General features: G+C 70.5%; 49 protein-coding genes, 1 pseudogene and 1 CRISPR repeat array (2 of these 51 only partly in view). Of the genes and pseudogenes, 20 read left to right on the plus strand and 30 right to left on the minus strand.

The window, feature by feature from the left end; all coding sequences use genetic code 11:
• The 3 genes from ABZX90_RS25300 to ABZX90_RS25310 form a co-directional block, all read right to left on the minus strand.
• Positions 1-1,785 carry the 5' portion of a hypothetical protein gene (locus ABZX90_RS25300; protein WP_355208291.1) on the minus strand. It extends 1,170 nt beyond the left edge of the window, so 1,785 of the gene's 2,955 nt are visible here — the first part of the coding sequence; its start codon is at positions 1,783-1,785; its stop codon lies off the left edge, out of view.
• Between the two features lie 148 nt (positions 1,786-1,933).
• Entirely contained in the window at positions 1,934-2,797 is an 864-nt protein-coding gene (locus tag ABZX90_RS25305) for a glycoside hydrolase family 16 protein (RefSeq protein WP_355208294.1), read from the minus strand.
• 296 nt (positions 2,798-3,093) lie between these two features.
• A complete protein-coding gene (locus ABZX90_RS25310; protein WP_355208296.1) occupies positions 3,094-4,515 on the minus strand; it encodes a lipase family protein in 1,422 nt (473 codons plus the stop codon).
• 375 nt (positions 4,516-4,890) lie between these two features.
• Here ABZX90_RS25310 and ABZX90_RS25315 point away from each other — a divergent pair, with 375 nt between their 5' ends.
• The 4 genes from ABZX90_RS25315 to ABZX90_RS25330 all read left to right on the plus strand — a co-directional run bounded on the left by ABZX90_RS25315 (position 4,891) and on the right by ABZX90_RS25330 (position 11,990).
• Positions 4,891-5,025 carry a hypothetical protein gene (locus ABZX90_RS25315; RefSeq protein WP_355208298.1) on the plus strand — a complete coding sequence of 45 codons (135 nt, stop codon included), beginning with the start codon at positions 4,891-4,893 and terminating at the stop codon, positions 5,023-5,025.
• A gap of 376 nt (positions 5,026-5,401) precedes the next feature.
• Entirely contained in the window at positions 5,402-6,628 is a 1,227-nt protein-coding gene (locus tag ABZX90_RS25320) for a chitinase (RefSeq protein ID WP_355208301.1), read from the plus strand.
• Between the two features lie 268 nt (positions 6,629-6,896).
• A complete protein-coding gene (locus ABZX90_RS25325; RefSeq protein WP_355208304.1) occupies positions 6,897-10,979 on the plus strand; it encodes a discoidin domain-containing protein in 4,083 nt (1,360 codons plus the stop codon).
• A gap of 186 nt (positions 10,980-11,165) precedes the next feature.
• Positions 11,166-11,990, plus strand: a complete 825-nt coding sequence (locus ABZX90_RS25330; RefSeq protein ID WP_355208307.1) for a maleylpyruvate isomerase family mycothiol-dependent enzyme — start codon at positions 11,166-11,168, stop codon at positions 11,988-11,990.
• Positions 11,991-12,056: 66 nt separating this feature from the next.
• Here ABZX90_RS25330 and ABZX90_RS25335 read toward each other — a convergent pair whose 3' ends face one another.
• The 3 genes from ABZX90_RS25335 to ABZX90_RS25345 all read right to left on the minus strand — a co-directional run bounded on the left by ABZX90_RS25335 (position 12,057) and on the right by ABZX90_RS25345 (position 14,859).
• Positions 12,057-13,940 (minus strand): glycoside hydrolase family 15 protein, encoded by a 1,884-nt coding sequence (locus ABZX90_RS25335; RefSeq protein ID WP_351129561.1) that lies wholly within the window; start codon positions 13,938-13,940, stop codon positions 12,057-12,059.
• Between the two features lie 166 nt (positions 13,941-14,106).
• Positions 14,107-14,631, minus strand: a complete 525-nt coding sequence (locus tag ABZX90_RS25340) for a hypothetical protein (protein ID WP_351129559.1) — start codon at positions 14,629-14,631, stop codon at positions 14,107-14,109.
• A 93-nt stretch (positions 14,632-14,724) separates the two neighbouring features.
• Positions 14,725-14,859, minus strand: a complete 135-nt coding sequence (locus tag ABZX90_RS25345) for a hypothetical protein (protein WP_355208310.1) — start codon at positions 14,857-14,859, stop codon at positions 14,725-14,727.
• A 440-nt stretch (positions 14,860-15,299) separates the two neighbouring features.
• On the opposite strand from ABZX90_RS25345, the gene ABZX90_RS25350 reads away from it, so the two are divergent.
• The gene (locus tag ABZX90_RS25350; protein ID WP_351129553.1) at positions 15,300-16,943 is read left to right on the plus strand and encodes a peptidoglycan-binding protein; all 1,644 of its coding nucleotides are present in this window, start codon (positions 15,300-15,302) and stop codon (positions 16,941-16,943) included.
• A gap of 127 nt (positions 16,944-17,070) precedes the next feature.
• On the opposite strand, the gene ABZX90_RS25355 is transcribed toward ABZX90_RS25350, so the two are convergent.
• Complete coding sequence (locus ABZX90_RS25355; protein WP_351129551.1) at positions 17,071-17,601, minus strand: hypothetical protein; 531 nt, start codon at positions 17,599-17,601, stop codon at positions 17,071-17,073.
• A 423-nt stretch (positions 17,602-18,024) separates the two neighbouring features.
• Here ABZX90_RS25355 and ABZX90_RS25360 point away from each other — a divergent pair, with 423 nt between their 5' ends.
• The gene (locus tag ABZX90_RS25360) at positions 18,025-19,125 is read left to right on the plus strand and encodes a winged helix DNA-binding domain-containing protein (RefSeq protein ID WP_355208314.1); all 1,101 of its coding nucleotides are present in this window, start codon (positions 18,025-18,027) and stop codon (positions 19,123-19,125) included.
• A 176-nt stretch (positions 19,126-19,301) separates the two neighbouring features.
• Here the strand turns inward: ABZX90_RS25360 and ABZX90_RS25365 are convergent, their stop codons facing one another.
• Complete coding sequence (locus tag ABZX90_RS25365) at positions 19,302-20,420, minus strand: NADAR family protein (RefSeq protein ID WP_355208317.1); 1,119 nt, start codon at positions 20,418-20,420, stop codon at positions 19,302-19,304.
• Positions 20,421-20,657: 237 nt separating this feature from the next.
• Between ABZX90_RS25365 and ABZX90_RS25370 the strand changes: the two genes are divergently transcribed.
• Positions 20,658-23,297: an alpha-L-rhamnosidase C-terminal domain-containing protein gene (locus ABZX90_RS25370; RefSeq protein ID WP_355208320.1), complete on the plus strand. Its 2,640-nt coding sequence runs from the start codon at positions 20,658-20,660 to the stop codon at positions 23,295-23,297.
• A 197-nt stretch (positions 23,298-23,494) separates the two neighbouring features.
• Here ABZX90_RS25370 and ABZX90_RS25375 read toward each other — a convergent pair whose 3' ends face one another.
• Positions 23,495-23,905, minus strand: a complete 411-nt coding sequence (locus ABZX90_RS25375; protein WP_355208323.1) for an ATP-binding protein — start codon at positions 23,903-23,905, stop codon at positions 23,495-23,497.
• A gap of 281 nt (positions 23,906-24,186) precedes the next feature.
• Between ABZX90_RS25375 and ABZX90_RS25380 the strand changes: the two genes are divergently transcribed.
• Positions 24,187-24,849, plus strand: coding sequence for a hypothetical protein (locus ABZX90_RS25380; RefSeq protein WP_355208326.1), 663 nt, complete (start codon positions 24,187-24,189; stop codon positions 24,847-24,849).
• Positions 24,850-25,192: 343 nt separating this feature from the next.
• Here the strand turns inward: ABZX90_RS25380 and ABZX90_RS25385 are convergent, their stop codons facing one another.
• On the minus strand, positions 25,193-25,684 hold the full coding sequence (locus ABZX90_RS25385) for an FBP domain-containing protein (protein WP_355208329.1): 492 nt from the start codon (positions 25,682-25,684) through the stop codon (positions 25,193-25,195).
• A 71-nt stretch (positions 25,685-25,755) separates the two neighbouring features.
• Between ABZX90_RS25385 and ABZX90_RS25390 the strand changes: the two genes are divergently transcribed.
• Positions 25,756-26,325 carry a WHG domain-containing protein gene (locus ABZX90_RS25390; RefSeq protein WP_355208332.1) on the plus strand — a complete coding sequence of 190 codons (570 nt, stop codon included), beginning with the start codon at positions 25,756-25,758 and terminating at the stop codon, positions 26,323-26,325.
• 193 nt (positions 26,326-26,518) lie between these two features.
• Here ABZX90_RS25390 and ABZX90_RS25395 read toward each other — a convergent pair whose 3' ends face one another.
• On the minus strand, positions 26,519-27,259 hold the full coding sequence (locus ABZX90_RS25395; RefSeq protein WP_351129531.1) for a flavodoxin family protein: 741 nt from the start codon (positions 27,257-27,259) through the stop codon (positions 26,519-26,521).
• Between the two features lie 356 nt (positions 27,260-27,615).
• Between ABZX90_RS25395 and ABZX90_RS25400 the strand changes: the two genes are divergently transcribed.
• Positions 27,616-28,473 carry an oxidoreductase gene (locus ABZX90_RS25400; protein ID WP_351133046.1) on the plus strand — a complete coding sequence of 286 codons (858 nt, stop codon included), beginning with the start codon at positions 27,616-27,618 and terminating at the stop codon, positions 28,471-28,473.
• Between the two features lie 106 nt (positions 28,474-28,579).
• Here the strand turns inward: ABZX90_RS25400 and ABZX90_RS25405 are convergent, their stop codons facing one another.
• On the minus strand, positions 28,580-29,248 hold the full coding sequence (locus ABZX90_RS25405; RefSeq protein WP_355208337.1) for a class I SAM-dependent methyltransferase: 669 nt from the start codon (positions 29,246-29,248) through the stop codon (positions 28,580-28,582).
• Positions 29,249-29,289: 41 nt separating this feature from the next.
• On the minus strand, positions 29,290-30,474 hold the full coding sequence (locus ABZX90_RS25410) for a hypothetical protein (RefSeq protein ID WP_355208340.1): 1,185 nt from the start codon (positions 30,472-30,474) through the stop codon (positions 29,290-29,292).
• Positions 30,475-30,819: 345 nt separating this feature from the next.
• Here ABZX90_RS25410 and ABZX90_RS25415 point away from each other — a divergent pair, with 345 nt between their 5' ends.
• Positions 30,820-32,463 (plus strand): serine/threonine-protein kinase, encoded by a 1,644-nt coding sequence (locus tag ABZX90_RS25415; protein WP_355208343.1) that lies wholly within the window; start codon positions 30,820-30,822, stop codon positions 32,461-32,463.
• Positions 32,460-33,122, plus strand: a complete 663-nt coding sequence (locus tag ABZX90_RS25420; protein ID WP_355208346.1) for a hypothetical protein — start codon at positions 32,460-32,462, stop codon at positions 33,120-33,122. The genes ABZX90_RS25415 and ABZX90_RS25420 overlap by 4 nt, the downstream gene beginning before the upstream one ends.
• A 29-nt stretch (positions 33,123-33,151) precedes the next feature.
• Here ABZX90_RS25420 and ABZX90_RS25425 read toward each other — a convergent pair whose 3' ends face one another.
• A complete protein-coding gene (locus tag ABZX90_RS25425) occupies positions 33,152-34,156 on the minus strand; it encodes a LacI family DNA-binding transcriptional regulator (RefSeq protein ID WP_351133036.1) in 1,005 nt (334 codons plus the stop codon).
• A gap of 147 nt (positions 34,157-34,303) precedes the next feature.
• Between ABZX90_RS25425 and ABZX90_RS25430 the strand changes: the two genes are divergently transcribed.
• Positions 34,304-35,194 carry an amidohydrolase gene (locus ABZX90_RS25430; protein WP_351133034.1) on the plus strand — a complete coding sequence of 297 codons (891 nt, stop codon included), beginning with the start codon at positions 34,304-34,306 and terminating at the stop codon, positions 35,192-35,194.
• Between the two features lie 37 nt (positions 35,195-35,231).
• Positions 35,232-35,732, plus strand: coding sequence for a cysteine dioxygenase family protein (locus ABZX90_RS25435; RefSeq protein ID WP_351133032.1), 501 nt, complete (start codon positions 35,232-35,234; stop codon positions 35,730-35,732).
• 80 nt (positions 35,733-35,812) lie between these two features.
• Here the strand turns inward: ABZX90_RS25435 and ABZX90_RS25440 are convergent, their stop codons facing one another.
• From ABZX90_RS25440 to ABZX90_RS25455, 4 genes are all read right to left on the minus strand, one after another.
• Complete coding sequence (locus ABZX90_RS25440) at positions 35,813-36,241, minus strand: alpha-amylase (protein ID WP_351133030.1); 429 nt, start codon at positions 36,239-36,241, stop codon at positions 35,813-35,815.
• A gap of 406 nt (positions 36,242-36,647) precedes the next feature.
• Complete coding sequence (locus ABZX90_RS25445; protein WP_351133028.1) at positions 36,648-37,256, minus strand: hypothetical protein; 609 nt, start codon at positions 37,254-37,256, stop codon at positions 36,648-36,650.
• Between the two features lie 351 nt (positions 37,257-37,607).
• Positions 37,608-37,865: a hypothetical protein gene (locus tag ABZX90_RS25450; RefSeq protein ID WP_351133026.1), complete on the minus strand. Its 258-nt coding sequence runs from the start codon at positions 37,863-37,865 to the stop codon at positions 37,608-37,610.
• Positions 37,852-38,166, minus strand: a complete 315-nt coding sequence (locus tag ABZX90_RS25455) for a DUF6400 family protein (RefSeq protein WP_355208353.1) — start codon at positions 38,164-38,166, stop codon at positions 37,852-37,854. The genes ABZX90_RS25450 and ABZX90_RS25455 overlap by 14 nt, the downstream gene beginning before the upstream one ends.
• A 256-nt stretch (positions 38,167-38,422) precedes the next feature.
• Between ABZX90_RS25455 and ABZX90_RS25460 the strand changes: the two genes are divergently transcribed.
• From ABZX90_RS25460 to ABZX90_RS25480, 5 genes are all read left to right on the plus strand, one after another.
• Entirely contained in the window at positions 38,423-38,920 is a 498-nt protein-coding gene (locus tag ABZX90_RS25460; protein ID WP_351133022.1) for a lamin tail domain-containing protein, read from the plus strand.
• Between the two features lie 273 nt (positions 38,921-39,193).
• Entirely contained in the window at positions 39,194-40,936 is a 1,743-nt protein-coding gene (locus tag ABZX90_RS25465; protein WP_355208356.1) for a diacylglycerol kinase family protein, read from the plus strand.
• Positions 40,937-41,890 carry a YihY/virulence factor BrkB family protein gene (locus tag ABZX90_RS25470; RefSeq protein ID WP_351133018.1) on the plus strand — a complete coding sequence of 318 codons (954 nt, stop codon included), beginning with the start codon at positions 40,937-40,939 and terminating at the stop codon, positions 41,888-41,890.
• A complete protein-coding gene (locus ABZX90_RS25475; protein WP_355208360.1) occupies positions 41,891-42,697 on the plus strand; it encodes a phosphatase PAP2 family protein in 807 nt (268 codons plus the stop codon).
• Positions 42,698-42,754: 57 nt separating this feature from the next.
• Positions 42,755-43,426: a VOC family protein gene (locus ABZX90_RS25480; protein WP_355208363.1), complete on the plus strand. Its 672-nt coding sequence runs from the start codon at positions 42,755-42,757 to the stop codon at positions 43,424-43,426.
• A 42-nt stretch (positions 43,427-43,468) separates the two neighbouring features.
• On the opposite strand, the gene ABZX90_RS25485 is transcribed toward ABZX90_RS25480, so the two are convergent.
• Both ABZX90_RS25485 and ABZX90_RS25490 read right to left on the minus strand, forming a co-directional pair.
• Positions 43,469-43,696, minus strand: a complete 228-nt coding sequence (locus ABZX90_RS25485) for a helix-turn-helix transcriptional regulator (protein WP_351131071.1) — start codon at positions 43,694-43,696, stop codon at positions 43,469-43,471.
• Positions 43,696-44,340 (minus strand): DUF2975 domain-containing protein, encoded by a 645-nt coding sequence (locus ABZX90_RS25490; protein ID WP_355208367.1) that lies wholly within the window; start codon positions 44,338-44,340, stop codon positions 43,696-43,698. Before ABZX90_RS25490 ends, ABZX90_RS25485 begins: the two co-directional genes overlap by 1 nt.
• Before the next feature lie 300 nt (positions 44,341-44,640).
• On the opposite strand from ABZX90_RS25490, the gene ABZX90_RS25495 reads away from it, so the two are divergent.
• Complete coding sequence (locus ABZX90_RS25495) at positions 44,641-44,973, plus strand: putative quinol monooxygenase (protein WP_355208370.1); 333 nt, start codon at positions 44,641-44,643, stop codon at positions 44,971-44,973.
• A gap of 292 nt (positions 44,974-45,265) precedes the next feature.
• On the opposite strand, the gene ABZX90_RS25500 is transcribed toward ABZX90_RS25495, so the two are convergent.
• The 10 genes and pseudogenes from ABZX90_RS25500 to casA form a co-directional block, all read right to left on the minus strand.
• On the minus strand, positions 45,266-45,649 hold the full coding sequence (locus ABZX90_RS25500) for a DUF2267 domain-containing protein (RefSeq protein WP_351131074.1): 384 nt from the start codon (positions 45,647-45,649) through the stop codon (positions 45,266-45,268).
• 198 nt (positions 45,650-45,847) lie between these two features.
• Positions 45,848-46,426, minus strand: a complete 579-nt coding sequence (locus tag ABZX90_RS25505) for a nuclear transport factor 2 family protein (RefSeq protein ID WP_355208373.1) — start codon at positions 46,424-46,426, stop codon at positions 45,848-45,850.
• An 81-nt stretch (positions 46,427-46,507) separates the two neighbouring features.
• Positions 46,508-47,398: pseudogene (locus tag ABZX90_RS25510) on the minus strand (medium chain dehydrogenase/reductase family protein); the annotation flags it as partial.
• A gap of 371 nt (positions 47,399-47,769) precedes the next feature.
• A CRISPR array of direct repeats spans positions 47,770-50,239; the repeat unit is 29 nt; unit sequence CGGGTCACCTCCGCTCGCGCGGAGAGCAG.
• Between the two features lie 18 nt (positions 50,240-50,257).
• The gene (cas2e, locus tag ABZX90_RS25515; RefSeq protein ID WP_355208376.1) at positions 50,258-50,569 is read right to left on the minus strand and encodes a type I-E CRISPR-associated endoribonuclease Cas2e; all 312 of its coding nucleotides are present in this window, start codon (positions 50,567-50,569) and stop codon (positions 50,258-50,260) included.
• 22 nt (positions 50,570-50,591) lie between these two features.
• The gene (gene cas1e / locus ABZX90_RS25520; protein WP_355208379.1) at positions 50,592-51,587 is read right to left on the minus strand and encodes a type I-E CRISPR-associated endonuclease Cas1e; all 996 of its coding nucleotides are present in this window, start codon (positions 51,585-51,587) and stop codon (positions 50,592-50,594) included.
• Entirely contained in the window at positions 51,584-52,258 is a 675-nt protein-coding gene (gene cas6e / locus ABZX90_RS25525; RefSeq protein ID WP_355208382.1) for a type I-E CRISPR-associated protein Cas6/Cse3/CasE, read from the minus strand. Before cas6e ends, cas1e begins: the two co-directional genes overlap by 4 nt.
• Positions 52,255-53,115: a type I-E CRISPR-associated protein Cas5/CasD gene (gene cas5e / locus ABZX90_RS25530; RefSeq protein ID WP_355208385.1), complete on the minus strand. Its 861-nt coding sequence runs from the start codon at positions 53,113-53,115 to the stop codon at positions 52,255-52,257. Before cas5e ends, cas6e begins: the two co-directional genes overlap by 4 nt.
• Positions 53,112-54,293, minus strand: coding sequence for a type I-E CRISPR-associated protein Cas7/Cse4/CasC (gene cas7e, locus ABZX90_RS25535; RefSeq protein ID WP_355208388.1), 1,182 nt, complete (start codon positions 54,291-54,293; stop codon positions 53,112-53,114). The genes cas5e and cas7e overlap by 4 nt, the downstream gene beginning before the upstream one ends.
• A gap of 42 nt (positions 54,294-54,335) precedes the next feature.
• On the minus strand, positions 54,336-55,076 hold the full coding sequence (casB, locus tag ABZX90_RS25540) for a type I-E CRISPR-associated protein Cse2/CasB (protein ID WP_355208391.1): 741 nt from the start codon (positions 55,074-55,076) through the stop codon (positions 54,336-54,338).
• Positions 55,077-55,105: 29 nt separating this feature from the next.
• A protein-coding gene (gene casA, locus ABZX90_RS25545) for a type I-E CRISPR-associated protein Cse1/CasA (RefSeq protein ID WP_355208394.1) crosses the window boundary here: on the minus strand, positions 55,106-56,624 show its 3' portion. The gene runs 74 nt beyond the window's last position; the window shows 1,519 of its 1,593 coding nt (coding positions 75-1,593); its start codon lies off the right edge, out of view — the gene reads right to left on this strand; the stop codon is at positions 55,106-55,108.

Genomic DNA, 56,624 nt, shown 5'->3' on the forward strand with positions numbered 1-56,624 from the left:
CACCTGCTGCTGCGCGAGCAGCGCGCCACGCAGCATCTGGAATCCCGTGGGCACGGTGCGGCGTGAGGCGGAGCCGACGCTCAGCGGAGCGAAGAACACCAGGGTGCGATAGGGCTTGGTCCGGTCGACGCCCGCGTTCTGGCGGCCCAGCCGGGCTTCCAGTTCTCGCAGTTCGGGCGCGTACAGGCCATGGGCGAGCTCGCAGTTGTCGCTGCCGTCGGTGATCCCGACGCGTTCTCCCGTGCTGACGCGGGGACACCAGGTGTCGGTGGCGGGGGGGTTGGGGTCGGGTTCGGTACGGGAGTGGGTCTCGCCGGGCCTCACAACCTGGAAGAGTCCCGCGGCGACCACCGTCGTCACGGCCACGGCGGCCACCACCGGACGCAGCCAGTCGCCGGCGCGCCGGTCGCGGGAGCGCACGGTCCGTCGCACGACCGGCCGTTCGGCCGTCGCCCCGTTGTCGGGCACGCGTGACAGCGGCACCACACGCACCGCTTCGACCGGCTGCCCGGAAGCGCCCTCCGCCAGCAGCGACGCCACCGCCTGAGCCGTCGTGACGGTCGTGCCGTTCCCGCTGTGCCGCGTGCCGTGGAACGGGCCGCCGTGCCGGGGCAGACCGACGGCGTACGGGGGAAGGTCACCTGTGGCGGCGCCCAGCACGAGCAGCGGGCAGGTCCCGACGTCTTCGGAGACGGCGAAGAAGGAGTTCAGGAGTCTGCGGCTCGGGGAGCCGTCGCCGCCGACGGTCGGCAGCAGCAGGACGAAGGGCCATCGCCGCCGTGGCCTGCGCACACTCCACGCCGGCGGCCGGGCCGCCCTGGCCAGGTCGTGGATCAGCGCGGTCAGCAGGACCTGCCGGACCACCGCCTCGTCACGGGCCGCCACGGCGGACACCGCGGACATGGCCGCGGCGGCCGGCGCGTCCGCGTCGGCCGGTGCTTCCTGGCCGGCCCTGTCCTGGGCCCTGGAACGCAGATGGGCGTCGCGCAGGGACATCGCGGCGTTGAGGAAGCTGCGCCCCGGCTCGTCCAGCATCCCGCCGACCCACCGGAAGCGGGCACCTCGGTCGATCCGTACGCCGTACGACCACCGCCACAGCCAGGCCAGCGGCGTGGTCACCAGCTTGGTGATCGCGGACCACTGCTTGGCACCGAGTTCCTCGCCGAGGCGCGTGACCTCGGCGGCGAACCCGAACTTCCAGGCATACTTGTCGTAGATCGTGTCCCGCAGGGCCCGCCGTTCGTCCGTCACATCCCCTGGGACGACGTCGGCGCGCAGCACCGACAGGCAGGCGTCGAACTCGGTCAGCCGCAGGGTGCCGGAGCCGTCCGGCATGGTGACACGCAGCTGCCGCGCCACCCGGTCCAGCAGCCGTACGTGCGGGCCGTCCTGCCCCTCGCCGTCCTCGCCGGGGCGGTCGCACGCGAGGAGCTCCTCGTCGACCAGCGCATGCGGTGCGAGGCTGGCCAAGTGGCCCGTCTCACCGGTGCTGAGGCGTACCAGGCGGTGGTGGTAGACGTGCACCAGGGCCGAGAGTGCCGGATCCGGTTCGCCCCGCCCGGTGTCGTCCGTCGCGACGCCCGCCGGGCTGCCGCCCGCCGCGGCCGGATCGGCCGCTTGCTCGCGGGCGAACAACAGGGCGGGCAGCCGGTGTCGTGAGCTCTGCCGCCTGGGCGGGATGCCGGTGCGGCGGTCGACGACGTAGCGGTCGATCACTCGGACGATGTCGTCGAAACCGCAGGGCAGGACGAGATCGTGCTCGTCCGTCCGATGGGGTTGGGGCACGCGGGGCCTCCCGGATGCTGAGAAACAGGAGGCGAGCCTAGGAACGGCCGGACGGATTCAAGGCGGTTTGCCTCTAATAGGCGCTCATTGAGCGAATAAGGCCGCTTGCCTTCGGATCGGACGCGCCCGGACGGACAGGCGCCGGCGGTCACTTCCACCCGTACGCGTAGGCGGCCACCCAGGTGACGTCGAGTTCGGCGCTGCTGCCCGGCGCCGCGCCGGGGCCCTCGAGCGCGCTCTCGTTCTGCAGCACCCAGGAAAGGGGTGCCGAGGGAACCCCGCGGGTGTCCTCGCCCGTCTGGCGGCCGTCGACGAAGAAGCGCACCCGTCCGGGTGTCCATTCCGTCGAGACGGTGTGCCACTCGGTCCAGTCGTCGCCGCTCGGGAAGTAGCCCTGTTCGCCCCCTCCGCACGGATGGTGGAACGCGGTGAGGGTGCCGGTCCACTCTCCTTCGGGGTGGTCCATCTCGCAGCCGCCGCCGTAGTGCAGCCATGCGGACTTGTATCCGGGAGCCACCTTCGTCACCTTGATACGAGCGCTGTACTTGCCGTACGCCATCTGCATCACCGCACGCGGTACGAGCGCCGCAGCGTGCACGGGTCCTCCGTCTTCGGGGCGCCACATGCGGATGCGCATCACCCCGTCGCCGTTCTCGCCGGGACCGACGCTCACCGTGTCCTCGGGGTGGTACGCGCCGGCGACGGCACGGCCGCGGTCGTTCGCCGTGTCCCGCCAACCGGTGGGATACGCCCACCAGTTGTCGCGGTACGTGCCGCTCAGTCCGCCGCAGTAGGCGCCCGACGTGTCGACGTGGTGGTCGCAGTCGCTGAACGAACCCAGCGGCACCTGGTCGCCGTTGAAGTCCTCCGCGAGGACCTGCCAGAACGGCCCGCAGTCACCGCGGGGCAGGACGGTGCTCGTGCTGCGGCAGGCATCCGCCGAGCGGGGTGCTCCGTCGGCGCGGGGAACCCAGAACAGGGCGCCGGCCAAGAGGACAAGAGCGAGAGGCATGAGCAGAGCGCGGCCGCGTCGGTACGGCGCCGCGTGTGAACCCATCGGAAGCCTCCCTCGCTCCTCGGCGCGCGGACGCCGCCGCTCTCGCGGACGCCGCCGCTCTCCCCCGCACCAGGTCGCCGAGAACCGCTCCGGACACCGTCCGCGGCAGCAGGCACCCCGCGAAGGAGAATCCTCGCGTCACGACAGGGGCGACACCACCCCGTGGACACGGCTCGATGCGGATGGTCCGGGTCCGATGGCGTCCTGCGGGCCCCGGCTCGGATCCGCGCCGGGGCCCGTGGCACGTAGGCTCAGGGCTGCAGGGGCATCGTCCAGCAGTTGGAGACGGCGCGCTTGCCGGCGAGGCGGTCGGTCAGCCAGGAGATGGCGTCGCCCTGGTCGGTGATGAGGGGCGCGACATGGTTGGTGAGCAGTCTGTCGCCGAGGTTCGGCAGATTGATGGCGTCGTAGGTGATGTCGGCGCCCTTGCGGCACCAGTCGACGGCGAGTTGACGTGCCTGGGCGTGCGGGACGATGTCGTCCTGGATGCCGGTGGCCAGGCGTACCGGACTGGTCGGCTTCAGGTTGCCGATGCGCTGGTTGTCGAGCGTGGCCTGGAGTGCCGGTGTGCTGTCGACGATGTCGCTGACGGACTCGCCGTTCGTCGTCCAGGACGTGCTCTTCTTGAACGCGTATCCGAAGATTGCGTCGCCGACGCACATCGTGGTCAGGTCGTTCAGCGCGGCCTTCCCGGCGGCGTTGAGGTGGGCGTCGGCGATGGCCCGCAGGTCGGGGTCGGCCTGCAGGAAGCCGTTGAGGGACCATCCCAGGGCACCGGCGAGGGCGCTGCCGTCGATGCCCTTGATCACTTCGGTGAGGTTGGCGGGCGGTGCTCCGGAGTAGGTGCCGGCCAGCGTGATGTCCGGGGCGTAGGAGGGCTGGAGTTCGGCCGCCGACGCGCTGGCGCCGCCGCCCTGGCTGTAGCCGAAGAGGCCGACGGGTGAGGCGGAGGTGATCGACGCCCCGGTCAGCGCGCGGGCCGCGCGGACGGCGTCGAGGAGTGCGTGGCCGCCGTCGAGACGGTTGACGTAGGTGTGGAGCCGGTCGGTCGCGCCCAGTCCGACGTAGTCGGTGACGACCACCGCCGTGCCGGAGGCCAGGAGTCGGTAGATCGCGAGGTCCTCGTAACCGACCGACACCGTGTCGCCGTTCAGGGTGAGCGGGTGCTGAAGCCCCATGGAGGCCGCGCACTGGTCGCCCTGGCCCATGGTGCCGGGGGCGACGGCCACCAGCGGTCGCGGGCCGCTTCCCTTCCAGGCGGCCGAGGGCTCGATGTAGGCGCCGGTCACCGCGACGGGTTGGCCGTTGGAGTCGGTGGACTTGTACATCAGGCGGGTCGCGGTGCCGGGGAGCGGACCGTCGAGGCCCGGCAGGCTGAGGGCGAGCGGAAGGGGTTCGCTGCGGACCAGGGCGCCGTTGGCCGAGGGGAGGCTCGCGGGCGGCGTGTAGAAGGCGGGAATGGTCACGCCGCGGGAGACCACGTCGTCCGGGCCGGCGGCCGCGGCGGGGATCGCCTGGACACTCAGGCAGGCGAGGGCCGCGAGGGCGGTGGCGAGGAGGCGGGCGCGATTCGGTGCGGCGGGCCCGGGGTGCGCGGAGGGCAAAGGCCGCTCTGCGTGGGGACGTCGGCTGGACGCCGGATGCGGCTGATGGGTGCTGTGGGGTCGTTCCATGCGGCTCACTCCCTGCTTCGTCAAAACGTGGGGGTCGTGCGGGCGGCCGACGGCGTCCATGGCGTGACACCGTTTCTGGTCAAGGCGCCGACAGAGCCGCCACCGGTGGACTCCGGGGGCGGTCTCAAGTCGGTTGGGTGCGCGCGAAAGGGCAGGGTCCGGGGACGGACGTGGGCAGGACGACCACACCCGCCCGGACCGCGGGCATGGCAGGACGACGGACCCGCCCGGACCGTGGACATGGGCAGGACGACGGCCCGACCCGCATCGCTGACGTGGGCAGGCCGATGGCGCCGCACGCGCGCCGTCGGCCGGGCGGCGCGCAGTGCGGCGCCCGCCCGCACGTCGTACGCCGTGCGGGCGAGGCGGCATGTCATGAGGGTTCTGTGCACGGCGGAGCCCTGGTGCTCGTGGCTGCCGCTCCGCCGTCCTGTGCTGTCCCGTGGTGCCCTGTTCCTGTACGTGCCCTCGACAGCGAAGGACGCCGAAGTCCCGTTCGACGCCCTCTAGTTACTACCGAGTCACATCTGGAGAGTAGGAGTGGATGTCACTCAGTGACAAGATGTCTGCGTGCGTCATTTCCGAGGGGCTCGCGATGCCGCCGACGGCCGAACCGAGCAGGGACGGCGGGGCAACGGTGCGCGCCCGCCGTACCGACAACCGCCCACCGGGCCTGGCCCGTTGGAGCAGGGCCGCACCCGGGCGACGGACCCGCGACGGGCGAATCGCCCCCTCGCGCCCCACAAGGGACGAGAAGCGAACGGCGACTTGAGCAAAGGGATGGCATGGTCTAGTCCAAAGACCTATCTGGTCTAGTCCAACTCATTGACGTGGTCGCGACAGCACCCGGAAGCTGGGGACACTCCCCCACCCCTCTGGAGGCACAGTGAGACGTCTTCGCGCATGTCTGGGCGCGGCAGCCGCCGTGAGCCTGGCCGCAGTCGGCACGACCGCGCTGGTCGCGGGCAACGCCTCGGGCGCGACCACCGCGCTCAGCAACCGCTGGTACGCAGCCGCCCCCTATCTGATGCCCACGGACAACGAGCCGCCGGACCCGGGCGCCATCATGGACGCGACCGGCCTCAAGGCGTTCCAGCTCGCCTTCGTCCTCGCCCCCAACGGCGGTGGATGCTCCCCCACTTGGGGCGGGACCTCCGCGGTCTCCTCGGACACGGCCGTGCAGTCGGTCATCAACACCATCCGCGCCAGGGGCGGCGACGTCTCCGTCTCCATCGGCGGCTACGGCGGCACCAAGCTCGGCCAGACCTGCTCGGACGCGGCCGCCACCGCCGCGGCGTACCAGCAGGTCATCACCAAGTACGGCCTGCACGCGATCGACTTCGACCTGGAGGAGCCGGAGTACGAGAACACGGCGGCCATCAAGAACGAGATCGGTGCCGCCAAGATCCTCCAGCAGAACAACCCCGGCCTCTACGTCTCCGTCACCACGGCCGGCACGGCGGACGGAACCGGCTGGTTCGGCAAGCAGATGCTACTGGAGGCGAAGTCGCAGGGCTTCACGCCGAACAACTTCTCCATCATGCCGTTCGACGGCGGCTTCAACGGCGCCGCGTCCCAGACCAGCGCGCTCACCAACTTCAACTCGATCCTCCAGTCCACCTTCGGCTGGGACCAGGCGACCGCGTACGCCCACGAGGGCTTCTCGGGCATGAACGGCCGCAGTGACACCGGCGAGTACTTCTCCCAGGCCGACTTCCAGACCGTGCTGGACTTCGCCACGAGCCACAACATGGACCGCTTCACCTTCTGGTCCCTCAACCGCGACCGTCAGTGCACGCCCGCCGACAACGGCGGCCGTACGTCGGGCACTTGCTCCAGCGTGACCCAGAACTCCTGGGACTTCGCGAAGTACTCGGTGAAGTTCGCCGGAGTGACCCCGCCCACCGGCACACCCACCCCGACGCCCACGCCGACCCCGACTCCCACGCCGCCGAGCAGCGCGTGCAAGACGGCTTGGAGTTCGACCACGGTCTACACCGTCGGCAACGAGGCTTCGTACAACCACCACAACTGGAAGGCCAAGTGGTGGACCCAGAACGAGGCGCCGACAGGCGCCGAGTGGGGTCCGTGGCAGGACGAAGGCGCCTGCTGACACCTGTTCGGATCCGGACGGGGTGCCGCCCGAGAGCTGGCCCCGTCCGGAGCGATCGGCTTCACGCCTGGCCTGTCGGGCCGCACCGTCGAGGGGATGACATCACCCGAGATCCGGGTGGCGCCATCGCCCGCGGGCAATCGGCACCGGAGCTCTTGACAGGATCCGTCACGCGTCACAGGCTTTGGCAACGTTGTCATTCACCCTGACAACGTTGCCAACCCTTGTGCTCGGCAAGCACCAACCCGTGTGATTGGACGCCCCGCTGATGGCCCAGCCGAATCCGCCGCACTCCCCGTCCCGACGATCGATCGTCTTCACCGGCTCGACACTGCTGGCCGGATTCGGCCTGGGCACCGGATTCCCGGGTACCGTCTCGGCCGCCGGGCGCCAGGGCTCCGCTGTCCCGCACGGGTCCGCGGACGAGCTCGCCGTGTACCGGCCCGTGACCGTTTCGTCGACCGACTACGCCCCCACCCCGGGGGAGTTCGTGGTGGACCGGATCCACTCCCCCGGCGTGCGGGGCACCGGATGGCGTGCCGCGGCCGGTGACCCGCAGTGGATCTCGGTCGATCTCCAGGCGGACTGCCGGGTCACCTGGATCCGGCTCACCTTCGAGGCCGACGCGAGCGACCCGGTGTTCACCCCTCCGGCGAGCGGGAACTGGGCCGACGGCACCACGGGCAGAGAGATTCTGTCGAGCTACGCGGTCGACTTCGTGGTCGAGACCTCACGCGATCACACATCCTGGTCGAGTGTGTACCGAACGACCGCCGGAACCGGTGGCGTCGTCGACATTCAGCTCCCCAAGGCGACCACGGCCCGCTGGGTGCGCCTGACCTCCCGGAAACGGTCCAGTTCCAACCCGCTCGGGCTGAACGGCTTCGAGGTGTTCGGCACCGCCCAGGGGCATCGGCCCTCGGCGACCGGCTGGACCGACTGGGGTACGCACGACGGCCACGCCCCCGCGTTGAAGGTGGCCGATGACGGCACGGTACCGCTGGAGTCCGGCTGGACGCTGACCATGGACGACTGGGCGGACGGCGACGGCCCCACGCTGTCGCGGGGGAACGTGGACACCCGGACCTGGCTGCCCGCCACCGTGCCCGGCACGGTCCTCGCCTCCCTCGTCGACCAGGGCAAGCTGCCGGACCCGGTCTCCGGCCTGAACAATCTGAGCGTCCCCGAGGCGCTCTCCCGCCATGCCTGGTGGTACAAGCGGGACTTCGAGGTGCCGCGTGCGCTGCGGACCGGCGCCGGGCGCCGGATCTGGATCGAGTTCGACGGCATCAACCACCAGGCCGACATCTGGCTCAACGGGCAGCATGTGGGCGGCTTGTCGTATCCGTTCGCCCGCTCCGCGCACGATGTGACCCACCTCCTCGACGTGAAGGGCGAGAACGCGCTGGCGGTGAAGATCACGCCGATGCCCGTCCCCGGAAGCCCCGGGGACAAGGGTCCGGCAGGCGAGGCCTGGGTCGATGCCGGAGCGAACCAGATGAACCTCAACTCCCCCACGTACCTGGCCTCTTCGGGCTGGGACTGGATGCCCGCCGTCCGTGACCGCGTCGCCGGGATCTGGAACCACGTCCGGCTGAGATCCACCGGCCAGGTCGTGATCGGCGACCCGCGGGTGGACACCGTACTGCCCGACCTGCCCGACACCTCGACGGCCGAACTGACCATCGTCGTCCCGGTCCGCAACGCCGACACCTCCGACCACAAGGCGACCGTCACGGCCGCCTTCGACGACGTACGGATCTCCCGGACCGTCACGGTTCCGGCCGGCCGGAGCATCGACGTCGTGTTCGCTCCCGACACCTTCGGCCGGCTGCGGCTGCGCGACCCGAAACTGTGGTGGCCCAACGGGCTCGGAAACCCCCACCTGCACGACCTCACCCTGGTCGCCCAGGTGGCCGGGACCGAGAGCGACCGCCGCACCACCCGCTTCGGGATACGCCAGTTCGGCTACGACTACGACGTGCCGCTGCCCTTCGTCGCCTCCGGTGACGCGTACACCCAGTCCGTGGACCTCGGCGCACAGCGGGCTCGGCACCTCCGGATCCGCTGCCTGACCCGGGCCACCGACTGGGGCAGCTCGCTGTGGACCCTGTCCGTCTTCGACAGTTCACGGCCCGCGACGGACCTCGCCCTGCATGCCGCCGCCACCGCCTCCACCGTCGACGGGGACGACCACGGAGCCGGCAACGTCACGGACGGCGACCCCGCCACCCGGTGGTCCTCGGCCTACCAGGACGACCAGTGGATCCGGGTGGACCTGGGCTCCACGCAGTCGTTCGACCGGGTCGAGCTGGTCTGGGAACAGGCCTACGCCCGGACCTATGTGGTGCAGGTGTCCACCGACGGTGCCGACTGGCTGGACGCGCGGTCCGTCGACAACACCGCGGTGCCGTTGCCCTTCAACAGCGGCGACGCGAGCCTCCAGGTAGAGGACTTCACCCCGCGCACGGCCCGCTTCGTACGGCTCGACTGTGGCCTGCGGAACACCAGTTGGGGCAACTCGTTGTGGTCTCTCGCGGTCATCGACAGTACCGATCCCGGGACCGACCTCGCGCTGCGCAAGGCGGCCACCGCCTCCACCGAGGACGGCGGTCACCCGGCGTCCTCCGCCACCGACGGCGACCCCGGCACACGCTGGTCATCGGAGTACGCGGACCATCAGTGGATCCGGGTCGACCTCGGCACCGCGCGGCGCTTCGACCGGGTGGCCATCGTGTGGGAGGCGGCCTACCCGAAGACGTACACGATCCAGGTGTCGGACGACGGCGACGTGTGGACCGACGTCAAGTCGGTGACGAACACCCCCGAACCGCTGAAGATCAGCGTGAACGGTGTACGGGTGCTGGCCCGTGGAGGCAACTGGGGCTGGGACGAGTTGCTGCGCCGGATGCCCGCCGCCCGCACGGACGCGGCGGTGCGCATGCACCGCGACATGAACTTCACGATGATCCGCAACTGGGTGGGCAGCAGCAACCGCGAGGAGTTCTACGCCAGTTGCGACGAGCACGGGATCCTGGTGTGGAACGACTTCCCCAACGCCTGGGGTATGGACCCGCCGGACCACGACGCCTTCGACTCGACCGCGCGGGACACCGTGCTGCGCTACCGCATCCACCCCTGCGTGGTCGTCTGGTGCGGCGCCAACGAAGGCAACCCACCGGCAGCCATCGACAAGGGCATGCGCGAGGCCGTCGAGCAGCAGGCGCCCGGCATCCTGTACCAGAACAACTCGGCCGGCGGCATCATCACGGGCGGCGGCCCCTACGGCTGGGTCGAACCGGAGAAGTACTACGAGCCGTCGACCTATGGCAGCAACAGCTTCGGCTTCCACACCGAGATAGGCATGCCGGTCGTCTCCACCGCCGCGAGCCTGCGGAACATGACCGGCGACGAGCCCGAGTGGCCGATCCGCGGGGCGTGGTACTACCACGACTGGAGCGAGCGCGGAAACCAGGCGCCGCACAACTACAAGGCGGCCATCGAGGCCCGCCTGGGCGCGGCGACGGACCTCGACGACTTCGCCCGCAAGGCGCAGTTCGTCAACTACGAGAACACACGTGCCATGTTCGAGGCCTGGAACGCACATCTGTGGGACGACGCCAGTGGTCTCCTGCTGTGGATGTCGCACCCCGCGTGGCACAGCACGGTGTGGCAGACCTACGACTACGACTTCGACGTCAACGGCACCTACTACGGCGCCCGTTCGGCCTGCGAGCCGTTGCATGTGCAGGCGGACCCGAGGACGGGACACGTCATCGCGGTCAACCACACCCGCGCGGCGGTGAAGGGGGCGAGGGTCACCGCCCGCCTCCACGACCTCTCCGGCCGACAGCTCGGCACCCCGCACACGACCGAGGTCGATGTCGCGGCCTCGGCCACAGCCACGGCCTTCACCGTCGCGTGGGCCGACGATCTGCCCGATCTGCACCTGCTGCGGCTGACGCTCGAAGACCCCTCGGGCCACCCGCTGTCGCGCAACACCTACTGGCGCTATCGCAGCCCGGCGGCCATGAAGGCGCTCACCACGGCCGAGCGGGTCCAGGTGTCCGCTTCGATCACCCACCTTTCCCGGACCGGCGCACGCCATGAACTGACCGCCACCGTCCGCAACCGGGGCCGGGCCGTCGCCGCGATGACCCGGCTCTCACTCCTGGACCACACCAGCGGTGACCGCGTCCTGCCGACGCTGTACAGCGACAACTATCTGTGGCTGCTCCCGGGCGAGTCCCGGAAGGTCACGCTGTCCTGGCCGGCCGCCGCGCTCCCCTCCGGCCGCCCCGCCCTGCACGTGGAGGCGTACAACAGCCACCCGGCCTCGGCCCACTCCTGACACGAATACCCGCTTTGCCCCCTACGTCCTGCCCCGGAGCACGTTCTCGCTGCTCAGGGTCTTGTCGCTGCGCCGGTTGCCTGGTCTTCTGTACGCCCGGTGATCGATAGCGCCTCGCCTCACCACGGTCTGCCGAGCGGCCCGTGGTTCGGCGAGGCCGGCAGGAAAGGCAAGGACGTGGACTCAGTGGCTGGGCAGGACGTGCGGAGGTCGCTGCCCGAAGGGCTGGGTACGGCGATACGCGAGACCGCCGAGGAGATCGCCGCGCTGCTGGGGCCGGATGCCGACATGGGGCTCCGGATTCCCGGGGCGGAGTGGAATGTCGGCGAGGCGGCGGCGCATCTGGCCGTGGCCAACGAGCTGATGGCGGAGCTCGCGGCGGGACAGGCGCGCCCCTATGGGGACGGCACGCCGCAGAGCCTGGCCGAGGCCAATGAGCGGTCGCTGGCGGAGTTCGGGGAGCGGGGGGCCGAACCGCTGGCGGCGATGATCGTCAAGCACGCCGATGCCTGTGTGAAGGCACTGGAGGAGGGGGCGGCGGAGTCGGTGGAGGGGCCCGTGGTCACTCCGCTGGGCCCGATGAGTCCCCAGGAGCTGGGGTCGTATCTGCTCACGCACATGCTCGGTCACGGCTACGATCTCGCCCGCGCGCTGGGCCGGACGCACATGATCGACCGGGCCCGCGTCGGGCTGACGCTGCCGTTCATGCTCACGGCGATGCCACGGGTGACCGATCCGGTCCGCACGGCCGGGATGAACGCCCGCTACGACATCCGGCTGTGGGGCGGGGCCGGCCGCTTCGGGGTGACCCTGGCCGACGGCGTACTCACCGTCGACGCGCAGCCACCGGCCAGGCCGGACTGCACGATCCTCATCGAGCCGGTCACCTTCCTCCTGATGGCGCTGGGCCGCCAGGGACAGGCGAGCCCGCTCGCCCGCGGCCGCATCATCGTGTGGGGCCGCAAGCCCTGGCTCGCGCCCCGCTTCCCGGGCCTCTTCACCGCGCCCTGAGACACGCATCGGTCTCACGGGCGGTCGCCAGGGGGCCCGGGCGATCCCGAGGCGGCCCCGAAGGAGTCAGCCCAGCTTGCGGTCGAGGTTGAAGGCCGCGCTGATCAGGGCGAGGTGGGTGAAGGCCTGGGGGAAGTTTCCGCACTGTTCCCCAGTGTGGCCGATCTCCTCCGCGTAGAGGCCGAGGTGGTTGGCGTACGTGAGCATCTTCTCGAAGGCGAGTCGGGCCTCGTCGAGCCGGCCCGCGCGGGTGAGCGCCTCGACGTACCAGAAGGAGCAGATCGAGAAGGTGCCTTCCTCGCCCTCGATGCCGTCGGGGCTCGCCTGTGGGTCGTAGCGGTAGACGAGGGAGTCGGAGACCAGGTCCTCGCCCAGTGCGTCGAGGGTGGCGAGCCATTTCGGGTCGGTCGGGGAGATGAACTTCCCGAGCGGCATCATCAGCAGCGACGCGTCGAGGATGTCGCTGTTCTCGGTCTGGGTGAAGGCGTTGCGTCGGGTGGACCAGCCCTGGCTCATGATCCGCCGGTAGATCGTGTCACGGACGGCGCCCCAACGATTGATGTCAGCGGGCAGGCCGCGGTGCCGGGCCAGCCGCATGGCGCGTTCGATGGCCACCCAGCACATGAGGCGGGAGTAGAGGAAGGGCTTGCGGCCCCCGCGGGTCTCCCACACTCCCTCGTCGGGCTGGTCCCAGTTCTCGCACAACCAGTCGACGAGCCCGCTCACGCTGTCCCAGTGGGCGCTGGAGAGAGGCTGCCCCCACTTGTCGTAGAGGTAGAGGCAATCGATCAGGGCGCCGTAGATGTCCAGCTGGAGCTGGCCGACGGCGCCGTTGCCGACGCGGACGGGAGCGGATCCGCGATAGCCCTCGAGGTGGGTCAGCTCGCGTTCGGGCAGGTCACGGCGCCCGTCGATGCCGTACATGATCTGCAGCGGGCCGTCCGGGCCCACATTCTCGAGTATGTCGCTCTGGACGTACTCGGCGAGGAAGCCCATGAAGGCCTCGGCCTCGTCGGTGAAGCCGAGGCGCAGCATGGCGTACACGCAGAACGCGGCGTCGCGGATCCACACATAGCGGTAGTCCCAGTTGCGCTCGCCGCCGATCCGTTCGGGCAGGCTGGTGGTCGGCGCGGCGATGATGGCGCCGGTGGGGGCGTACGTGAGCAGTTTCAGCGTGAGGGCGGAGCGATGCACCATCTCCCGCCAGCGGCCCCGGTACCGCGACCGGGACAGCCAGTGCCGCCAGTAGCGCACGGTCGCGTTGAAGTCCCGCTCGGCCTCGGTCACGGCGCAGAAGCGCGGGGCCGTCTGGTCGTCGATCTGGTCGAGGGCGAAGACCGCGGACTCCCCCTCGTGGAGCTTGAACAGCGACCACACGTCCTGCCCGGCGGTCTCGATGGGCACCGTGGACGTCAGGGCCAGCCTCAGCGTCGGCGAGGTGAAGACGGCCTGGCCGGACTCCACGCGCACGGTGTGCGGGACCGTCCCATACTCGAAGCGGGGGGCGACCCTGGCACGGAAGGGCAGCGTTCCTCGGACGCAGACCACGCGGCGGATCAGGCGGTGCCGTTCGGCCTCGTGCGAGTCCTCGAAGACCGGCATGAAGTCCTGGATCTCACCGACCCCGTCGTCGGCGAAGAAGCGGGTGATCAGCACATTGGTGTCGGGAAAGTAGAACTGCTTCGTACGCGCCGGGACGTCGGCGGCGAGTTCGAAGCAGCCGCCGCGGTCGGCGTCCAGGATCGAGGCGAAGACGCTGGGCGCGTCGAAGCGCGGGCAGCAGTACCAGTCGATGGTGCCGTCCGTGCCGACCAGCGCCGCGCTGCGCAGGTCGCCGATCAGACCGTGGTCGGCGATGGGCACATAGCGGGGAGTTCCTGCGCCCCGTGGGCCGCCGGGCGCGCCACGGGCCCCGTCGTCCGCTCTGGCCTCATGCGTCACGTCCGCCATACCGGCCTCCTCTGGGCCGTCACCCGAGCCTCCCCCTCCGCTCCAGGCTAACGAGTCATCCGAGGTCCGGGGCGTTCGTACCTCCGGGATCGCCGACTCTCGGGCTCCCTGGCTCCCCTGGCTCCCGGCAGCCAGGTCACTCGTGTCGCTCCGCATGGCCGTGCCGTCAGTGCTTCAGGACGACCTTGGCTGCCACGATGACCAGTCCGAGAGCCAGGTTGACGAAGCCCTCGGCGATGACCAGGCCGCGGGAGGCCCCGGCGCGGGCGGCTCCGAGGCACGCCCACATGACCTGTTGGGCCACCGCGATGCCCAGAGCGATCCACAGGCCCGTGCTCACACTCAGGTCGAACACGGCGCTGAGGGCCACAGCGGCGGCGGGAAGGGTGGCGGCCTCGACGATGGACCACTCGTGCGTACCGATCCGGCGGATCTCCCGCAAGGACCAGGGCTGACCGAACATGCGCTCGCCCGCGAGCTGTGCGTAGACGTGGGTCGCCCAGAAGACCAAGCCGGTGACCACCAGCAGCACGACGGCTTCGAGCCGTGGGTATTCCCCTCCCGTTCCGGCCGTGGCCACCACGGAGGCGGCCAGGATCGAGCCGTAGATGGCGCCCGCGTAGTCGGTTCGACGGCTTGCCGGCGGGTCTGCACGATCGCCACGCTCAGGTGGAACGCTGGAGCGACTCACCAACTCACCATAGGGGTGAAGGACACCGGCACGCCCGGCGAGTATGGCGTCCGGTCCGCCCCGGCACCCTCTCGCGTCGCCGCACCCAGGTGGTCAGTCGTTCGACGCCGATCCGCCCCGCCCCGACGCGGCCCGGGCCCGCTCGGCCGTCCGGACCCGGTCCGGCCCGAGGCCGTGCCCGAGGACCGTCAGCCTCTCCCCACCGCCCGCGTTGCCCACCTCGTCCAATTGATCTCCACCCGCCACTTGGCCTGCTCACATGAGGCGGGAAAGGACTCAACGAGACAGAGCACCGAAAAGGATCAATTCTTCAAAGGCTGTCGCCCATCCGTTTTTCTTCCCGCCGCCTAAATCATCAGAATACGGCCAGTTGCGTGCTGCGACATTGTGCGCACGGGCGTGAACTGTCACCGTCGTGCGCGGAACGACAGTCCGACCATGACGTTGGACGACCTCAACTGCTTTCCCACGTAAGGCTGTTGGTTCGCAAGGGTGCCGACGCGACCAAAATGCCAATCTCCGCCCTTTACCGGTTCACGCCTTACCCGGGCGCGTGCCGGGCGTGCGACAACTTCCATGAACAACGATTCTCGCACTGCGCGGACTCGGATCGGCCAACCAGCCCGACACGTAATCCGCAGCTCTATTGAAGGAGATGTTTCACAGTCATGAGAAAAAGCGCATTTCGCGTCCCCACCGACAAAGAACGCATCCGGCCTCTGGTCATCATGGGCGCGAGACCGGGTTGGAGAGCCCGGGTCGGGGTGTTCGCCGCTACCGCGGCGCTTCTCTCGGCAGGCACCCTGTTCGGTGCCGATCCGGCCATGGCGGCGCCGGCAGCGATCAAGCTGACCTCGTCGTCCTGCCCCAACGTGATCCAGCAGGGCCAGGTGAGCGGCTGCGTCACGGAACTGCAGAACCTGCTCAACGCCCACGGTGCCGGTCTGGTGGTGGACGGTGAGTTCGGGGCGAACACGCTCCACGCGGTGCGCGAGTACCAAGCCGCCACCGCGATCGCCGTGGACGGGCAGGTGGGCCCCCAGACCAAGAGCAAGCTGTACGCGACCGGGGGCTCGGCGCCCGCGCCGATCAATCTCATGTCCTCGTCGTGCCCGGCGAACATCGTCCAGGGCAACAAGGGCGGATGCGTCACCGAACTGCAGCGGTTGCTCCGCCACCACGGTTACGCGATCGATGTGGACGGCGACTTCGGGTCGGGGACGTACAGCGCGGTCCGAAGCTTCCAGTCCGCGCACGGCCTGTCCGTCGACGGCCAGGTCGGTTCCAACACCAAGCGGGAGCTCTACGACACCGACGAGTCACCGGCGACCGGTCTGGACCTGCGATCGGCGTCCTGTCCGGCGAACATCGTGGAGGGGCAGAGCGGCGGGTGCGTCGCGACGCTGCAGGCCCTGCTCAACGGCCAGGGCCAGCACCTCGACGTGGACGGCGAATTCGGCCCCCTGACCCTGACGGCCGTGAAGTCGTTCCAGTCCGCGCGCGGCCTGTCCGTCGACGGCCAGGTCGGCCCGAACACCAAGACCGCCCTGTACTCCAACATCGGTGGTGGCGGCGGCAACGGCGCACCGGCTCCGATCAACCTGAACTCCGCCTCGTGCCCGGGCGAGATCGTCAAGGGCCAGCGCAGCGGGTGCGTCACGGAGCTGCAGAGTCTCCTCAACCACCACGGTGCCGACCTCGCCGTCGACGGCGACTTCGGGCCGATGACCGACAGCGCGGTGCGGGATTTCCAGGCCGAGAAGGGCCTGTCGGTCGACGGCCAGGTGGGTCCGAACACCAAGGCCGCTCTCTACGGCACGGTCACCCCGCCGTCGTCGCCTCCGCCCGGCGGCGGGTACAGCAGGATCCTCGCCGTGGCCGCGGCCGAGGTCGGCACGGTCGAGGGCAGCGCCAGGGCGAACAGCTACGGGTCGTCCGTGGGCCTTTCGCTGTCCACCGACGACTACGCCTGGTGCGCGACCTTCGTGAGCTGGGTGGCCAAGCAGACGGGGGCCAGCTCCTACCGCAGCACCTACGTCGTGGGCTGGGTCAAGCAGGCACGGGCCGGCAATTACCACCTTTCGGTGACGACCAGCCCGCAGCCGGGCGACATCGTGGCCTTCGACTGGAACGGCGGCAACGACTACACCGGCGGGCACGAGCACATAGGCATCGTGAGAACGGTGGGTGGCTCCACCTTCACCACCGTCGAGGGCAACACCGGCAACCCCAACGGCGGATCTGACGGCGTCTACGTCAAGACCCGCGGCACGAACAGCGGATACAACGTGCTCTTCATCCGGGTTCGTTGATCAGGGTGCCGGGCTGAGGGCATTCTTCCCGGCACCTGTCGACCTGCGGCCAAGTCCGAGCGCGCCGTAGCGGCTGTGACGTCTCTTCTCACCGTCGCTCCGGCGCTGCTCGGCACCCGCACATCCCTTAGCTGTCCTCGCAGGCCCTGGCTTTGAACTCCGCCATGGAGACGGTGACTCCGGACTCGTCGCCGTTGCCCGACACGTCGTCGTAGCGGACCGTTCCCGGGGTGAGCCGGTCCCGGTCGGTCAGAGTGAAGGTGACGTTGCTCGATGACCACGAGTTGTCCTTCGTCCAGCCGTAGAGGGCATAGGTGGTCTTGGCGATGAGCGGTTTGAGAGATCTGGTCGCGGTCCAGCCGACGGAGGGCGAATCGAGGGTCCAGGTGGCGAGACCGGCTGCGACGGGACGGTCGGCGGTCCATGAACCGACCGTCACCTCCCTGTCGACGTCGGGGCTGTCCACGTAGAGGGTCGCGCCATCGATCCGGTGCCCGCAGACCATCATGACTCCGAGCAGATGTCCGTCTGCGGTCACGGAGATACCGGCGACGGCGTCGATGGGAACCGTGCACCCTGAGGCTGCGGCCAGGGCCGCGCCGACCGCGACGACGCCGACGAAGCGCCGTAAGACCGGCCGTGAAACGATCGACTGCACAGCGCCCCCCATGCCCGGAGGGATCGCTCTTCCTCCCCCGTACGACGGATAGTAGGGACGACCGCGTCGAGCCGCAGCACCGCCGCCCATCCGTTGCGCCCTTGTTGTGGCCTTGTAGCCGCTTGGCCGCCTCGGCCCAGGGAATGGTGACGTTCTACGGCTGAACCGTCATCGACCTGGCCGAGTTCGGCCCCGGACACCGGCAGTTGTCGACGTCTGCCGTCGAGGTCGGGCCGGTGCCGACCCGAGTAGCGGCCACGCCCTGACCTCTATCCCTGCGACGGTGATCTCGTACGGACAACCCGACCGACGGGAGAGACCCGATCATGAGAAGTACCGCAGGGTGGGCGCGAAACCGAACGGAACAGAGGTTCGTCCGGCGCGCCGACAGCACCCGGCCGACACGCAACGCGCGGTGACCCGATGACCGTTCTGGACAGCCGGGCCCTCAACCGCGCGACGCTCGCCCGACAGTTGCTGCTCGATCGCGCGGACGTACCGGTCGTCGACGCCGTCGCGCACCTCTGCGGACTGCAGGCCCAGGAACCCCAGGAACCCTTCGTCGGACTCTGGTCGCGACTGCGCGCGTTCGACCCGGCGGCCCTCGATGACCTGCTGATCCGGCGCGGTGTGGTGCGGACCCACCTCATGCGCCGCACCGTGCATCTCCTCACCGCCGACGACATTCTGAGCTGGCGAGCCCGCCATGACGCCATGTTGCGACAGCGGGTGCTCGGGACCTACCGCCGCGAGCTCGACGGGGTCGATCTCGACGAACTGGCCGCAGCAGGGAGGGCGTTGATGGCCGATGGTGAGCCGCGCTCGGCGGCCGACATGGTGCGCGTCCTGGCCACGCGCTGGCCGGCGCCAGGACGGCGGGCTCTGGGCGAAATGCTGATCGCCGCGCTCGTACCGGTCGCCCAAACGCCACCCCGCGGACTCTGGCGCACCAAGGCAGGAGTGCGCAACGCGCTTCTGTCCTCCTGGCTGGGCCGAGAGGTGGAACCGCCCCCGCTCGACGGGTCTGACCCGGTCGGCCAAGCCCTGGTCCGGCGCTACCTGGCCGCTTTCGGCCCGGCCACGTCCTCCGACCTGCGCGCCTGGTGCGGTCTCGCCGGACTGCCGGCCGCGGTGGCCGCCGTACGGGAGGAGTTGGTGACCTTTCGCGACGAGAACGGCAGGGAGCTGCTCGACCTCCCCGACGCTCCACGCCCCGATCCCGACACACCCGCCCCGGGACGGTTCCTGCCCGCGTTCGACAACGCGATCCTCGGCTACCAGGACCGCAGCCGGATCGTCGACGCCGCCGACCGCGGGCTCTCGGTGGCCGGCGAGCGCGTGGTGCTGCTCGACGGCCGGGTCGCCGCGACCTGGAGCGTCGACGCGGACACCGTGGTCGTCACCCCACTGCGCCCTTTGTCCCGACCCGACCGCACCGCGGTCGCCGAACAGGGCCAGGAACTGGCGTCGTTCCTCTCCGGCCGGGAAAGCGACCGCGTACGAGTCACGGCGCCTCCTAGGTGAGAAGCGGAGCGGGTGCCACGTGGACCGGCGGGTGCGGCCTGGGCCGACGGGTGCGTGGACCGGCAGGCGGCGCGGCGTGCGGCGTGGAGCGGCGTACGACACAGCGCGACGGGCGGCTTGGCCGGTGGCCAAGATCCCCGCGCTTCGGCGCGCCCGTGGCCTTGCGGGGGCAAGCGTCAGGTCGCCCCGATACCGGCGGCGTCGGCGGCGAGTTCGCCGCGGATCAGTTCCAACAGCCGTCCGGCCCAGTTCCGTCCGCGCGGCCCGGCCTCACCCCAGTAGGCCGAATCGGCGCTGGAGTAGAGGATCTTGGCATCTCTCGTGCTGAGCAGGAGCTCCGCGAGCGCGGGATGCTGGGCGTACTTGGCCCGCATCAGCTGCGCCATCACGGCGAGTCGAGCCTGCTCCCACCCTGGGCGGCGGGGAGCCGTCTCGGCCATCCGCTTGGCCGCGTAGTTGCTTTCCGCCATGAGCACGGCCCGGTGCCCGGTCTCGTCACCGGTGGACAGCGCGAGGTAGGCCCGGTCGACATCGGGATACTCGATGCCTCGCACCTGGATGGGGCACGGGTACTCGTTCCGCAGCGCGAGGAGGCCGGGGTCGTCCGGCCAGCCCTTCGGGAAGACCCTGTGCGCGAGGCTGACGGCGGGGGCCGACGGCTCGACAGGTCCGAAGGCTTCGGTCCTGGTCTCGTGCTCGGTGCGGAGTTCACGCTGCCGGGCGAAGTACGCGAGCGCCGCGGCGTACATCTTCTCGGTGACAGCCTCGTCGCCACGAGGCATTCGGCCGCCGACGCCGACCGCCAGCACCTGAAGAGGCCAGTCCTTGTTGTCCATGTCACCCAACGCGTAGTGGCGCAGGTGTTCGGGGATCGCCAGGTAGGCGTCGAGCAGTTGCCATTGGCGCTCGTCGGTCGGGTCGGCGAGGTAGGTGTCGACAGCGGCCAGGCATCGTCCGGTCGAGTCGGGGCGGCCGTTCAGCTCGTCGATGGTGTCCCGGACCTCACCGAGAAGCATGTCCGGGGTGACCCACGACTGCGGCTCGTCGAACTTCCACGCGGCGACGTGATGGACCGAGGCCCTGGCTCCCTGTTCGAGTGTGGTGGCGACCCATCCGGAGCGGAGCTTCTCCTCGAACTCCGCCAGGCCGACGAGTCCCCAGCAGTCGATCAGACCGTCGGCGTAGACGATCAGGTCGGTGAGGTAGTAGTCACTGCCGTTGCGAATGAAGGCGTGCCGCGTGGTGCCGGGTATCCGCTCGCCGTCGACATGCCTGTACGTGGGGTGCGCTGACATGCAGCCAGCCTAGGGCGGTGATCACGCAGGTGTCCGCCGGGGCCGACCGGATCGTCAGGGGCGCCGTTGGGCAGGGGCCGGCTCGGGAGTCGGCCCGGGCCTGCTCTCCTTCGGGCGGAGATCGTCGATCCGCGCGGCTGCGCCCGGCTCAATGTCTGTACGCCGCCCGGGTCCTGAGATAACGTCACCTCGCCCACTACGATTGAATCGTTTCAATCCGTTGAGGAATGAGGCATCATGCCGTCGAACAGCAATGAGAACGCCCCGCGGTCCGGTGTCCCCAGGCGAGCGGTCGTCGCCGCCGGTGCCAGTGCCCTGGCCCTGTCCGCCGCGGGCCTCCCCGCCGCGGGAACCGCGTCCGCCGCCGAGAGACCGGCCGGCACGACAGCCCCGTCGGCGGCGCCCCGTTCCGGGAAAGGCTGGCAGCGCTATGTGCAGGCCCCGGCCTCGCGTGCGGTGCGGCCCGTGCGGATCATCGCCTCGACCGGAGACGTCCACAGCCCCGAGGGCCTGTTGAAGCCCGGCGGCCCCCGGACGGTCCTGCGACGCCCGCGGCCCGCTGCGGCCCCGCGCTGGCCCGAGGGCACCGTCGCCGAGGCCTCGTCGGCGCACGCGGGCAACAACGGCAACGACGGACAACCGCGCACCTACGACGCCGGGAACGCCATCGACGGCGATCCGGGGTCGTTCTGGAACGACGACACACTCGGCGCGTTTCCCGACACCCTCACCATCACCCTGCCGGCGACGCGGGAACTGTCGGGCATCACGCTGATCTCCAACAGCGACGGCGTCCCCACCGACTTCGTGGTCGACGTGTGGCGGGACGGCACATGGCAGACGGCCGCCACGGTCGAGGACAACGATGTCATCCAGCGCGCCGTGCCGTTCGCGGCCCAGGTGTCCACCACCAAGGTCCGCATCACGGTGACGGGCGTCCAGGACACTCCGCGAGGAGCCTTCACCCGGGTCAACGAGGTCTGGCCGGAGCCCGTCGCGCCGGTCGTGGTCCCCAGTGTCACGGTGGACTTCGGCAAAGTCGTCGTGGGATTCCCGCGCGTCCGCTTCACCTCCGCATCCGACAACTCCCCCGGCGTGCGGCTCGCGTTCTCGGAGACCAAGCAGTTCCTGACCGACCGCTCCGACTTCACCCGCTCCGATCAGTCCGGCGCCCCGGGCCAGGGAACCGACCAGTTCGCCGTACCGGCCGGGGGCGCGGACTGGACCGACCACCAGGGCTTTCAGGCAGGCGACAAGGTCTACGCGGACGGACTGCACGGCTTCCGCTATCTCAAGATCACACTCGACGCCCTGGCGAGCGACCTGCCCGCCGCCCAGCCCTGGGGAACGGTCGAGATCGACTCCGTCGGCCTCGACTTCAGCGCCTATCTGGGCACGCCGAGCACCTATCGCGGATGGTTCCTGTGCTCCGACGACGACCTCAATCGCTACTGGTACGGAGCCTCGTACACCAATGAGCTGGCCACGGACACCTTCCGTCAGGACGACGTCGACCCGCGCAACGCCTGGAGCCCTTCGCTCGAAGGCAAGGTGGTGCTGCACGACGGTGCCAAGCGCGACCGGGACCCCTATGTCGGTGACCTGGCGGTGTCGGCGCGGACCCTCTATCTGACGCATGACGACGCGGCCGCCGCCGCACGCAACGTCCTGGCCGACCTCGCCGACCATCAGCGTGCCGACGGCTGGATCCCGCCGGCCTCCATCTCCGGCTACGCACTGCCCCTCTTCGACTATCCGTTGTGGTGGGTGACATGCAGTTGGGACTACGTGCTCTACACGGGTGACCGCTCCTACGCGAGCCGCTATTACCCGAATCTGCTGAAGGTGCTCGACACCTGGTATCCGAGTGTCACCGACAGCGCGGGTCTCCTCAGCAAAGGCCTCAACGGCACGGGCGGATACGGCGACTACGCCTTCCTGAACCGTACGGGGCGCATCACCTACTACAACGCCAACTACGTCCAGGCCCTCAACGACGCGGCGCGGCTGGCGCGTTGGCTGGGCCGGAAGGGGGACGCGACTCGCTGGACCCAGCGGGCCGAGTCGGTGAAGGGCGCGATCAACGCGCATCTGTGGGACGACGCGGCCGGCGCCTACCTCGACTCCGCGACGGGACCGGTCAGGCACGCACAGGACGGCAACGCGATCGCCATCACCGCGGGCGTCGCCGGGAGCGAGCGCGCCGCTTCGGCCCTCGCCCATCTGGACGCCACCACACAACGGCCCTACGGCAACGCGTTCATGGACAACGACACCCTCTTCGGCGATGCCTCACAGCGGGTGTACGCCTTCACCTCGTACCCCGAGATCGTGGCACGCTTCGAGACCGGTCGGGCGGAGTCCGCCGTCGACCAGATCCGGCGCACCTACGGCTGGATGGACAGCCACGACCCCGGCATCACGAACTGGGAGGGCATCGGTCCCGGCGGATCGTTGTACGAGGGCGCCTACACCAGCATGGCGCACGGCTGGTCCACGGGAGTTCTCCCGGCATTGACCCATCAACTGCTGGGCGCCCTGCCCACATCCCCCGGATACGCCACATGGGAGGTACGGCCGCATCCCGGTGGCATCGCCTGGGCCCAGGGACAACTGCCCACACCTCAAGGCCCTTTGGAGGTCAGGTGGGAGAACACCGAGAAGGCCTTCGAGTTGACCGTGCGCGTGCCGGCGGGAACGAGAGGTGCGGTCGTGTTCCCGATGGACGGTCATGATGTGACGGTCCGAGGAGGCGGTCGCGTGCTCTGGGACGGACGCCGGGCCTCGGACCGCGGGGTTCGGGTCATCGACAACCAAATCACGGTCTCCGGGTTGAGCGGGGGCGTCCACAGCTTTTCCGCCGTTCGACACCGCTGAGAGGTGTCGCGGGAGGTGTGATCAGGTGGCCCGGGCCAGGGTGCCGGGGAGGGACTTCATCCGCCTGCACGCGCCGGTGACCGCACGCCACCCTCGTACCTCTGACACCGCTTCTGACGCCGCCTCTGACTCTGCCACCTCCACCTGATGAGCCGAGTGCGGGGCCGACAGCCGATCGGCCCCGCACTCATCGGTGTTCAACCGTCCTGTTGAGTGCCGACGGGGCGGAAGCAGGCCGTGACCGTCTTCCCGTGCCGCTGGCACGTCATGCCCAACTCGTCGGCGAGCATCCGCACAATGCCGACCCCCCGGCCGGACACCGCACCCGGCTCCGGATCACGTTGGAGCGGCAGCGTGGAGTCCTCGTCGTGGACACTCACGTGAAGGCAGTCGCCGTCCCACGTCAGCACGAGATACGCGTCGCTCCGCGCGTGGACGTGGGCGTTGGTGAGCAGTTCGGACACGGTCAGCACGATGGCGTCCACCGTCGCGGGTTCCTCGGCCGTCCACGGCAGGGACTCCAGATGTCCGCGCGTCCAGCGCCGCCCGGCGCTCACACCTCCGGAGGCCGGGAACGAGTGTGCCCAGCCCATCGCCTTGACCGCCATCGCCCGACCTCGCTCCCGATCGCCTCACCCGATCCGCTCTCCTACTCACCCAGTACCCGCAAGCCGCCCACGCAGTCGGCACCACGCAGCTCCCCTTTGGGGCGAACCATCCCGCGAAGGGAACAACACACCAACACTGTCCGTACTATCTGTAAGCCGGGGCATACGCATCAAGTGCGGCTGCCCAGCCATGCAGCCCGGTCAACAGGAACACGCCCCACCCTCGGACAACTTCGTGGCGTGTTCGTACGGCGGCCGCGCACCTAAGAAAGGTCTCCACCGTGCCCGACACCAAGACTCCCACCGAACTGACATCGCAGTACACCGCTCAAGTGGTCGGCGACCTGGAGCGCAACGCCAAGGAGCAGGAGCGCATCGGTGCGGAAATCGACGCGCTGCAGGAACAGTTGAACGCTCTGCGGCACGACCACGCCGTCCTCACCAATCTGCACCAGGCGCTGGGGGCCACGAGCCCCTTCACCGAGTCCGACCCCGAGCCGACCCCGGTGCCCTCGGTGCCCCAGCAGAAGACTCCCGCCAAGTCCGCCAGGTCCGCCAAGTCCGCCGACGGCAAGCGCAGGCGGGCCAGGAAGGCCGACGCCGAGCCGGGCGCCGCAGCCCTGACGGCGTCCGCCAAGAAGGCCGCGGACAAGGCCACATCGGCTCAGCCCACCCTCATCGACCTCATCCGCGGCTACCTCACGGACCAGAGTGAGCCGCGCTCCGCCGCGGAGGTCTCCACCGCCCTCGGCGAGACCCACCCCGACCGGCGCATCCAGACCAACGTCGTCCGGACCACACTCGAGAACCTCGTGGCCAAGAGCCACGCCCATCGCGCCAAGCAGGGAAGTTCCGTGTTCTACACGGCCGTCGACGCTCCTGAGCCCAAGCCGGCGGCGTCCGCGCCGAGCGAGGAGCAGCCGACGGAGGCGGACAACAGCTGACCCCGGTCACCCCTGCTTCCCGGCAGGTGACTTGGGCGTTCAAGCTGACCGCGTCGACCGGACGGGACGGCGCTCGCGATGGCCGTCGGGGAGCTCGGCGCGGCTCCGCACCGGGCGCCTTGATGTGCCTTCCGGGCGCCTTGATGTGCCCTGTCGAAAGGTTGGTCGCCCAGGTGTCGCCACGGCGTTCGCGCCGCGGCCCGCCGCCGACACGGCGACTTCGATCCGCGGCGACGTGGTGACGGGCGGCCCGTTCCTCGACGCAGAGGGGGTTGTCGCCGGTCTCACCGTCATCGGGGCGGGACGCGCCCTGACCTCGGATTCCGTGCTCCCGGACCGTCGCTCAGGCCGTCACCTTGGCGACGAACGTCGCGAGGTTCGCCACGGTCCGCTGGATCTTCTCCTCCAGGGTCAGCGACTCGTGGAGCCGCCCTCCGACGCCCGCGTCCTTCTTTCCCCGGACATACAACGAGCAGGCGAGGTCACTGCACAGGTAGGCGCCGACCGAGTTGCCCTGCTGTCCGGACTTCCCCGCCTTGGGCGCGACCATCAAGGAGACACCACCGGTGTGGGTGGTCACGCACATCGAGCACATGCTGCGCCGCATGTGCCCCGAGGTCGCGCCGGGGCAGCGGAGCGTGATGGCCTTCGGGCCGCCGTCCAGTTCGACCACGATGTAGGCGCGTTCGGGCGCCTGAGGGTCACGCCAGCCGAGGTAGTCCAGGTCGTCCCAGGCCCGGTCGGCCAGGTCGCGCGGGACGGAGAGGCGCTTCGCCTCGCCCTTGGTGCAGTTCACGAACGCGGTGCGGATCTCTTGCTCGGTCAACGGCTTCATACAGCTCACGGTAATTTGCCTAAAGGTATTAGGCAAATGCATAATCAGTTACGCCAAAGGAGAGGAAGGACATGGTTCGCGCGGGACTGAACGCCGAGCGCCTGACGCGGGCGGGGGCAGAGCTGGCCGACGAGGTCGGCTTCGATCAGGTGACCGTCTCGGCGCTGGCCAGGCGGTTCGACGTCAAGGTCGCGAGTCTCTACTCACACCTGAAGAGCTCGCACGACCTCAAGACCAGGATCGCGCTGCTCGCCCTCGACGAACTCGCCGACCGCGGGGCCGCCGCACTGGCCGGGCGGGCCGGCAAGGACGCCCTGACCGCCTTCGCGAACATCTACCGCGACTACGCCAGGGAACACCCCGGCCGCTACGCCGCGGCCCAGCTGAGGCTCGACCCGGACACGGCGGCAGCGAGCGCCGGCGTCAAGCACGCCCAGATGATGCGGGCGATCCTGCGCGGCTACGACCTGACGGAACCGGACCAGACCCATGCGGTCCGGATGCTGGGCAGCGTGTTCCACGGCTACGTCAGCCTGGAGATGGGCGGAGGGTTCAGCCACAGCGCCCCCGACTCCCAGGAAAGCTGGTCACGTGTCCTGGACGCCCTCGACGCCCTGCTGCGGAACTGGCCCGCCCCGTGACCGACGTCGCGACCGCCCGGACACCGACGGCGCCGGCATCCCCTCCGGGCCCTGGTGCCGGACACCGCTGACCCCGCGGGTGCCCGGCACGGGACCGTCCGCCGCGCGCCCCGCCGACGTCGTGCACGGCAGTGCGTCCATGGCGCATGGCTCGCGGAGCCGCTGCCGGACCGGCCCGCGCACAGTCCGTGACTCAGCGGTAGTCGGGGTTCGGGGCGTCGGGACGGCACCCCGCGTCCCACCGCGAACGCTGGTTGCCGTGGGCCGGGATGCCACCGGACCGCTTCAGCAGGGCCGCCATATGCATCAGGTTCCAGGTCATGAAAGTGGTGTTGCGGTTGGTGAAGTCGTTCTCGGGGCCGCCCGAGCCCGGGTCGAGATATGACGGACCCGGTCCCGCCGGGCCGATCCAGCCGGCGTCGGCCTGCGGCGGAATGGTGTAGCCGAGGTGCTGGAGGCTGTAGAGGAGGTTCATCGCGCAGTGCTTCACACCGTCCTCGTTGCCGGTGATCAGACAGCCGCCGACGCGCCCGTAATAGGCGTACTGACCCGCCGAGTTGAGCAGTCCCGAGCCGCCGTAGAGCCGTTCGACGACCTGCTTGGTGACCGAGCTGTTGTCACCGAGCCAGATCGGCCCGGCGAGAACGAGGATGTCCGCGGCCATCACCCGCTCCTGGATCGCCGGCCAGTCGTCCGTGGCGAAGCCGTGTTCGGTCATGTCCGGGTAGACGCCCGGTGCGATGTCGTGGTCGACGGCGCGTACCTCCTCGACCGTGACTCCCTGCGCCTCCATGATCGCGCTGCTCTTGTCGACCAGCCCCTGGGTGTGGCTCTGCTGGGGTGCGGGTTTGAGGGTGCAGTTGATGAACAGCGCGCGCAGATCCTCGAAGCGGTAGGCGTCGTCGGCTGCCGAGGTCGACGGTGGCTCGGTCATGGGGACTCCTTCGTGCGGGGCTGAGGCGGTGCGGGGCCGGGGTTCGCAGTGACGTGGCGACGGTTTCGAGTGGTTGTGCAGGAGCAGCGTCTCCTGTGCACCCCGGCTTGTCCCCGAACGACGCACTGACGGTCGTCACGGATGGCGTACGCCGCTACGACGCGCGCCGTGCGGGTGTATGCCGTACGCCGTGCCTGTACGGCGTGCCGTGTACGGCGTACGGGTGTAGGCCGTGGGACGAGCCGAACGTCGGTCGCGCGACGGCCCGGCTGACACGGTTCCCGGGCCGTACCCGTTCCGAACCGGTCCCTCGTCAGCGCGATGACCACGACGGCCGGAGCACTAGGGTGGTGATCGTGACGACTGAACGATGGGCACTCGGCGGCGACTTGAGCGTCGCGCGAATCGGCTACGGCACAATGAAACTGACGGGTTGGCCGCGGGGCGACCGGCCGGACCGGGACACCGCACTGCGTATTCTGCGGCGGGCCGTGGAACTCGGCGTCAACCACATCGACACCTCGAACTACTACGCGCGTGACGGGGTGGCGGCGAACGAACTGATCCGGGAGGCCCTGCACCCCTACCCGGACGACCTGGTCATCGTGACCAAGGTGGGAGCGCTGGTCGAGGGCTCCGACATCGCCCTGCCGGCGGCCGGGAAGACGGGCCTCACCGCCGACAATCTGCGCCGTGGGGTCGAGGCGAACCTCCGCACGCTCGGCCTGGACCGGCTGGACGTGGTGAACCTCCGACTGGGCGACCTCGACGGGACCGGGACGCCCTTGGCCGAGCCCCTGGACACCCTGCTGGCGCTGCGCGACGAGGGCCTGATCCGGCATCTGGGCATCTCCAACGTCACCGCCGACGAGTTCGCCGAGGCCCGCAAGATCGCGCCGATCGCCTGCGTCCAGAACCTCTACAACCTGTCCCGGCGCGATGACGACCCCCTCGTCGACGCGTGCGCGGAAGCCGGGATCGCCTACGTTCCGTTCTTCCCGGTCGGCGGCTTCCAGCCGGTCACCGCCGAGCACCTTGGCACCGTCGCCGCCCGCCACCGGGCGACCACGCCCCAGGTGGCCCTGGCCTGGCTGCTGGCGCGGTCACCCAACATCCTCCTCATCCCCGGCACCGGCTCCCTGGCCCACCTGGAGGAGAACATCGCCGCCGGAGCGCTCGAACTGAGCGCCGAGGACCTGGCCGAACTGGGGTAGGCGCGAAGGCCGTACGGCATGCCCCCGGACGGACCTCCGGACCGGCGCCGGAGCGGCACTCACCATCGACTCCGACGCCTTCAGCACGGCGGCCCGTGTCATCGACTCATTCGGCGTCCGCCGAACAAGTCCCACGGTCGGGTTCGTTCGCCTGAAGCACGAGACAGCTCCACCGGACGTCGGCACGACCGTGCAGATCGCGACGCTCACCGCGGTGAACCGTCCGCAGGCCGTACGCAGCCCCGAGTTCGGCCGTCTCAGCGGCGGACACGTCGAACATACGCCTGCTCGGCGGCACGGGTCCGTGGCGCAGATTGACGAAGAGCCGGCCGCCAGGCACCAACAGTGCGGCGATCCTGCCCATCGCGCGCCGCCGTTCGTGGGCGTCCAGGTGCATCCACACCGCGGTGGCGAACACCGCGTCGAACAGCCCCGAGTGCTGACCGAGTGTCAAGTCCGGAAGCGCGTCATCGACCCATTCGATCGCGCTGCCCGCATGGATGCGCTGTCCATGCGCCCGCAACTCGGCGGTCGGCTCGGCAGCCACCACTTTGTGTCCGCGGGCCGCCAGAGCGGCGGCATCGCGCCCGGTCCCCGCGCCCACATCCAGAACGCGGCCTGCCTCGACAGGCACCAGGGGCAGCACGTCGAGATGGACTTCCTCGAACGTGACGCCCTCGTACTGAACAGCCAGCGCGTCCGCCGTCTCGGCATAACCGGCGGTCCCTCTGACCCGGACGGTGCCATCCCCGACAGAGGTCAAGTGATCACTCATGACTGGAGGTTAGCCGCCCCCGGGGAGGGGGTCGTGCCGTGTCAGGTGCCGAGGAGCGATTCCAGCCGGGTGATGGACCAGGCCGCCTCCTGGGAGCCGACACGTGCGTTCAACTGCCGCGCCCGGACCAGCGCGTCGTGGGCCTCGGTCCGTTGTCCTGCCTCGGCATGCAGACGGGCCCGGGCCACCCAGGTCAGCACGATGGGCCGCTCCTCGTACACGGCCCGTTCCTCCAGCGAGGCCTGGAGAGCGGTCTTCGCCGCCTCATGTCTGCCGAGGCGGCGGAGTACACATGCCTGCCGGAAGTGCAGCGCGGCCGGCCGGTAGCTGCCGAAGGGACCCAGGTTCTCGTCCGGCGCCCCCGCCAGGAGACGTAGCGCCATGTCCAGCCAGTCCATCGCCTGGGCCTCGTCCCCGATCGCGGCACTGGTCTCCGCCGCCTGGACGGCGACGTAGGCGCGTACCCCCGCCGGGGTCCGCCGGGACACGTGCAGCGCGTGCTGGACATGGGTGGCGGCCAGCGCCGTCAGCCCTCGGGTCAGGGCGTACTCGCCCTGAAGCCGCCAGGCGATGGCTTCGGCGGCGTCGTCCCCCGCACGCGCCGCCAGCACGGCCGCGCGTTCCAGGATGTGCTGGGCTTCGAAGAACCGGCGCATGTCGGTGCAGGCGCGGGCGAGCAGGACGAGGGTGCGCGCCGCGTGGGCCAGTTCCGGGGCGGGCAACGAGGACGGACGGACCTCACCGGTCGGGCCCAGCACGGTGCCGCGCAGATAGGCCGAGAGGACCGGCCGGGTCACCCTCCCGCCCCGGGCGTCCCCTTGCAGGGCGAAGAAGCGTTCCGCGCACGCGAAAGCGACCTCCCTGGCGGACAAGGCCGTCCCGGGTCCCGAAAGGAAGGGCGTCCGCTGCTCCGGGACACGCGGGTCGGCGGCCGCCCTGGCGCCCGGTGCCAGGGCGCGGTCCCTGCCCGAAGCACGCGCTGTCGCGTCCATACCCACCTCGCGACGGTCCACGGTCCGGCCCAGGCGGCGGGAGAACACCTCGCACAACAGGTCCGGAACGGGTTCACGCGCACGGGTTCCGCGGACCCAGTGCGCGATGGAGGTCCGGTCGTAGGTCATGACCCTGCCCCGGGCACGGCCCATCGCGTTGACCCGCCGGGCGAGTGCCTCGTAGGTCAGACCCGCTTCGTCGATCAGCGCCTTGAGTGACTCGTTGGGCCTCATACGATGTCCCACTTCCTCGTGGCTGGGCCGGCGCAGGGAAGGTGCGTCACCGGATCAACCGGGCAACCGGCCCCGTGGTTTCGGCCCGACCGAACCCTGCAACCGGCACCCACCCCTCCCCCGTCCCGAGCCTTCCGCCGCGACGCCCGGGGCCCGGCGCGGATCGGCTGAGCGCGGCGACGGGACGGGTGGCGACGGACCGTCCGCCGTGGATGGCGGCAGTCGGGCGGTACACTCGCCGACCGCCTGCAACCGCAGGGGCGGGAATCGTGTCTCACAGCACACGGCTGGGAGCGCGAGGGGACCGGAATGCCTCACGTGCCCCACGTCTTGGGGAGATGGGTCATGAGCACTTGGGCGGTACCGGGCTACACCGAGTCCCGTGAGCTCGGTTCGGGGGCGAGCGGACGCGTCGCGCTGGCCGTTCACGAGGAGACCGGTCTTCCGGTCGCGGTCAAGTACCTCAGTGAGTCGCTGCGCACCCGTCCCGGCTTCGTACTGGAGTTCCGGGCGGAGGCCCGGCTGCTCGGCGGGCTGCGCAGTCAGCACGTGGCCGGCCTGTACGAGTACGTGGAGGGGCCGGAGGGCGCGGCCATCGTGATGGAGCTGGTGGACGGCGTCTGTCTGCGGGCCCTGCTCGCCAAGGACGCTCCGCTGACCCCGGAGGCCGCTCTGGTCCTCCTCAAGGGCTCGCTGCTCGGCCTCGCCGACGCCCACCGCCTCGGCGTGGTCCACCGTGACTACAAGCCGGAGAACGTCCTCGTCCGCCCCGACGGCACGTCGAAGCTGGTCGACTTCGGGATCGCCGCCACCGACGGCACCACCGCGGGCATCGCGGGCACCCCGTCGTACATGGCTCCCGAGCAGTGGACCGGCGCCCCCGCCTCCCCGGCCGCCGACGTGTACGCGGCGACCGCGACGTTCTTCGAGTGCCTGACCGGCCACAAGCCCTTTACGGGCGAGAACCTGGCCGAACTCGCCCTCCAGCACGTGGACGGAGCCATTCCCGCCGACGAGGTTCCCGAGCCGGTGCGCTCCCTCGTGCACCGCGGCCTGGCCAAGTCACCCGAGCAACGGCCCGCCCACGCCGAGGACTTCGTCGCGGAACTCGAGGCGACGGCCGGCGGCGCGTACGGGCCGGACTGGGAGGAGCGCGGGCGCGGGCGACTCGCGGCGCTCGTGGCACTGTCCCTTCTGCTGCTTCCCTCCGCCCCCGCCGTTCCTCGCCGCGCCACGGACACGGCGCGCACGATCCTCGGCAGGACACCCGACTGGTTCCGGGCCTGGCGGCCGAGCGGGCGCGCGCTGCTCGTGTCGGCGGCAGCGCTCGTCGCCGCTCTCCTGCTGACGTACGGCATCGACCGGCACGCTCCGGACTTCGGCACGCCTCGCAGGGCCGCGCAGGCGCTCGCCACCACCAGCGCGCAGCCGACCGGCGGGAGCGGCCCCACGGCGACGGCGGATCCCGACTCCCCGACGCCGTCCGCGTCGTCGTCCACATCGGCTTCGCCCACGCCTTCCGGCTCGGAGGGCGTCGCCACCACGCAACCGCCCGCGTCGGCGTCGGCCACCGCCACCGCGTCCGTCACCGTCGCGCCGCCGACAGCACCGGTGACGACGACGGCCGAGCCCACCACGACACCCCCGTCGCCCACCGTCGGGGTCAGCGTCAAGTCCGTCGCGTTCAGCGGTTTCCGGCAGACGGGCACGGCGACCGGGGCGGCGTCGGTCACCGTCACCACCGACGGGACCGGGCCGGTCACCATCACCGTCTCGTGGTTCACCGGCGAGGTGAAAGGCGAGGCCGGTGCCCAGGACGGGGCGGCCGAGACGTACCAGCGCAGCGGATCGACCAAGTACACCCTCGCCCTCGACCACACGTTCGCGGGAGCGGGCTGTTACTGGGGTGTCCAGGCCAGGACCCAGCCGGTCTCAGCCGACGGCGGCGCCTGGCAGCAGCTACTGACCCGGCGGTGCACCCTCCGATGAACGAACACCCCGGCGCTCCGGGCGCCCCCTCCGCCGACGACGACTACAGTGCGACCGCGCTGGCCAGCCACTGGATCCAGCGGCCGGACTCCCCCGACACACTTCCCCTCACCGGGAGTACGGCGACTGAGGCGCTGTCGGGCCCCGTGGCGCAGGACACGCGACCCGACCGGGTCGAGGGCACCTTGCTGCGCTTCGGCCCCGGCGTGAACGCCGACACCGTACGCCGTGTCGCCGCGCCGCCTCCGGCGGTGGTGCCGGTACGCCGCCGGACCTGGCGCAGACACGCGCTGCCCACCGTGGTGCTCCTGGCCGTCCTCGCGTTTCTGCTCTGGCACCGTCCCGCGCCCTCCATCGACGTGGACGGCGTCGCGGTCTCCGCCGTGTCGTCCTCCCCCGGATGCGACGAGACCGCGGATGTCGTGGCCGTGGTCACCACCAACGGCAGGCCGGGCACCCTCGCGTACCGCTGGATCCGCAGCGACGGCACGTCCTCGAAGGTCCTGCACGAGGACCTGACACGCGGCCAGAAGCGGGCACCGCTGCACCTGTTGTGGACGTTCCAGGGCAAGGGCACGTACGAAGCACGCGCCGAGCTGCGGCTGCTGTCACCCGAGCGGCGCACCGTCTCGACACGGCTCACCTACCACTGTCCTTGACGCGGCCGGCCGCGGCGCCTGAGGGTTTCTCAGACCGCCACGGCCGATCCACGCGCGCACATCATCGGAGCGCACAGGATCCGCTTCCTGCGTGCCCGCTTTCCCTCGATCGCGGAAGCGGTGAGCCGGGCGGCTTCCGCGGCGATCTGTGTGAGTCCCCAGCCGACCGTGGTCAGCGGCGGTGTGAGGACGCGGGAGACGGGGTGGTCGTCGAAGCCGACCACGGAGACGTCCCGTCCCACGACGAGGGAGGCCTCAGCCGCCGCCGCGTACACCCCGTACGCCAGGGAGTCGGAGAAGCAGAAGACGGCGGTGGCGCGCCGGTCGCCGTCGAGGACTTTCCGTGCGACGACGGTGGCGGCGCCCAACTCCTGTGGGCAGGGGACGAGTTCGGCCCGCAGCCCTATCCGGTCCGCCGCCTCGCGCACATACACGTCGGCGGGCCGGTCGGGTGTGCTCGGCCGTGTCGGGGTCAGGACGGTCACCCGGCGGTGGCCGAGACCGTGGAGGTACTCCAGCACGGCGTCGATCCCGGCCCGGTTGTCGAAGATGACCTCCCCGGCCGTGCGCGCCCGGCTCAGTGAGTCGCCGACGGCGACGACCGGCAGCGCGTCGGCGATCGCCGCCCACGCCTCCGCCGCCGGGTTCACCGGGGACACCACGAGCGCGTCGACGCGCTGATCACGCAGTTGCTTGGCCAGGACGAGTTCCCGGTCGGGGTCGCCGCCCGCGTCCAGGATCAGCGCGTAGCGGTCGCCCGCCAGGAGTTCCCGGCCGATGGCGGCCATGAGCTGCTGCTGCCACAGGTCCTGGAGGTCGCCGGCGAGCACGCCGACCATGCTGGTGCGGCCGCTGGCGAGGGCTCGGGCGATGGGGTCGGCCTCGTAGCCGAGTTCGGCCGCGGCCTTGCGTACGCGTTCCTCGGTCTCCTTGGAGACGTGCTTGCCGCGCAGGGCATAGGAGACAGCGGCGGTGGAGAGGCCGGTGGCCTCGGCCACCTCCCTGAGGGTGGTGCGCTTCTGGGGCCTGACCATGCCGGGAAGCCTACCGGGCCGCGTCCGCGTCGCGGGCACGTGCTTGACACGCTCGGTTGTTAAGCGTTTAAGTTAAGCGCATCACTGAAGCGCTTAACCTATGCCCCTCCCACGCGGTCACCGCACGGACTCCTCAAGGACTTCAGGGTGCCCATCGACGTCCACCAGCACATCTGGCCGCCCGACTTCGTCGAGCTGCTGCGTGCACGCAGCACGCCGCCGCACCTCGACGGCTGGACGCTGCGCCTGGAGGGCGAGCCGCCGTACGAGGTGGACCCGGCCGATCACGACATCGCGGCCCGGACTCGTCTGGCCACCGCCGACGGCCTCGGCCTCGCCCTGGTCTCCCTCTCCAGCCCGCTGGGCGTCGAGTACCTGCCGGCGGTCGAATCCCTGCCGCTGCTGAGCGCTTTCCACGAGGGGGCGCTCGCCCTCCCGGCACCCTTCGGCGTCTGGGCCTCCCCCTGCCTGAGCGAGCCGGACCCCGCGGCGGTGGAGCGCGACCTGCGCCGGGGATGCGTGGGCCTTCAACTCCCGGCCACGGCCCTCGTGGACGCGGCGGGATGGCGCGAGTGCGCCCCGTTCCTGGACCTCCTCACACGCCTCGACAAGCCCCTGTTCGTCCATCCGGGCAAGGCTCCCCCCGTCCCCGAGGCCCCGCCCTGGTGGGCCGCCCTCGTCCCCTACCAACAGCAGGTGCACGGTGCGTGGTTCGCGTTCCGGGCCTTCGGCCGCGCCCGCCATCCGGGACTGCGCGTCTGCTTCGCCGCACTCGCCGGCCTGGCCCCCTTGCACGGCGAACGGCTCGCGGCCCGCGGCGGCGGCCGCGGCGAGGTCGACTTCGACGTCTTCTACGACACCTCCTCCTACGGCACGCGGGCCGTGGACGCCCTCGTCCGGGCCGTCGGCATCGATGTCGTCGTCAGTGGAAGCGACCGGCCGTACGCACCGCTCGTCATCCCCGACCTGGGGGCGGACGCCGCCGTCCACGCCCTGCGCACCGTCAATCCCGCCCGTCTGCTGCACGGCCGTACCTGAGCCGTTCGGCGGACCGCTCCTGGAAGGGAATCTCGCCGTGACGTACTCGTCCCTGCCGGACCGCACGCTCGACAAGCACGAGCTCCAGCGACTCGTCGACGACCTGGCCGCCCGGCCGGAGCTCTGGCGCGACCAGATCGCGTTCTCCCACGAGGAGCGGCACTACGCCTCCCTGCACCGCGACGAGTACGTCGACGTCTGGCTGCTCTGCTGGACCCGGCGGAACGACACCGGATGGCACGACCACGATGTCTCGTCGGGCGCCGTCCGGGTCGTCCAGGGCGCGCTGACCGAGTCCAACCCCCGCATAGGCGGCCGTCATCTGTCCGTCGGCGTCGGCGCGGGTGACTCCTTCTGCTTCGGCCCCGACCACATCCACCGCCTCACCGGTGCCACCGACGACGCGGTCTCGCTCCACGCCTACTCGCCGCCGCTGTGGCGCCTGGGGCAGTACGACATCACCGACGACGGCCTGATGCGCCGCGTCTCCGTCTCGTACGCCGACGAACTCCGCCCCCTGGACAGCCCTGCCGCGTGACGGCGCCCGCCCCGCGCGGACCTGAGCCCGGGCGAGGGCGGAAGCACGTCACCCCGGCAGGGACGAGCAGCGCGCCGGCGTCACACGGCCGCCGGTGTGCAGGTGCTCAGCCCCGTGACGTAGTTGAGCTGGGGGCCGTAGCCCGCGAAGGTGGCGATGGCCCGGGGCGCCAGGGTGCGGCACGGGGCGCCCTGGGCGTCGGTGTAGTCGACGGTGACGTTCACGGTGGTGTCGCAGTCGTTGACGACGGTCGTGTAGCGCCAGTCGCTGTAGTAGTGGACGCAGTCGGGGGCGGCTGCCGCGGGGACGGAACCGTCGCCCGGGGCGCCCTGGCCGTCGTCCCGCGCGGCGGCGGGTGCGCCGGTCGCGCTCAACAGGCCCAGTACTGCGGCGGACAGGCCCAGGATCGCCCTGAGCCGGTGCGGGGGTACGGAGCGACTGACGGAAAACATGGTGGCGTCCTTCAGGTCGGCGAAGGCAGTGGCCTTGGAGCCTCTGCGCGCTGCCACCCTGCAACTCCTGCAAGAATTGCGCAAAGCCATGCAACTCCTTTCAGTCGATGATGAACGCTCAACCGAATCAGTGCTGGTCATGAAAACGCCCAGTTCAGGACCCGCGCCCGCTTCCGGCACGACATCCGGCCAGGGCGGGTCGCCGACCACCAAGGACGCGTCGACGGCAGCGATGAAGGGCGGGACAGGTGCCCGCCGGGAAGCACGGGCAGTCTCAGCCGCGCCAGCCGGGTCGGTCGGACCGGGCGTATCGCACGCGCACCGAGGGGCCGGAGCAGCCCTGGACTTCAGCTTCGCCCGGATCGCGCGGGCCGCCGGGCGACGACGACCGGCGGCGCCCCGAGCGGCCACGGCCGCACCGCGACCGGTCGCCGAGGACCGTGTTCGGCCAGGTGGGCCGGGGTCAGCCGCGCGATCTGCCCTGGTCCCGTCGGCCCTGCCGGGGCTGGGGGCGGCCATGGCCGCCGGAGCGACGACGTGACGGAGCCGGGGGCGCGTCCGAGCTGTTGAAACCGGGCCCGGTCGGGGCGCTGAAGCCACCGGGGACCGCGGGCGCGACCGCCGGGGCACCGGTGGCGGCCGTGGGCGCGGGCGGCACGACCGGCGTGCGGGTGCGCGGCACGGCGCGACCCACGACACGGGTGTGCGTCATCAACGGAGCACACGCGGCGCAGACTTCCATCAGCGTCCACACCTGGGCGATGGCCGGATCATGGCGCAGCACCAGCAGCACGCTGCCCATGCAGTGCACCTGGGTGTCCTCGTGAGAGGCGCACTGCGCCTGCCGGCAGGCGCAGGCGGCGTCCGCGTGCACGGTGGCCGCGCGGGCATGCGCCCCGACATGGGCCTCGGCGAAGCGGCGCAGCGCGGCAAGGTCACGGGACCGCGGCGGCATGGCGCAGGGAGAGGAGCAGGAGACCGACGCGGTGCGGTCGCTGTGGCCGGAGATGCGGACGGTCCACGTGCGTCCCGGACGTCGCGCGGCAGGGGATTCGGAGTGTGGGAGGTCCAAGACCGGCAGTCCTTCGGCAGTGGGATGTTCGCGCTGGTGCGCATAGTTCTTTTACCCGCGCGGGCCGGTCCGTCATCCACCGGTGGGCCGCGAGCGTCCTCGAATCTACGAGCGATGGCGTGCGCGGCCCGGACTTACTTCCGTCGTGCGGGGTGCGATCTTCCCACAGCGGCGCATCGGAGGTATTCGACCCGCCTGGGACCTTGAGGATATCCCCGCCGTGAAGTGCGGATCTGGGGGGGGGGAGGGGTGGATGCCGCCCCGTACCCGAGGATGGATGCCGCCCCGTACCCGAGGATGGATGCCCGCCACCCGAGGATGGATGTCCGCCCCGTACACCCTGCCCGTCGGTCAGCGTTTCGGGCGGCCGCCGGTGATCCGGTCCCACAGGGAGCGGGTGGCGCCGAATCCGGTCTCGTGCACCCAGACATGGGTGCACGACGGGCACTGCAGGTGGAGCAGGCTGCCGGTGGTGGAGAGCAGGTAGCGCCAGTGGTCGGAGCACGACCGCCGCTGCTCGCACGCCGCGCACCCGCGGCTGTCTGCGCACTTCGGACACGTCACCCAGGCGCGGCGCCCGATGTCCGCCTGCGGGTCAAGCGGCAGCACTGCCGTCTCCGCGCCGGGGGAGCACGCCGGACGCGACCAGGTCGTCGTACACGCGCTGCTGCTCATCGTCGAGACCGGAGTACAGGAGGGCGTACGCGGCCTCCTCTCCGCGCAGTGCCTCCATCGGGTCCCAGTCGGGGCCGAGGGCGGCAAGGACCTGGGCCTGGCGCAGGACCTCCTGGGAGGTGAGGTCGATGGCGAAGTCGGTCAGGACGGGGGCGTCCGGTCGGCCGACGCCCGGAAGGAGGGGGCTGTCGGCCTCGCCGGGACCGTTGGGGAGCGGGGGATTTTGTGGGGCCATGGGACGAAACTTAGGTATCCCTTTCTTGCCGGGACAAGGGGAGGTGGGCGAAGTCACAGCAGGTCGGCGGCGGTGGCGATTGGTCCATGACGGGTCTAAGACGGGTCCACCACGGAATGGATGGCCCGCTCGCCCCGCCGCGCCGGACACCCGGAAGGCGACGGCATTTACATTTCCCCCACACTCCCGTCACGTGCCGGTTACAGCATCGGTATGCTCCTGGGGCTCCATCCGCACCAATGAGGGGGGAATCCTCATGCGTATACGCAACGCCCTGGCTGTCACCGCCGCCGCTGTCGGCACGCTCGCCGCCATCGCCACGGCCCCGGCGCAGGCCACCGAGTACTCGTCCGCACTGAAGATCAAGGGCGTCCAGTACGACGCGCCCGGCCGGGACTCCAACAGCTGCGCCACCGGCAACAGCAGGGACGAGTACCTGACGATCAAGAACTACTCGCACAGCGCGACCGTGAACCTGAAGGGCTACCGCGTCAAGGACGCCACGGGCAACACGTTCACCTTCTCGGCGAACCACTACCTGGAGCCCGGGGACTACATCAAGCTCCGCGGCGGGCACGGCACCGACTCGGACGCGCACAACGTCGTCTACCGCCAGAACTGCAACTTCATCTGGAACAACGACAAGGACAGCATCTACCTGTACAAGTCGTCCGGCGCCCGCGCGGACGTCCACTCGTACACCAAGTCGGCCAACGACCGTGACGGCAACGGCTACATCACGTATCACGGCTGAGCCGAACACCGGAGCCCGCTGACCCGTCCTCGGACGGACGCGGGCTCCGCCTGCTCGGAAGGACCGCCCCAGGTGCGGGCGCACCAGCGCGCGGCGGCGCGCGGGTCGCTCCCCCTGGGGCGGTTCCGGTTCATCTCGGAACGGGAGCTTCCGCGCGATTCCACGCCCTGACAGGCCTGTCCGAGGCGTTCGGGGGCAAACGGCGGTGGACCCGGGAGGTAGCGCGGCCCGGGCGGAATCCGGCCGCACCGCGCCGAGCCCTGGGAGTCCCCGATGCCGACCGCCGTGCCGGACAGAGCTGCCGGAACGCCCGCCAGCCGAGCCGAACCCGTGGCCTACGCCGGCTCGTTCACCCTGCCCCGGGGCACCGGCCGGACCGTCGCACGCATCGGTGCGCTGACCGCGTGCCAGGCGGCGTTGATGGTGGGCATCGGACTCCTGATCACCGGTCCCGCCCACGGGCTGTGGCCGCTGACGGCCGAGGACACCGTGAACGAGGGCCTGGAACAGGCCCGCACCGGCACCCTCACCACGCTGTCGTCCCTCGCCTCGGAGGCCGGCAACACCCTGACGGTGATAGCCATCACGCTTCTGACCTGCCTGGGCCTGCTCGTGACGCCCCGTCTGCCGATGTGGCGCCAAGCGACCTTCCTCGCCGTCGCCGTCTCGCTCCAGTCACTGGTCTTCCTGGCCATCACGGAATCGGTGGACCGACACCGGCCGGAGGTGGACCGGCTCGACGCCTCGCCGCCAACTTCCAGTTACACCTCTGGACACACCGGGGCGGCGACCGCGCTCTACGCGGGTCTGGCCGTGCTCGCGCTGTCCCGTGCCCGCGGGCCGTGGCGCAGGGTCGTGGCGGGGCTGCTGCTGCTCCTGCCGCTGCTCGTGGGCGCCGCCCGGCTCTACCGGGGTATGCATCACCCCACGGACGTCCTGGGCGGACTCGCCAACGGTGCGCTGTCCCTGGTGATCGTGGGCCGCGCCCTGCTCGTCGACCGGTCCGTGTCGGCTGTGCCCTCGGTGGGCGGCGTACCGGCCGCACGAACCGGTGCTGAGCGCCGGCCCGGCACGACCGCCGTGATCCTCAATCCCACGGTGACCGACGACGCCACACGCCACGAGCTGCGGCGGACCCTGGAACGGCACGGCCACCGCGACCCCGTGTTCCTGGAGACCACCGCGGACGACCCCGGGACCGGACAGACGGCCCGCGCGGTCCGCGAGGGCGCGACACTCGTCGTGGTCTGCGGTGGGGACGGGACCGTCCGCACGGTCGCAGACGCCCTGGCCGAGAGCGGTGTTCCGCTGGCCGTCGTCCCCTGCGGCACCGGCAACCTGCTGGCGCGCAATCTCGGTCTGCCGCTCTCCCCCACCGCCGCGCTCGACGCCGCGCTGGGCGGCGTTCCGCACCGGCTCGACCTGGGACGCATCGAGGGCGACGGCCTGACCGCCACCCGGTTCGCCGCGATGGCCGGGGCGGGCCTCGACGCCGCGATGATGGAGCACACCGATCCTCGCGCCAAGGCCCACCTGGGCTGGCCGGCCTACGCCCTGGCCGGGATCGGAACGCTGCGCACACCCCGTATGCGGGTGACGATCCGGCTGGACGGATCCCCCGCCTTCCGCCGTACGGCCCGTATGGTGCTCGTCGCCAACGTAGGAACCGTGCAGGGCGGGGTGACACTGCTGCCCGCAGCCCGTCCCGACGACGGGCTGCTCGACCTCCTGGTCCTCGACCCCCGCGGCCCCCTCGGCTGGTTGCGCGCCGTGCGGACGCTGGTGCGCCGCCGTGCCACGTCGCCCCGGCCCTCCGCCGTGCGGACCATCGCCGCCGATGGCGACACCCAACGCGATTTGCCCGTCGAGTACTTCACCTTCCGACGCGCCGAACTCGCCTTCGACACCCCTCAGTCCCGGGAACTCGACGGGGACCCGGTGGGCCCCGGACGGCGTCTCACCGCCGAGGTCGAGCCCGGCGCACTGACCGTCCTGCTGCCCTCCCGGGAGAAGTGAATGGGAACCGCGACCAAGGTCCCCGAGACCCGTGACATGACCGGGGACGAACTCTCCGCCGACGAGGCACTGGCCTCCCTGCGCCGCTACGGCGGCTGGCCTCTGCTGCGCGACGCGTTCATCCGGTTCCGCTACGCCGACGGGTTCAGCCATTCCCGTGCGCTCGCCCTGCAGACGGTGCTGGCCCTGATCCCGCTCGCCATCGCCTTCGTGGGACTCTCCTCCGCCCTGCACACCGAGGACTTCGGCAGAGTCGCCGAACTGACGATCCGCCGGATCGCCGCGGGCCCGAGCGCCGACGTCGTCGACGACGCACTGCGCCGCAGCCGCCACACCGCGGGCGACGGGGCGCAGGTCGCCCTGTGGTTCGGGCTGGCCTTCTCCCTGGTCAACGTCACCACCGCGATGTGCCAGATAGAGCGCGGCGCCAACCGGATCTACGGGAACGAGCGCGACCGCGTCTTCCACCGGAAGTATCTGCGCGGCCTGGTGATGTCACTCAGCGCGGGAATCCCGCTCGGCCTCGGATTCGTCCTGATGGTGGCCGGCGGCGACCTGGCGTCCGCGGTCGTGACCGTCTACCACCTCGACGGAGGCGCCAAGACCGCCTGGGACATCCTGCGTTGGCCCTTCGGACTGCTCCTCGCCCTCATCTCGGCCAGCGCGATCTTCCGCCGCTCGCCCCGTCGTCAGCAGCCCGGGTACACCTGGCTGGCCTTCGGCGCCGCCGTGTATCTGGTGCTCTGGACGGCGCTGACCTGGCTGTTGAGCCTCTACCTCGGGGTCAGCGGCTCCTTCGACACGGTCTACGGCCCCCTCAGCGCCTTCATGTCGCTGCTGCTCTGGGCCTATCTGACCTCGATCGCCCTGTTCCTCGGGCTTTCCTTCGCCGCGCAGTTGGAGGCCTCACGCGCGCGGCGCCCCGGTCCGATCCACCCCGATCCGGGAGTCTGAATGGCGGCGCGCGTCGCGGTCCGAAGCCTGCGAGAGCGTCGCCGCCGGGCGGCCGACCGCAGATTCGGCGTCCGGCTCCTCGGCTCCGCCGCCGTCGCGGCGATCGCCGCGGTGCCCTTCGGTCTGCTCCTCGTCCTCGTCGAGGGACGATGGCAGCCCCTGCGCCGACTGGACGCGGGCGCTGCCCGACGGCTGCACGGCATCGCCCTGGACCATCCCGCCTGGACGAGTACGCTGCGCTTCCTCTCCAACAGGGTCTGGGATCCGCTCACCCTGCGTACGGCTGTCGCGCTGCTGACCGTCTGGCTGGTGTACCGCCGGGCATGGCGTCTGGCCGCCTGGTCCGCGGTGACGGCCGTGGCCGGCGGTCTCATCGGGCTTCTGGTCAAGACGGTCGTCGAGCGGGCACGTCCGTCGCTGGAGGATCCGGTGGCACGGGCTCCCGGCTTCTCCTTCCCGTCGGGCCACGCGATGACCGCCACCACCTCGTTCGCCATCCTGTTGCTGGTCCTGCTGCCCACGGTGCCGCGCTCACGGCGAGCGCTGTGCTGGTACGCCGCCGTGCTCTCCGTCCTCGGGGTCGGATTCACCCGCGTCGCCCTGGGCGTGCACTGGTTCAGTGATGTGGTGGGCGGCTGGCTGCTCGGTCTGGCCGTGGTCACGCTCACCGCCTGGGCTTTCGAGGCCTGGCGCGCCGACGCGGGGCGGGTCCGTGCCGACGTCGCCGAAGGCCTGGAGCCCGAACTCACCGACGAGCGGCCCGAACCGGGGTCGTCCGGCGGGAAGGAGGAACCGCCCCCTCCATGACGGTTCTTCAGGGTGCCTTGTTCCGTGGCACGGTGGAGGGCCTGGAAGCATGGGCGCATGGACAAGGTCAGCAGCCGCGAGATTCTCGAATCGATCGCGCACGGGTTGAACGACTGGCGCAAGCTCGCTCAGCCCCTCGCCGCCCGCTACCGGGCCGCTGACAGGGGCGCGGGGGCCGCTTTCGTGGGCGCGGTCGCGCAGGCGTCGATCGTCGCCGGACATGACGTCCCGGACATCAGGCTGGGACCCGGTCTGGTCGACGTGAGCCTTTACAGCGTCGACGAGACCGGTGCCCGCTGGATCACCCCGAAGGATCTGGAGCTGGCTCGCGTCATCTCGGGGCTCGCCCGCGAACACGGGCTGACGGCTGCCCCTGACGAGGTGACACAGCTGGAGATCGCCCTCGACACCGCGGACGACACGGCGGCGGGCCCCTTTTGGGCAGCGCTGCTCACGGGAGATGCCGACAACACCGTGTACGACACGGTCTTCGACCCGACGAACCGTGTCCCCAGCGTCTGGTTCCAGCGGACCGACGCCCACGAGACCCCGCGCCAGCGCTGGCACATGGATCTGTGGCTGGCCCCCGAGGCGGCGCGGACGCGTATTCGGGCGGCCGTGGCCGCCGGGGGCACGGTGGTCGACGATTCCCACTCCCCGTCGTACACCGTGCTCGCCGACATGGAGGGAAACCGGGTCTGCGTCTGCACGGCGGCCGAGCGCGATTAGGGAGGCTCACCACCGGACGGGGGCCCGCGCGGGCCCCCGTCCTCAGTGCGGGCGGTAGCTGAGGAGATCTCCTGGCTGGCACTCCAGTACCTCGCAGAGCCGGGTCAGGGTGGTGAACCGTACGGCTCTCGCTCTGCCGTTCTTCAGGATCGACAGGTTCACGTGAGTGACACCGACCCGGTCGGCGAGCTCGGCCAACGTCATCCCGCGTTCTTCGAGCAGGCGGTCGAGGTGGACCTCGATCGCATGCTCCTCCTTCTCTTCTGACATCAGACCGTTCCGTCGAGGTCTTCTCGCATGGTGATGCCGACGCGCATGACCCGGGCGAACGAGAGGACGCCTAGGCCGGTGAGAATCGCCATGTAGGGAATCTGCCATGACAACAGGCCGGTGACGGTACTGCCGTCCGCGTTCCGGCTCAGAGAGTGGACGAGAGACTGCTCGGCCGTGGACTCGGCTATCGCGGCGAGCACGCTGCCGGCCGCCAGCCACCAGCCCAGCCTGCGCAGCCGCCCCGCCGTCCGTGCGGTGTAGAGGCCTTCGCGCTCCGCACCCCGGATCAACAGGAGCACGAGCAGGAGCGCTCCGGCGCTGAACACGAAGGCGGGAACCTGAGTCGCGGTGTGGAGCAGGCTCTGGGCCGTCGTGGGGTTGTCGGTGCAGTAACTCGGGTGGGCGTCGTCCAGCTCGACCGTAGCTCCCGGTGCGGGCTTGAACTCCGGCGCGTCACCGCCGCCCACCGTCGTGGACGTATCCGTGACGCACGCGGACTGGTCGCCGATTCCGAAGGCGCGAAGGTGCGAGCCGTCCACGAACAGCCCCAACACGCCCGCCACCATCAGCGCCGTGAGCAGCGTCACGATGCCCTTGACCGCGCTCGACAGCGGCTCCAGTGGATTACGTACCCGTGCCATGTTCGCCCCCGCATCGATTATCGATGTTATCGAAAAACGATACAGAGCAAGACGGGCCTCGGCAAGATCAATCGACCGTGAACACCGCGTCGACCACCTACGCCTCCAGGTTCGGGAGCCCCACCGAGGTGAGTCGGCGTCATCGAGGGGCCGGAGAGCAGGATCTCCTCGCGGCCGGGCGCGTCCGAGTTCACGGGCGGGCCAGTTCCCCCTGTCGGCCTACCGGCTCATGGTGTTCAGCTGCCGCCGACGGCACAGAATGGCTCGACACCGACACCGACACCGACACGAGGAGCCCTCATGATCTTTATTACCGTCAAGTTCAGCGTCCGCCCCGAAGACGCGGAGCGGTGGCCGGAGATCACCGCCGACTTCACCGCAGCCACCCGCGCCGAGCCCGGCTGTCTCTGGTTCGACTGGTCCCGGAGCATCGAGGACCCCACGGAGTACGTCCTGGTCGAGGCCTTCCGGGACGACGAAGCCGGTGCGTCCCACGTCCAGTCCGAGCACTTCAAGGCCGCCCAGCAGGCCCTGCCCGGCCACTTGGTCGCGACACCGCGCATCGTGAACATGAAGGTCCCCCAGGACGACTGGTCCCTCCTCGGCGAGATGGTCGTCGAAGGGGAGGCGTAGGGGCTGCGGCCGAGGGTCCGCCGGCTCGCGACATCGGTCGCGCGCGTCCTGCTGTTCCCTGGCCGGCGCGAGCAGTTCCTCGAACCGCTGTATGTCCAGCAGGGTTTCGGGTGACCGCGGGGGGCCGGCATACCGGCAGGCCCGGCGCAGAGTGCCGGGCCTGGCGGGCGAGTCACGCGGCCGCCCTGTCGCGGCGCGAGTCCGTTGCGCGAGAAACGGCGGGTGAAAGCGGTGTCGTGGGGACACGGGAACGCAGCCCTGCGTCGTGCCCTCGCGAGGACGTGCCGGTGGGTCAGCCGGCGAATTCCTCCACCGGCTTGGAGAATTCGGCTCCGAGTTGCGACATGAGGTTGCCGAACTCCTTGTCGCTGATCGCCTCGCGGAGCGTCACGAGCACGGCCCGGACGCCGCTGTCGGCCTCGTCCTTCTTGAGCATGTTGCGCTCGGCGACACGCCGTACGGTCTCGTCGTAGCCGAAGACCTCGATGGCCGAGGTGGCGCCCCGCTGAACGGACTCGGCCAAGCCTGCCGGAAGCTCCAGCGCCAGCGCCCGGTCCTTGCTCCCGCTCAGTCGATGGGCGAGCGTCTCCAGCGTGGCACGTGTCAGGTCGGCCGACTCCTGCCGCGACAGGCTCGTGCGCTCCGACACCGCTTGGATGAATTCCCTCTCCTCCACGCGCTGTCTCCTTTTCTGCCTCGTCGGTCCGATATCTGGCTCGTCGGCCCGACGGCTCGGCGGTCTGAAGGCCTGGCGGCTCGAAGTCCTGGTGGTCTCGTGGTCACGCGGCCTGAATCCACCCTGACACGCTGCTGCCGGGCCCGCGCGGGCAAGCCCGTGGCAGCCCGCTCACGAGCGCCGGGGAGGGGGCGCCGTTCAGAGGACCTTGAGCTGGGTGAGCAGCTGCAAGGTGTCGGAATTGACCCAGTACTCGACGAACCTGCCGTCACGCATGCGGAGGGTGTCGGTTCCCGTGAAGGTGACCCCGGTCCCCGGGGCGGCCTCGGCGCCGGGGAAGCCGCCGGCGTAGGTCCCGGTGGCCGTCCACCGCACGGATGCGTGTCGACCGTCCACCAAGGGGGCGACCTGCAACGCGAAACGCAGGTCCGGGAACGCGGCGCGCGTCTGCCCGATCCAGGCCACGAGGCCGTCGACGCCCCGGATGGCGCTGCCGTCGCCGCCGTCGAGGAGGGCGGCATGGACGCGGAAGTCGGGCGAGATGATGCCCGGCGCCTGGCTGTAGTCGCCGTTCCAGAGGCGCAGCCATGCGTCGAGCATCGCCTTCGGCTTCCCGGCGGCCCCGTGGTGGCCCGCGGCGGAGGCCTTCCGTGCGGGCGAGCCGGTCGTCGGGGTGTCCGCGGCGGCAGGCGCGGCGGTGAGGCCGAGGGCGGTGAGCGCGGCGGGGGCGAGCAGGAGGGTCCGGCGGCGCGGAGTGGTGGCGTCGGTGTCGGTCATGGCAGGTCCTCGCGTTTCGGGAAGGGAGCGCGGCCGCGGTCTGCGGTGAGAAGTCGGGGTCAGGGGCGTGGCGGCATGGACCTACGGATTGAGGACGACCTTTCCGGCGACGGTGCCGGACTCGGCCAGCCGCAGGGCCTCGGCGGCGTGGGTCAGCGGCAGTTGGGCGGCGATCTGGGCGGTGACGTCACCGCGCTGGAGGGCGGTGAAGACCTGGGTGAGGTCGGCGCGCAGCCTGGCCCGGAATCGGTTCTTGGACAGGGCCCGGCCGGCCCAGACGTTGAAGAAGTACGCGCGGCGGCGGTTGGGCAGGGCGTTCCACAGCCACACCCGGCCGAGCAGCTTGAGCACGGGCCACTGCTTGGACCCCTCGTCGTCCCGGGTGGAGGCGCTGCCGTAGGAGACGAGCGTGCCGCCGGGGGCGAGCAGGTGCCAGGAGTCGACGGCGCTGCGGCCTCCGACGTGGTCGAAGACGGCGTCGACTCCACCGGGGGCGAGTTCTCGCACACGGGCGGCGACGTTGTCGTTGCGGTAGTCGACGGGGGTGACGCCGCGTTCCCGCAGGGCGTCGTGGTGGCGGGCGGAGGCCGTGCCGATCACCTTCACGCCCGCGGCGTGGGCGAGCTGGACCAGGACCGAGCCGACGCCGCCGTTGGCGCCGTGCACCAGGATGGTCTGCCCGGCGCGGATCCGTGCCTTCCGGTGCAGCATCTGCCAGGCGGTGATGCCGTTGACGACCACGGTCTCCGCCTCCGCCGCCCCGATCCCGTCGGGCACCGGCACCACGTCCGCGGCCTCGACCCGCACATGGCTGGCCCATCCGCCGACCTTGACCAGGGCGGCCACCCGGGTGCCGGCCAGTCCGGGGTCGACGCCCTGGCCGGTGGCGAGGACCGTGCCGACCAGGTCGTAGCCGGGCACGAAGGGGAACGGGGGCTGGTCGTAGTACCGCCCGCGGCGCATCTGCTGCTCGTCAAAGTGTTTCCCCAGGCTTCTCTGAACACTCCTCTTTTCCTCGTCTTTGCAGGTCAGCAGGTGCGGTGCTACCCCGACCGTGTTTATCATTCACAGGGTTTCACCATCCTTCCGGACCCAGATTGGACCCAGAGAAGCTCCGCCGGCAGGCTGTCCCGGCTTCAGCCGGGCGGGCTTCCGGCTGAAGCGCCGGGCACGAAAGCACCTCCAACGCAGACCCCTTGCGGAGCAAGAGAAGCCCTACCCCTCCAGGAGTAGGACCGTGGCTGTCCTACCGACCCCATGGTTTTCCTGTGTCACCAGTTCTGTAGGCGCTGGCGGCAGAATGCCGCGTGTTTTTCCATCCCGATTTGCTCGTACAGCGAGGCAGGTTCACCTCCACTCGCGCCGACAGCACGTCGCGTAGCGCTTGTGGGCGTCCTGGGCGTACGGTTCACCTCCGCTCACGCGGAGAGCAGATCGCCGACCACCCCCTGTCGACAATCGTGTACGGGTCACCTCCGCTCGCGCGGAGAGCAGTGGGCCTGGATCATCCCCGCCGTGGCGCTGACCGGGTCACCACCGCTCGCAGGGAGAGCAGGGCACTCCGACGCAGGCCACCGTGAACAACAACGGGTCACCTCCGCTCGCGCGGAGAGCAGTCGATCGACTGCCGCAATCCGTCCGCGCTGGACGGGTCACCCCCGCTCGCGCGGAGAGCAGGGGGCCGGGGCGACCGGTGTCCCACCCCGCGCCGGGTCACCTCCGCTCGCGCGGAGAGCAGGCCAGCGCCTCGTCAATGGCGCCGATATTCTCCGGGTCACCTCCGCTCGCGCGGAGAGCAGACGTTGGTGCCGTCCTCACGCAGCCGCAGGAACGGGTCACCTCCGCTCGTGCGGAGAGCAGGGACCTGGAGCTGGCCCGCGTCATCTCTGGGCTGGTTCACCTCCGCTCGCGCGGAGAGCAGCTGGTGCGGCCTTCGGGCACGGTCTGGTCCTTCGGGTCACCTCCGCTCGCGCGGAGAGCAGGCCGTGGTACCAGATGCGCAGGGCGCCCATGGCGGGTCACCTCCGCTCGCGCGGAGAGCAGTTCTTCTGCAGGTCGGGCTTGGCGCCGTCCGTCTGGGTCACCTCCGCTCGCGCGGAGAGCAGGCACGCTGACCGAGGATCTTCTCCGTCTCCGACGGGTCACCTCCGCTCGCGCGGAGAGCAGCTCTCGACCGCCGACTACGACGTCCACGGCAGCGGGTCACCTCCGCTCGCGCGGAGAGCAGGTCCCAGCCGACGGGCAGTACCACGTCGTCCGCGGGTCACCTCCGCTCGCGCGGAGAGCAGGCGTTCGGCGGGGCTGATGTGCTGTTCGGTCATGGGTCACCTCCGCTCGCGCGGAGAGCAGAACCCCAGGTCCACACTGATCCACCTGGTCCACGGGTCACCTCCGCTCGCGCGGAGAGCAGCCGAGGGAGCTGGGGAGCATCCGGCTGTACGCCGGGTCACCTTCGCTCGCGCGGAGAGCAGCACGATGCTCGGGGGGGCCTGACGATCTCCCACGGGTCACCTCCGCTCGCGCGGAGAGCAGCCCCACGACCGGCGGGTCGTCTCCCTCATGACCGGGTCACCTCCGCTCGCGCGGAGAGCAGTGGCACGGCAACAGCGACGACACGGACGCCGCCGGGTCACCTCCGCTCGCGCGGAGAGCAGGACTTCCTCCATGAGGGCGCGAGACCGTTCGACGGGTCACCTCCGCTCGCGCGGAGAGCAGCCCGCCGACTGACGGTAGGAGTCCTGGAACACCGGGTCACCTCCGCTCGCGCGGAGAGCAGTCACCGCTCCCCCTCCAGCCTCTTCAGGAACGCGGGTCACCTCCGCTCGCGCGGAGAGCAGTGGACGGACTCGTCGAGCTGGGTTTCGTAGGCCGGGTCACCTCCGCTCGCGCGGAGAGCAGGACTCCGCCACCGTCTCCGCTGCCCCCTGGTGCGGGTCACCTCCGCTCGCGCGGAGAGCAGACGTCCGTACCGTCACCGATGGCAGACCGAGTCGGGGCACCTCCGCTCGCGCGGAGAGCAGGCTCTGACCCGGTTCATTCCGCAGGACCAGATCGGGTCACCTCCGCTCGCGCGGAGAGCAGGGTCGCCGACGCGCTCGTCTTCGCCAAGATCCGGGGTCACCTCCGCTCGCGCGGAGAGCAGGGGATGCCTGTGGCGACGAGGCCGCTGACGGCCGGGTCACCTCCGCTCGCGCGCAGAGCAGGCCAGGCTCCAGGGTGCGTGCTCCCGCTCGATCGGGTCACCTCCGCTCGCGCGGAGAGCAGTCAAGAGCCGACAAGGCCGCCTTGGAAGGCGGCGGGTCACCTCCGCTCGCGCGGAGAGCAGCTCGATCTGCCGGTCGCGACTGGCGAGGCGGGCGGGTCACCTCCGCTCGCGCGGAGAGCAGATCGCCGCCGCATACACCGCGTCCGCAGTGGTCGGGTCACCTCCGCTCGCGCGGAGAGCAGCTGGAGGGGGGCGTTCGTCCTCCGGTGCAGTGCGGGTCACCTCCGCTCGCGCGGAGAGCAGAGTTCGACGATGGCGTAGACGACGGTGCCGGGCGGGTCACCTCCGCTCGCGCGGAGAGCAGCGCTCCGGACATTGCGAACTCGCGGGTCATGGCGGGTCACCTCCGCTCGCGCGGAGAGCAGCCGGTCGCGATGGGGATCCGCCAGTCCATCGGCGGGTCACCTCCGCTCGCGCGGAGAGCAGTGCGCACACGTAGTCGCGACGGTGGAGCAGGGCGGGTCACCTCCGCTCGCGCGGAGAGCAGCCGCCCTGGACCCCGCGCCACGCTTCCACCACCGGGTCACCTCCGCTCGCGCGGAGAGCAGACTTGCTGACCTGCGCGCCTATGAGGGCTTTGCCGTTTCTTGAACTCCCCGTCGGAACGAGATCAGGGTCAGGCCGTCGAAATCCAGCGGTTCCCGTCGGCGAGTACCGGCCGTACGCAGTTCGAATCCCTGTTCGTTGGCTGCGGGGTAGGCGAGTACGGCCGTGCCGTCTCCTGTGCAGGCTGCGACGGAGGACCAGAGGTCGTCGCGGACGCGGGCGGAGACGGTGCCGATGTAGAGCTGGGGGGTGACTTCCAGCAGCCAACGGGTGAGGGCACCGCGGAGGTGGTCGGGGATGGCGCTGGCGGAAATGACGGTCATTGAGGACATTGGCGCCGTCCTGTGGTGGTGGTCACGTGATGGCGGCGTGGTTGGTGCCGCCGGGGATGGTGCCCACGACGGGGTCCCAGAGGTCGACTAGTTGTTCGTCAGGGTCTGGAACGTCGTGGGTGGTGTGGGGGTCAAGGAGGTGCTGGATGTCGGCGACGATGCGTGGGAGGAGCTTGAACAGGCGTAGTCCGTCACGGAAGGAGCGTCGGGCTTCGGCTTCGGGGTTGGTGGAGGCGTGCAGGGAGAAGGCGAGGGGGATGGTGAGGTCGGCTTTGTAGAGGTCGGCGATGTCGTAGACGAATGCCTGCTGGTTGCCGTTGTGGACATAGCCGAGGGCGGGTGAGCAGCCGAGGGCGAGGATGGCGGCGTGGACGACGCCGTACAGGCAGGTGTTGGCGGCGGACAAGGCGAGGTTGACGGGGTCTTGGGTGGCCCAGGAGGCGGGGTCGTAGGCGCGGCGGAAGCGGCCGATCTTGTATTGGCGGGCGAGGAGTTGGTAGTGGGCTTTGACGCGTTGTCCTTCGAGTCCTCGGAGTTGGGCGAGGGTGGTTGCGGCGGGGACAGTGGCGGGGCCGAAGCGTTTTTCGTACATCGCGGTGGCGACGGCGAGGCGCTGGGTGTCGTCGGCCCAGGTGCGGGTCTGGCGTTCGAGCCAGGTGGTGGTGAGGGAGTCGGGGAGGGCGGCTGCGTAACAGCGGACGGCGCCGGATCCGGTGATAAGGACGGTGGTGCCGTGACGGGCGAGGGTAGCCAGGGCGCGGGCGGTGATGGAGGTGCCGGGGCCGAGAAGGACGCAACTGAGGGCCGCGGTGGGGAGGTAGACGGTCTCGGTTCCACGGCGTTCGCTGGTGATCTCGGCGCAGACGCCGGTGTCGTCCTGGTGGATGCGGACGATGTCCAGGTAGAGGAAGGACAGGGAGTCGGCGACACGGGGCAGCATGGCGACGGTGGGTGACGCGAGTCGGCGCCGGGCGTCGGCGGGGCTGCGTTGGGTGCCCGGTGCGGTGGGCCGTGTCATCCGGGGTCCTTGGCGGGCGCGATGCTGAGCAGCCCGCAGCCGTAGGACTTGCCACGTCCGATGCCTTCGGTGATTTTTGCGCGGAGTCGGTCGGGATCGATAACGGCGGCGGTGCCGTCGAAGCGGATGCGGGCGTGGCGGACGCGCTGTTGTGCTGCGGGTCCATGGTGTCCGCGCTGGCCGCTGACGGCGTCCAAGGGGTGGGAGTGCAGGTGGAGGGGTTTGAGGCCGGCGTCTTCGGCTTGGCGCAGCCACCATTGGTCGGCTGCGTTGCCGGTCAGGGCGACGACGGCGGGCAGGTTGTACAGGGCGCGGGTGGTGGCGCCGGGTTTGCGGACGGGGCTGGCGACGCAGCGGTAGCGGATGGTCAGTCCGGGGCGCAGGGCGTCCAGGAGGGGGTCAAGGGGGCGGGTGAGGGCGGTGCCGTAGCCGTCGGGGAGGCGGTCCGGGTCGGGTTGGTGGGTGCTTTGCAGGAGGAGATGGATGCCGGCGGGGGTGTCCTCCACGCGGAAGAGGACGCTGAGGTGGGCGCGGGCGTCGGGGCCTATGTCGGTGGGGAACAGGGACATCAGGCGGCGGTGGAGGCGGATGGCGTCGTCGGCGCCTGAGGTGTCGCGGCGGGCGTCGCGGGAGCGCGGGTCGGGAACGATGCGGGTGAGCCAGACGGTCATCGCGGGCTCCCTTCGGGGCGGGTCAGGTGGGCGGTGAGGTAGGCACCGAGCTGATGGAGATGGGGGGTGCCGAGTCCGGCATAGGGGATGTCGGGAAGGTGGAGGGTGCGCCGGTACAGGGGGCGGGCCCGGTAGGCGCGGTGGCGTGGGTGGAAGGAGAGCGGCTCGTCGTTGACTTCGCCGGACGGATGGGTTCCGTCGTCGGTTCCGGCAGTGGCGGGACTGGCGGGGTGGGGCAGGCGGTTCAGGGGCCGGTCGGAGAGGAATTCGATGCCCTTGGTGCCGGTGCGGGGCGGCTGGGCGGCGAGGGGCAGATGGAGGAGGTGATGCAGAGTGTCGTGGGTCTGGCCGAGCAGGACGGGGCCTTCGGGTGGGCAGGAGCGGCGGCCCAGGAACAGAGGCCATTGCGGGGTACGCAGGGCTTGGGCGCAGCGGTCCAGCAGGTCGTCGTCCTCGGCAGTGGTGTCGGTGAGGGCGACGGTGAAGGCGGCGTCGGCGAGGTAGGTGCGGTGGGTGAGCAGGGTGCCGGTGTCGCCGGTGCGTTTCTTGCCCTCGGCGGTGGTGACGGTGGCTTTGGGGGGCAGGCCGCCGCCGACGGTGTGCAGGTCGCGCAGTAGGACGCCGGGGCGGTCGGTGCGGACGGTCAGCGACAGCCGGGTGAGGTCGTCGAGCGGCTCGCCGCGTCGTCGGCCCAGGGCTGCGGCGAGGAGACCGATGACGCCGGAGCGGGTGGGGAAGCGGGCGGTGTCGCGCTCGTTGAAGTGGCTGTGCTCGCCCCAGGACTGCAGGGGCCCAGCCAGACGCAGCAGCAGTCCGGGCTCGGCGGCCGGGGCGGGCGTGGGCGGTGCGGCGGTCACGCGGTGGCCTCGGTCGCGTGGTGGGGGAAGGCGGTGTTGAGGGCGTCGGTGATCAGGTCGTCGAAGCTGTCGCGGCGGTTGCCGAGGCCGGTCAGGTCCTTGGTGTCCACGCTGGCCCAGCCGTGGTTGAGGACTCGGCCGGTGCCCAGCAGTTTGTTCGCGGCCTGTGCGTACGCGGCGAGTTGCTCGACGGAGGCGGCCGCGTAGCCGCCGTCGGTGGCGGCGCGGACGGGCTTTTCGAAGGCGGCGGCGTAGGACAGCGGGCGGTCGGTGCGCACGGAGATGTGTACGAGGCCGGGGATGGTGTGGGCGGCGGTGGAGTTCTTCTTGGCCTGGGGCAGGGATTCGATGAACGCGCCGAGGAAGGGGTTGAGGAGTTCACGGGCGGCCTGCGGGTCGTCGCCGATGTTGCCAGCGAGGTCGCGCAGGTCGACGGTGGCGTAGCGGTAGAAGGTGCCGGCGCTGAACTCCGCGTGGCCCATGTGGCCGCTGCCGGTGGCGTCGCTCCAGGAGGCGGTGATGTCGTCCACGGCGGAGAAGTAGTCGAGTTCGACGTCCGTCTCGTGGGTGGTCAGGGCGTGGGCGACCTGGACGGCCCCGTCGACGCCGGCGTCGTCGACTTCGGCGAGCATGCGGCCGAAAAGGTTGATGACCCCGTTGCGGGAGCGCAGCACGGTCTCGATGCGGTCCTTGGGCAGGACGCTCTTGTCGGCGGGCTTGGTGATGTCCTTGGCGTTCTCCAGTGCCTCGCGGTGTTCCTCTGCCAGGGCTGCCAGTTCGGCGATGGCGGACTCGGGCACGTAGACCATGGCGTTGGTGAGAACCTTGTTGGCAACGGTCTGTTTGGCGTCGTCGGGCTTCTTGGCCAGCTCGAACTTGATGCTGCTGCCGGCCGCGATGTGGCCGCCGGCCCGCTGGGCGAGGTCCTGGGGCCAGTCACGGTCCTGCAGTTCGCGGCTGACGCGTTCACCGATCCGGCGGGTGCGCAGCGCGGCCTGACCGATGCGTTCCTGGAACAGCTCGCGCATGGCGCGCTTCCAGGACTGGCTGCTGACCCGGGTGCGCAACGTGTTGCCGTACTGGACGGTCTTCACGGAGTTGGTGTCGTCGCGGTTGAGATTGGCGAACGGGACGGACTGTACGACGTGGATGTCGATGAAGCGGGCGGGGGCGGGCATGGAGTCCTCCTGTGGACGGCGGTGCCGGGACGGTGGCGCGGGTCAGATGTCTGTGTGGGGGTCCTGCGTGGCTTGTTGCTGTTGGTCGGCTTCGTCGGTCTTGGCGCGGGTGTTTTCGTTCAGGCGCCGGTAGTAGTCCTGCAGCCATCGGCGGGAGATGCGTCCGCTGTGGACGGGCCAGGCGATGAGGTCGTCCAGGAGCTGGGCCCAGTCGATGGGTACGTCGAGGTCGCGCAGGTAGCGGACGGACGCGGGCAGGTGGCGGTGCAGGCCGTTGGCGCTCTGCCGGGTGAGGAGGTTCAGGCGGCTTTCCGCCGTGGACTGGCGCATGTCCCGGTCGCGGCCGGGTCCTCCGATGACCGCCAGGGCGAAGGCGGTGCCGAGGCTGGCTCCGTAGCGGCTGGTGTGTGCGGCCGGTGCGTTGTCTCGCGGCTGATCCGTGTCGTGGGCAGCCGGTTCCGGTGCGGTGTCCGGGGCGTTGCCGGTGCCGGGGTCCTCGTTGCGTGGGTAGCCGCTGCGGGGCTGGGAGGCGATCATCGCGGCCACCGTGTAGTACGCCCGTTGTTCGGCGTCGGATGCGGTGCGCTGTGTGGGGAGCCAGGGGGTGATCAGGCGGTGCATGGGCCGCACGTGGGCGCTGTCGAGGTCACGGCGCAGCCCGTTGCGCAGGGCGGTACGGGCTCCGGGGTCGTTTCTGCAGGTCTGTTCGATCCATGAGGTGTAGGCCAGGCGTTGTGCGCGCCGGGCAGTGCCCTCCTGGCCGGGGGCAGTCTGGGTGCTCACCCAAGTCTCCTTGTGTCGTGTCCGGGTGATCAGTCGCATTGTGCCGGTGTGCCCGGCTGCTGGCTTGCGGCGGTCTTGGGCCGCGGGCCGTACAGGTCGATGCGGGCGGTTGAGACCGCCTTGGCGCCGCGCAGGGTCCGGGTGACGGAGTCGGTGACCGTGTCGTACGCCTCTTCGGCCAATCGCAGGAACGCGGCTCGTGTCGCGGGAGCGTCGAGACCGGCGTCCAGGGTGCGGGCGGCGCTGTCGAGTTGCCTGAAGCGGGTCCAGAATTCGGTTTCGGCGTGCGGCCAGTAGCGTGCGGCGGCCTGGGCGGCCCAGCTCTCGCCGTTCGCCTTGGGGTCGTTCATGTAGAGGGCCCAGGCCCGCTTGACGGCGCGGTCCAGGCGGCGGCCGAACATCTCGCCGAGCTGCCGCAGCCGCGCCACGGCAGGCGCCGTGTGCGGGGCGCGGTCCTCGACGTAGCCGAGGACCGGCGGGGTGGTGGCGTCGATGAATTGAACGTCCTTGGCCTGGCCGTCCTGCTCGAACCCCAGCGCCCGCACCCGCAGGGACTCGCTCACCTCGAAGGCGCTGTCGAACACCTTGGGCTGCTCGGGTTGGGCGCTGCCGACGGGGTGTTTGAGCAGGAGGGCGTCCAGGTCCCGCCATAGGGCCCTGCGGGAGTCGGCTGGGCGCGGATAGGGGTTGCCCTGCTGGCTGATCTGCCAGATCAGGAAGTCGTCCCGGCGGGGAATGCGGTGGTCGCGGTAGGCCCAGGTGATGAAGGCGTCCCCGACGAGCCGGCTGTCGTTCTCGTCCGGTACGAGGAGCAGGGCGTGCTGCGAGCAGGCGGTCAGCCGTGAGCACGGGCCCGACGGTGCGCGGGGCACCGCGTCGGGGTCCGGCAGAGCGTCCCACTCCCACGGGCACTGGTCCTCCTCGCGCCGCACGGTGGAGTCCGGGGGGATCAGCCCCGCCAGCAGCGTTTGAAGGAGGTTGTCTCCCTCGGGGTGGTAGGACAGCGCGGTACGCAGCGGGCCGGCCTTGGCGCTTGCGGTCTTGACGCCGTTGACCTCGCGGGACGAACAGCGTCCAGAGGGGCCGTAGTAGTGCCACACCAGCAGATTCAAAATCGCTTCCGGCACGGTCGGAAGATCCGGGGAGGCATCGCTGACGTGGCGGAACCACGCATGGTTGTTGCCTGCGGGCCGGGTCACGATCAGCTTGTTCACCCCGGCGCTGTTATCCGCGTCGCACTGCGCGGCAAGACGGGCGTCCTGCATCCAGGGACGGCCGCCCCCGGGGTCGAACAGGAAGAAGCGGTCGCCGTATTCGGTGAAGTACTCGTCGATCTTCTCTTCCGGCAGCCCGCCCGCGAGCACGAAGCCAAGGCGTCGCTCGCCCCAGTCGCCGGGTTCCGCCTCGTCCAGTTCGGTGACGCGGGCGGTGAGCGCGTACAGGATCCGCAGCAGCGCGGCATGCGCCGGTGGCTCAGCGATTGCCAGAGCGGCGATCTCCGCGCTGCGCAGCAGGAGTTCACGCAAGCCGACCAGACCAGGCCGTTCT

Origin of the sequence: Streptomyces sp. NPDC002935 (genome assembly GCF_040611295.1) — a bacterium.
GTDB lineage: Bacteria > Actinomycetota > Actinomycetes > Streptomycetales > Streptomycetaceae > Streptomyces.

Excerpts from the sequence above, each read along its gene's own strand:
- ABZX90_RS25305 (WP_355208294.1), bottom strand. The coding sequence starts at position 2,797 with ATGCCTCTCGCTCTTGTCCTCTTGGCCGGCGCCCTGTTCTGGGTTCCC.
- ABZX90_RS25310 (WP_355208296.1), bottom strand. The coding sequence starts at position 4,515 with ATGGAACGACCCCACAGCACCCATCAGCCGCATCCGGCGTCCAGCCGA.
- ABZX90_RS25315 (WP_355208298.1), top strand. The coding sequence starts at position 4,891 with ATGAGGGTTCTGTGCACGGCGGAGCCCTGGTGCTCGTGGCTGCCGCTC.
- ABZX90_RS25325 (WP_355208304.1), top strand. The coding sequence starts at position 6,897 with ATGGCCCAGCCGAATCCGCCGCACTCCCCGTCCCGACGATCGATCGTC.
- ABZX90_RS25335 (WP_351129561.1), bottom strand. The coding sequence starts at position 13,940 with ATGGCGGACGTGACGCATGAGGCCAGAGCGGACGACGGGGCCCGTGGC.
- ABZX90_RS25350 (WP_351129553.1), top strand. The coding sequence starts at position 15,300 with ATGAGAAAAAGCGCATTTCGCGTCCCCACCGACAAAGAACGCATCCGG.
- ABZX90_RS25360 (WP_355208314.1), top strand. The coding sequence starts at position 18,025 with ATGACCGTTCTGGACAGCCGGGCCCTCAACCGCGCGACGCTCGCCCGA.
- ABZX90_RS25365 (WP_355208317.1), bottom strand. The coding sequence starts at position 20,420 with ATGTCAGCGCACCCCACGTACAGGCATGTCGACGGCGAGCGGATACCC.
- ABZX90_RS25370 (WP_355208320.1), top strand. The coding sequence starts at position 20,658 with ATGCCGTCGAACAGCAATGAGAACGCCCCGCGGTCCGGTGTCCCCAGG.
- ABZX90_RS25375 (WP_355208323.1), bottom strand. The coding sequence starts at position 23,905 with ATGGCGGTCAAGGCGATGGGCTGGGCACACTCGTTCCCGGCCTCCGGA.
- ABZX90_RS25385 (WP_355208329.1), bottom strand. The coding sequence starts at position 25,684 with ATGAAGCCGTTGACCGAGCAAGAGATCCGCACCGCGTTCGTGAACTGC.
- ABZX90_RS25390 (WP_355208332.1), top strand. The coding sequence starts at position 25,756 with ATGGTTCGCGCGGGACTGAACGCCGAGCGCCTGACGCGGGCGGGGGCA.
- ABZX90_RS25395 (WP_351129531.1), bottom strand. The coding sequence starts at position 27,259 with ATGACCGAGCCACCGTCGACCTCGGCAGCCGACGACGCCTACCGCTTC.
- ABZX90_RS25405 (WP_355208337.1), bottom strand. The coding sequence starts at position 29,248 with ATGAGTGATCACTTGACCTCTGTCGGGGATGGCACCGTCCGGGTCAGA.
- ABZX90_RS25410 (WP_355208340.1), bottom strand. The coding sequence starts at position 30,474 with ATGAGGCCCAACGAGTCACTCAAGGCGCTGATCGACGAAGCGGGTCTG.
- ABZX90_RS25415 (WP_355208343.1), top strand. The coding sequence starts at position 30,820 with ATGAGCACTTGGGCGGTACCGGGCTACACCGAGTCCCGTGAGCTCGGT.
- ABZX90_RS25420 (WP_355208346.1), top strand. The coding sequence starts at position 32,460 with ATGAACGAACACCCCGGCGCTCCGGGCGCCCCCTCCGCCGACGACGAC.
- ABZX90_RS25425 (WP_351133036.1), bottom strand. The coding sequence starts at position 34,156 with ATGGTCAGGCCCCAGAAGCGCACCACCCTCAGGGAGGTGGCCGAGGCC.
- ABZX90_RS25455 (WP_355208353.1), bottom strand. The coding sequence starts at position 38,166 with ATGGCCCCACAAAATCCCCCGCTCCCCAACGGTCCCGGCGAGGCCGAC.
- ABZX90_RS25460 (WP_351133022.1), top strand. The coding sequence starts at position 38,423 with ATGCGTATACGCAACGCCCTGGCTGTCACCGCCGCCGCTGTCGGCACG.
- ABZX90_RS25465 (WP_355208356.1), top strand. The coding sequence starts at position 39,194 with ATGCCGACCGCCGTGCCGGACAGAGCTGCCGGAACGCCCGCCAGCCGA.
- ABZX90_RS25470 (WP_351133018.1), top strand. The coding sequence starts at position 40,937 with ATGGGAACCGCGACCAAGGTCCCCGAGACCCGTGACATGACCGGGGAC.
- ABZX90_RS25475 (WP_355208360.1), top strand. The coding sequence starts at position 41,891 with ATGGCGGCGCGCGTCGCGGTCCGAAGCCTGCGAGAGCGTCGCCGCCGG.
- ABZX90_RS25480 (WP_355208363.1), top strand. The coding sequence starts at position 42,755 with ATGGACAAGGTCAGCAGCCGCGAGATTCTCGAATCGATCGCGCACGGG.
- ABZX90_RS25485 (WP_351131071.1), bottom strand. The coding sequence starts at position 43,696 with ATGTCAGAAGAGAAGGAGGAGCATGCGATCGAGGTCCACCTCGACCGC.
- ABZX90_RS25490 (WP_355208367.1), bottom strand. The coding sequence starts at position 44,340 with ATGGCACGGGTACGTAATCCACTGGAGCCGCTGTCGAGCGCGGTCAAG.
- ABZX90_RS25495 (WP_355208370.1), top strand. The coding sequence starts at position 44,641 with ATGATCTTTATTACCGTCAAGTTCAGCGTCCGCCCCGAAGACGCGGAG.
- ABZX90_RS25505 (WP_355208373.1), bottom strand. The coding sequence starts at position 46,426 with ATGACCGACACCGACGCCACCACTCCGCGCCGCCGGACCCTCCTGCTC.
- cas2e (WP_355208376.1), bottom strand. The coding sequence starts at position 50,569 with ATGTCCTCAATGACCGTCATTTCCGCCAGCGCCATCCCCGACCACCTC.
- cas1e (WP_355208379.1), bottom strand. The coding sequence starts at position 51,587 with ATGACACGGCCCACCGCACCGGGCACCCAACGCAGCCCCGCCGACGCC.
- cas6e (WP_355208382.1), bottom strand. The coding sequence starts at position 52,258 with ATGACCGTCTGGCTCACCCGCATCGTTCCCGACCCGCGCTCCCGCGAC.
- cas7e (WP_355208388.1), bottom strand. The coding sequence starts at position 54,293 with ATGCCCGCCCCCGCCCGCTTCATCGACATCCACGTCGTACAGTCCGTC.